Source organism: Pseudomonas sp. SZ40, from assembly GCF_052958135.1.
The window spans coordinates 1-57,671 of sequence record NZ_JBQWIF010000005.1 but is presented as its reverse complement, the minus strand read 5'-3'; the positions used below and the strand labels follow the sequence as shown (position 1 = coordinate 57,671).

The window sequence follows — 57,671 nt, the reverse complement described above, 5'->3', positions numbered from 1 at the left end:
TGGACCGTACCCGCCGCAGCGAACGTTACATCGCCGTGCGCCAGCTGAACGGCGATGCGGATACTCCGCGTCCTGCCGTCAGTCGTACCTGAGAGGATCTCCATGACCGTGCTGCGTTCCATGCTGTTTCTGCTGAGTGCAAGTCTGCTCACCGGCTGTGTCTCCACCGGTGACGTCGACCCGATGAAGACCACCGAAGGCCGCAAGAAGGCTTACGATTCTTTCGTCCAGCTTGGCATCGGCTATCTGCAGCAGGGTGAAACCGGGCCGGCCAAGGTGCCGTTGAAGAACGCCCTGGATATCGATTCGTCCGCTCCCGATGCTCACGCCGTACTGGCCCTGGTGTTCCAGCGTGAGATGGAACCGAAGCTGGCGGATGAACATTTCCGCAAATCACTGTCGAACAACCCCAAGGACGCACGGCTGCTGAACAATTACGCCGGCTTCCTGTTCGAACAGAAACGCTACGACGAAGCGCTGCAGCGCTACAGTCTCGCCGCCGAGGACAGCCTCTACCCAGAGCGCGCCCGGGTGTTCGAGAACCTTGGCATGACCGCCATGATGCTCAAGCAGCGTGACGAGGCCAAAGCCTATTTCGAGCGTTCGCTACGCCTCAACAGCCGCCAGCCGCGTGCGCTGCTGGAAATGGCGAACCTCTCGTTCGAAGACAAGCAGTACGTCCCGGCGCGCAGCTATTACGAAGGCTACAGCGCCATTGCCGAGCAGAACGCCCGCAGCCTGTTGTTGGGTACGCGCCTGGCCACGATCTTCGAGGATCGTGACCGCGCCGCCAGCCTCGGCCTGCAGTTGAAACGTCTTTATCCCGGTACGCCGGAATATCAGCAATATCTGTCGGAGCAAAGATGAAAGCGGCCCAACCTGAAGTTGCAGCAGCTCATCGCGTCAATCCTGGTGAAGCCCTGCGTGCGGAACGCGAGAAAAGAGGCTGGTCGGTCGCCGAAGTAGCGACCCAGCTCAACCTCACGCCAATGCGCCTGACCCAGCTGGAGGCCGGCGAGTTCGACAAGTTGCCGGGCAACACCTTCGCCCGTGGCTACATCCGCGCCTACGCGAAACTGCTGGGCATGGAGCAAGCCCCTCTGGTCGCCGATTTCGACCAATACACGGGCAGTAACGCCACGGGCAGCAGTGTGCATGCCCTGGGGCGTATCGAAGAGCCGACGCGCTACTCGCAGAGCATCCTGCGCCTGGTCAGCTTCCTGCTGCTGCTCGGTGTGGGCGGTGCCTGCTTCTACTGGTGGCAGGATCAGGGCTGGCAGCTCGATGACCTGAAGAACGTTGGCCTGGGCCATGTCGAAGTCGACGGTGCCGATGGCAATACGCAGATCCACCCGCTCGACGAGCCGGAAGATCAAGCCGTTGCCGAAGCGCAGAATCAAGGTGCCACCGAGCTGCCGCTGCCGAGCGTTCCTGCCGAGCAGCCAGGCGATACCGCCGACTCCACGCCGGAAGCCACTGCCAGCGAGTTGCTGGAACAGAATCCTCCGGCCGGCCAGAGCGCCCCAGCCGATGCCGCGCAGGCACCTGCCCAGGCCGGTACGCCTGCTGCCCCGGCCGCGCCAGCGGCACCGACAGCCCCCGCTGCCAGCGCACCTGCGCCGGCCGCCGCACAGCCCCAGGCGCCAGTCGCCGCGGGTGAAGGCCTGGTGAGTCTGAAGTTCACCGCCGACTGCTGGATTCAGGTGACCGACGCCAACGGCAAGGTCGTCGCCAGCGGCCTGAAGCGTGCCGGCGACAGCCTCGATGCCCGTGGCCAGGCGCCGCTCGAACTGCGTCTGGGCTTCGCTCGTGGTGCCCAGGTGACCTACAACGGCGCTGCCGTCGACGTAACGCCGCACATCTCCGGTGAAACCGCACGCTTGAAGTTGGGTGGACAGTAATATGCACGGTGAATCGCCGATCAAACGCCGGTTGTCCCGCAAGATCTGGGTCGGTTCGGTACCGGTAGGGGGCGACGCGCCCATCGCCGTACAGAGCATGACCAACACCGACACCAACGATGTCGCCGCGACCGTCGAGCAGATCCGTCGCCTCGAAGCGGCCGGTGCCGACATCGTGCGCGTATCGGTGCCGGACATGGACGCTGCCGAAGCCTTTGGCCGCATCAAGCAGCAGGTCAACCTGCCGCTGGTGGCGGACATTCACTTCGATTACCTGATCGCCCTGCGTGTGGCCGAGCTGGGCGTCGACTGTCTGCGCATCAACCCCGGCAACATCGGTCGTGAAGACCGGGTCAAGGCGGTGGTCGAGGCAGCCCGCGACAAGGGCATCCCGATCCGCATCGGCGTGAACGCCGGTTCGCTGGAAAAGGACCTGCAGAAGAAATACGGCGAGCCGACCCCTGAAGCACTGGTCGAATCCGCACTGCGTCACGTGGAGCACCTCGACCGCCTGAACTTCCCTGACTTCAAGGTCAGCGTGAAGGCCTCCGACGTGTTCATGGCCGTCGAAGCCTATCGTCTGCTCGCCAAGCAGATCGAACAGCCGCTGCACCTGGGCATCACCGAAGCCGGTGGCCTGCGCTCCGGTACCGTGAAGTCCTCCGTTGGCCTGGGCATGCTGCTGGCCGATGGCATCGGCGACACCATCCGCATTTCCCTGGCCGCCGACCCGGTGGAAGAGATCAAGGTCGGCTTCGATATTCTCAAGTCGTTGCGCCTGCGCTCGCGGGGCATCAACTTCATCGCCTGCCCAAGCTGCTCGCGCCAGAACTTCGATGTGGTCAAGACCATGAACGAGCTGGAAACCCGCGTCGAGGACCTGCTGGTGCCTCTGGACGTCGCGGTGATCGGCTGCGTGGTCAATGGCCCGGGCGAAGCCAAGGAGGCCCACATCGGCCTTACCGGCGGCAGCCCGAACAACTTGGTCTACATCGACGGCAAGCCCGTCTCGAAACTGACCAACACCAACCTGGTGGATGAGCTGGAACGGCTGATCCGCACAAAGGCGGCCGAGAAGGTCGCAGCCGACGCGGCCGTGATCGTGCGCGGCTGACCCGTGCCTAAGGAAAACAATTGAGCAAGTCCCTGCAAGCCATCCGTGGCATGAACGATATCCTGCCGCAGCAGACCCCAGCCTGGCGTTACCTGGAAACCACCCTGGCAGAGCTGCTGGACAGCTACGGCTATCAGGAAATGCGTCTGCCGATCCTCGAGTTCACCGAACTGTTCGCCCGCGGCATCGGCGAGGGCACCGACGTGGTCGACAAGGAGATGTACACCTTTCTCGACCGCAACAACGAATCCCTGACCCTGCGCCCCGAAGGCACCGCTGGTTGCGTGCGCGCCGTGCTCGAGCATGGCATGACCGGTGGCGGCCAGGTGCAGAAGCTCTGGTACGCGGGCCCCATGTTCCGCTACGAGAAGCCGCAGAAGGGCCGTTATCGCCAGTTCCACCAGATCGGCGTTGAAGTCTTCAACCTGCCTGGGCCGGACATCGATGCCGAGTTGATCACCCTGACTTGGCGCCTGTGGAAACAACTGGGCCTCGGCGATGCAGTGACCCTGCAGCTCAACAGCCTGGGTTCCAGCGAAGCCCGCGCGGTGTATCGCGATGCGCTGGTGGCCTATCTGCAGGAGCGTTTCGACCAGCTCGACGAAGACAGCCAGCGCCGTCTGACCACCAACCCGCTGCGGATTCTCGACAGCAAGGTGGCCACTACCCAGGCGCTGCTTGCCGACGCGCCGACCCTGCACGACTACCTGGACGAAGAGTCCCGTCTGCACTTCGCCGGCCTCAAGGCCCGTCTCGATGCCGTCGGCATCGCCTACGAGATCAACCCCAAGCTGGTGCGTGGTCTGGACTACTACGGCCGTACCGTGTTCGAGTGGGTCACCGACAAGCTTGGCTCCCAGGGCACCGTGTGCGCCGGTGGCCGTTACGATGGTCTGATCACCCAGTTCGGCGGCAAGCCGACCCCGGGTGTCGGCTTCGCCATGGGCGTCGAGCGTCTGGTGCTGCTGCTCGAGACCCTGCAGCGTGTGCCCGCCGAGCTGAGCCGTCCGGCAGATGCCTTCATCTGCGCCTTTGGCGAGCCTGCCGAGCTGGCAGCCCTGGCCCTGGCGGAGAATCTGCGCAACGAAGTTCCGGGGCTGCGTCTGCTGGTGAATGCCGGCGGTGGCAGCTTCAAGAGCCAGTTCAAGAAAGCCGACAAGAGCGGAGCCCTGTATGCTCTGATTCTGGGTGAGGACGAACTGGCCAAGCGCGTGGTAGGTTGCAAACCTTTGCGCGATGACAGCGAACAACAAAGCATTGCCTGGTCGGATCTTGCCGGCCATCTGGCGTCCTGCACCAAGCAGGTTTGAGCGATTTAGCGATTAAGGAGTATCTGGGGTGGCGTTGAATAGCGATGATGATGAACTGGCCGGCCTGAAGGACTGGTGGCAGCGTAACGGCAAGCCTCTGCTGGCTGGCGGCGCTCTGGCGCTGATCGCGGTATTCGGCTGGCAGGGCTGGCAGAAGTACCAGAGCAATCAGGCTCAGGGCGCTTCGGTGATCTACCAGCAACTGCTCGAGTCGGCCATGACCCCGAGCGGTCAGCCCGATGCAGCCAAAGTGGCAGCGCTGTCAGGCCAGCTCAAGAGCGATTTCGGCGGCACCCAGTACGCCCAGTACGGCAGCCTGTTCGTGGCCAAGGTCGCGGTCGAGTCCGGCAAGCTGGACGACGCTGCAGCCGAGCTGCGCAGCGTAGTCGACAAGCCGGCCAATGAGACCCTCGGTGAGCTCGCTCGCCAGCGTCTGGCCCGTGTACTGGCTGCCCAGGACAAGGCCGAAGAAGGCCTGAAGCTGCTCGAAGGCGACGCCGACAAGGCTTACCTGGCCAGCCGCGAAGAGCTCAAGGGCGACCTGCTGGTGAAGCTGGGCCGTACCGACGATGCCCACGCCGCCTATGTGAAAGCCAAGGGCGCGCTGTCTGAAGAAGCGGCCGTTGGTGGTCTGCAGATGAAGATCGACGACCTGGCCAAAGGGGATGCATGACGTGATGCGTTGGAAGAATGCCGCACTGCTGGCCCTGGCCGTTCTGGTCGTCGGTTGCAGCAGCAACAGCAAGAAAGAACTGCCACCTGCCGAACTGCCTGACTTCAAGGAAGAAGTGACGCTGCAGAAAGAGTGGAGCCGTTCGATCGGTAACGGTCAGGGCGACATCTACAACATGCTCGAGCCCGTGGTCGACGGTGAGCAGATCTTCGCCGCTGACGTCGAAGGCCTGATCGTGTCCATGGAGCGCACCACCGGCAAGGTGTCCTGGAAGAAGGAGCTGGAAGTACCGGTCTCCGGCGCCGTGGCGGCTGGCTACGGCATGGTCGTGGTCGGCACCCTCAAGGGTGAAGTGATCGCTCTGGACTCGTCCACCGGCGAAGAGAAGTGGCGCGCCAAGGTGCCGAGCGAAGTGCTCTCCGCTCCGGCCATCAGCAGCGACACCGTGCTGGTGCAGACCCAGGACGACACGCTGGTAGCTCTGGACGCCTACAGCGGCCAGCAGCGCTGGATCTTCGAAAACACCCCGGCGGTACTGACCCTGCGCGGCACCGGCAGCCCGGTACTGACCAACCAGTTGGCCATCGCCGGTCTGTCCAGCGGCAAGGTCATCGCCCTGGACGCCCAGCGTGGCATCCCGGTGTGGGAACAGCGCGTCGCCATCCCGCAGGGCCGCTCCGAGCTGGACCGCATCGTCGACATCGACGGTGGTCTGCTGCTCTCCGGTGGCCAGTTGTACGTGGTGACCTACCAGGGCCGCGTCGCTTCCCTCGATCTGGAAAGCGGCCGTGTGCTGTGGCAGCGCGAAGCCTCCAGCTCCATGGGCGTGGCGCAAGGTTTCGGTAACGTTTACGTGACCCTGGCCAGCGGCACCGTGGAAAGCATCGACGAGCGCTCGGCTTCGGCCCTGTGGAGCAACGATGCCCTGGCTCGTCGCCAGCTGTCGGCGCCGCAGGTGTTCTCCAGCTACGTCGCATTCGGCGATCTGGAAGGCTACCTGCACCTGATCAGCCAGGTCGACGGCCGTTTCGTCGGTCGTATCCGCATCGACAGTGATGGCCTGCGTGCCCGTCCGCTGGTCGTCGGTGACTGGCTGTACGCCTTCGGCAACGGCGGCAAACTGGTGGCCTTGACCATCAAGTGAGCCCCTGTTCCGCTCGCCCGGCCACGGCCGGGCGAGCGGGGCGGATAGTGCGAGATTTGTGGCCGCTGCCTGTGCAGCGGCTTTTGTATTTTCTGAAATAACGAAGTGGAGAGCCGAATGGTTCCCGTAATTGCCCTGGTGGGTCGGCCGAACGTCGGCAAATCCACCTTGTTCAACCGCCTGACCCGCACCCGCGACGCGATCGTCGGTGACCTTTCGGGTCTGACCCGCGACCGCCAGTACGGCGAGGCCAAATGGCAGGGGCGTACCTATATCGTGATCGACACCGGTGGTATCTCCGGTGACGAAGAAGGCATCGATGCGAAGATGGCCGAGCAGTCCCTGCAGGCCATCGAAGAAGCCGACGCCGTGCTGTTCCTGGTCGACGCCCGTGCCGGGCTGTCCGCCTCCGACCAGATGATTGGCGAGCACCTGCGCAAGCGCAACAAGCGCAGCTTCCTGGTGGTCAACAAGGTCGACAACCTCGACCCGGATCTGGCCCGCGCCGAATTCGCCCCGCTGGGCATGGGCGAGGCTCTGGCCATCGCCGGTGCCCATGGCCGTGGCATCACCCAGATGCTCGAAGCGGCACTGGGCAGCTTTCCCAAGGATGCTGGCGAGCCTGAAGAAGGCGAAGAAGAGGAAGTGGTTGCCGAAGGCGAGGAAGCCAAGCGCATTCCCGGGCCGAGCGAGAAGGACGGCATCAAGCTGGCCATCATCGGTCGCCCCAACGTCGGCAAGTCGACCCTGGTCAACCGCATGCTCGGTGAAGACCGGGTCATCGTCTACGATCAGGCCGGCACCACCCGTGACAGCATCTACATCCCCTTCGAGCGGGACGACGAGAAGTACACCCTGATCGACACCGCCGGCGTGCGCCGCCGCGGCAAGATCTTCGAGGCGGTGGAAAAGTTCTCGGTGGTCAAGACGCTGCAGGCGATCCAGGATTCCAACGTCGTGGTGTTCGTCATGGATGCCCGCGAAGGCGTGGTCGATCACGACCTCAACCTGCTCGGTTTCGTGCTCGAGAGTGGTCGTGCCCTGGTCATCGCCCTCAACAAGTGGGACGGCATGGAGCCCAGCGAACGCGACTACGTGAAAACCGAGCTGCAACGCCGGTTGTTCTTCGTCGACTTCGCCGATATCCACTTCATCTCGGCGCTGCATGGCACCGGTGTTGGCCATCTGTACAAGTCGGTACAGGCCTCGTTCCAGTCGGCGATCACCCGCTGGCCGACCAACCGCCTGACGCAGATCCTCGAAGACGCCGTGCGTGAGCATGCGCCGCCCATGGTCAACAACCGTCGCATCAAGCTGCGCTACGCCCACCTGGGTGGTGCCAACCCGCCGCTGATCGTGATTCACGGCAACCAGGTCGATGCGGTACCCAAGTCCTATATCCGCTATCTGGAAAATACCTATCGGCGGGTGCTCAAGCTGGTCGGCACGCCGATCCGCATCGAGTTCAAGGGCGGCGAGAACCCGTACGAGGGCAACAAGAACACCCTCACCGATCGCCAGGTGAACAAGAAGCGTCGTTTGATGAGCCACCACAAGAAGGCCGACAAGAAGCGCAAGGACAAGCGCTGATCGGTGTTCTGGCTGAAAGCGGGTAGCGACCCGCAGTAACTCAGCCGGTCGCTCCACAGGAAAAGGGATAGCTACAAGCGTAGCTATCCCTTTTTCGTTTCAGGCGCAGGCGATCAGGTTGGCCTGTGAAGTCACTCGACACGCCGACTGCCACGCAGGCGCCACAGCAGCGCCTGGCGGGCATGCGCGACGCGTGGCTGACGCAGCGCGCTGGGCGTCCACAACAGGTGGTACTCGCGGCTCGCATGGCCGACCGGCGCAGGTATCTCCCGCAGCTCTCCGCGCTCGATAGCGGCCTTGCACAGGTAGGCCGGCAATGTGCTCCATCCAAACCCGTCGATCAACAGCGTGCGTAGAGTACGCAGATCCTGGCCGACCATTGCAGGGATGGCCGACTCCATTTCTATCTTGTTGATGGCCAGCCACGAATCGATCAGGGGTAATTCCAGGCTGTAGGCCAGTACGGGCTCGGCTTGCAGCGCACGGTGAAAATCCTTCGCTGTCGTCAAACGCTGCACCACGGCGGGGGCTGCCACGGCGATAACGTCATCGGTGTACAGCAATTCATTGCGCAGGCGGCTGTCGTTCGGTGCCGACGCCGCCACGCCCAGGTCGCAGTTGCCCTCCAGCAGCATGCGGCAGATCAGCTCGTGATCGCCGTGCTGCATGCGGATACGGATGCCTTCTTCCAGCAGCGGTTTGAGCTGTCGGGAAACCACCTCGGCGAGGAAGTCGGCATGGCCAATGATCTGCAGCGCGCCAGCCAGTTCTATCGAGCGGGCGCGTGCCGAGGCCAGTGCGGCCTCCGCGGAGTCCAGCTTGTCGCCGATGTCGGCCGCCAGTTCCCGTGCTGCAGACGTCGGCTCCACGCCGCGCGCCTGGCGCTCGAACAGGCTCCTGCCAATGGCCGTTTCGAGGCCCGAGATATGCTGTGAAACCGCTGGCTGGGTGAGGTTCAGCGTGCGCGCCGCGCCACTGATCGAGCGCTGGCGGTAAACCTCGATGAAGGTCCTCAGGCGAAGCAGAGACATGGCTCATCCATAAAAATATTTATGTGTCGGGTAAAATACCTTGTCTACTCCTGCCTGGGCCAGCTCCCTAACATGGCGTCATTGTTTACCGACGACATCGAGGAGAAGGGCGATGAACGACCAGCTCAATACACAAGACCTGCAGGCCATTCTGCGCAGCATGAAGCGCGCGCACCTGAACGCAGGGCCTGCCGATGCGCAGCTCCGTCAGGATCGACTGCAACGCAGCGCCAAGCTGATTCGCGACAACCATCAGGCGATCAGCGATGCGATGAGTGCGGATTTCGGCAACCGCAGCATCTACCAGTCGATGGTTGCCGATCTGGTCACCACCATCAAAATGCTCGAACACTCGGCCGCACACGTAGAGCAGTGGATGCAGCCCGAACAGGTAGAGAGCCCCGGCCCCGGCATGCAGGCCTGGATCGAGCAGCAGCCGCTGGGCGTGGTGGGCATCATCAGCCCCTGGAATTTCCCGATCAACCTGGCCTTCGGCCCGCTGGCCGGTGTGTTCGCGGCGGGTAATACCGCGATGCTCAAGCCGTCCGAGTTGACCCCCCGCACCTCCGAACTGCTCGCCGAACTGGTGGCCCGTTATTTCGACCCGAACGAACTGACCGTGGTGTTGGGCGATGCTGGCGTCGGCCAGGCATTCAGCGCGCTGCCCTTCGATCACCTGATCTTTACCGGCAGCACCGCGGTGGGCAAACACGTGATGCGTGCGGCGGCGGAAAACCTCGTGCCGGTCACGCTGGAGCTGGGTGGCAAGTCACCCGTGGTGGTCGCCGAGGATTTCGACATTCGCACTGCCGTGCAGCGCACGCTGACCATCAAGTCGTTCAATGCCGGGCAAATCTGCCTGTCGCCCGACTACATGATGATCGCGCAGAGCGCACTGGAGCCCCTGGTGCAGGCCAGCAAGGCCTTCGTGGCCGAGAGCTTCCCCAGCCTGATCGGCAACCCCGAATACACCTCGATCATCAACCCGCGTCATTTCGAACGCCTGGCTGGCCTGCTCGAAGATGCCGAGCGCAAGGGCGCCAGGGTGATCAGCCTGGCTCCAGAGGGTGAGCCTTCGCTGGATGTCAGGTCGCGCAAGATCGCGCCGCACCTGGTCCTCGATGTCACCGATGAAATGGCCATCATGCAGGAAGAAATTTTCGGCCCGCTGCTGCCCGTCAAAACTTATGCGCATGTCGATGAGTCCATTGTCTACATCAACGCCAATCCGCGTCCGCTGGCGGCTTACTATTTTGGCGATGATCCGTTGCAGCAGCAGCGCTTCAGCGCGCAAACCACATCAGGAGGCCTGGTGATCAACGATGTCATGACCCACGTCTCGGTGGACAGCTTGCCATTCGGTGGCGTAGGCGCCTCGGGCATGGGCGCTTACCACGGCGTACACGGCTTCCGCCGCTTCACCCACGCCAAGCCCGTGGTGGTGCAGAGCCAGGACGGCGCCTCCAACCTGCGACTGCGTGCGCCGTATGCGGCCAAGGCACAGGCACTCGGCGCTTTTTTGAACGACTAACTCAACTTCCCACCGCTATCAGAAGGTATTCGAAATGAAAGTATTGATGGTGCTGACTTCCCACGATCAGCTCGGCAACACCGGCGAGAAAACCGGCTTCTGGCTCGAAGAGTTCGCGGCCCCGTACTACGTGTTCAAGGATGCCGGCGCTGAGGTGGTGCTCGCTTCACCGGCCGGTGGCCAGCCACCGCTGGACCCGAAAAGCGACCTGCCGGATTTCCAGACCGAGCACACTCACCGCTTCAAGGCCGACCCGGCCGCACAGAAAGCCCTGGCCAATACCGTCAAGCTGGACACCATCCGGGATGCCGACTTCGACACCGTGTTCTACCCAGGCGGCCACGGCCCGCTGTGGGACCTGGCCGAGTCGAAGCTGTCCATCAGCCTGATCGAGGCCTTCGAGCGCGCCGGCAAGCCCATCGGTTTCGTCTGCCACGCCCCAGGTGTGCTGCGTCACGTCAAAGCCGCCGATGGCTCGCCGCTGATCAAGGGCCGCCGCGTCACCGGCTTCACCAACGGTGAAGAGGCTGCAGTGGAGCTGACCGACGTGGTGCCGTTCCTGATCGAAGACGAATTCCAGAAGCTCGGCGGCCTCTACGAAAAAGGCCCGGACTGGGCGCCCTTCGTGATCGAAGACGGCAAGCTGATCACTGGCCAGAACCCTGCCAGTTCGGAAGACGTCGCCAAGGCGCTGCTCGCGCAACTCAAGTAACCGCTGAACGAGGCTGAATCGCCCGTGCAGATGCTGCGCGGGCGATTCAGCCTTTTCCTGTCAGCTCGACGATCGACAAGGACATCCAATGATCACGCTTCACCACCTCAACGCCTCTCGCTCGCTGCGTATCCTCTGGCTACTGGAAGAAATAGGTGAGCCTTACAAGCTGGTTCGCTATCAGCGAAACCCCACCACCCATCTCGCCCCGGACGCGCTCAAGCAGATCCACCCGCTGGGCAAATCCCCGGTCATCGAACTCGATGGGCAACTGCTGAGCGAATCAGGCGCGATCGTCGAATACCTGATCCGCCGCTTCGCGCCCCGCCTGGAGCCGGATTTCAGCTCCCCGGCTTATCTGCACTACCTGCAGTGGCTGCACTTCTCCGAAAGCTCGGCGATGGTGCCGGTACTGCTGAAGATCTTCACCCGCTTCGAGCAGGACGCCGGCACCACCTTGGCGTTCCTCGGCGGCTACACCCAGACCGAGTTCGACAAGGTGCTGGGCTACCTGGATGAGTTTCTCGCCGACAGGCATTTCGTGCTCGGCGAGACGCTGTCCGGTGCCGACTTCATGCTGGCCTTCGTGGCGATCACCGTGGTCGAACAGCTGGCCCTGGGCGAGCGATATCCCCACCTTGCCGCCTACCTGCAGCGCCTGACCGCACTGCCAAGCTGGCAGCGAGCAGTTGCACTGGAAAGCCAGCAGGGCTGAAGCGTCATTCGCCAACGCCGCTGGCGGCTACTTCCGGGTGAGCATGTGGCTGCCAGCCGCCGCCCAGCGCACGGAATGCCGCTATCGCGGCGCGGGCCGACTCCGTCTGCGCCTGCGCCCTCGCGTCGGAAGCCTGAAGCAGCGTCTCGTCGGCATTGAGCACATCGATCAAGCTGGCCGTGCCGTTCTGATAAGCGATGAACGAAGATTGCCGGGCCCGCGTCAGCGATGTCTCTCCTGCCACGAGGGTCGATGCCTGGCTCTCGCGGTTGATCAGGGCGGAGAATGCGTTCTCGACGTCCTCTGTCGCGCGCAGCACGGAGAGGCGATAGCTGGCGAGTGCCTCGGCCTCCTGGCCCTTGGCCTGATCGATCTGGGCATTGATGCGGCCGAAGTCGAAAAGCCTCCAGCGCAACCCCAGCACGCCCGCCGACTGGCTGGCTCCGCTGCTGAACAGGTTGCCGCCCGAGGTGGTAGCGCTGCCGATCAGCGCACCGAGTGAAAACTTGGGGTAGTACTCGCTGATCGCCACGCCGATGCGCGCATTGGCCGCCTCGAGGCGACGCTCGGCGGCGATGAGGTCCGGGCGGCGGCGCAGCAGATCGGCCGGCGAGCCGGTTTCCGAAATCTGCGGTGCCCGAGGAATTGCGCGGGCTGCAGAGAGCTCGTCGCGGTGCGTGCCCGGCGGTGCGCCGAGCACCACATCCAGCGCGTTCATGGCTGCATCCAGCCCGGCACGGAGCACCGGTACGCTGGCCCGAACCTGCGACAGCTCCCCCTCGGTCTGATCGACCTGATACTCGGCGGCCAGGCCTCTGCTGTGCAGCAGGCGAACTTTGTCCAGCAAGTCCTCCTGGGTTTTGACCTGCCGCTCGGCAATCTCCAGGCGGACCTGTAACCCGCGAATGACGGTATAGACATCCGCAGTCTGTGCGGCGATGGCCAATCGGGTGGCGACCACGCCAGCCTCGGATGCCTGGTACTCGGCGACTGCGGCCTCGCGACCACGGCGCAAGCCTCCGAACACATCCAACTCCCAGCTCGCTTCGAGGTTGGCCTCATAGCTATTACCATAGCGGTCATAGCCAGGCGTGGAGTCGAGCACCTGGCCCAGTGGCGTTTCCACCGACTGGTAGGCGCGCGCGGCTTGTCCGTTGACGCTACCGGAGGGCAGCAGCGCCGCATTCGCTGCGCCGAGGCCGGCACGTGCCTGGGAAACACGAGCCTGTGCCTGTGCCATATCCAGGTTCTGCTCCAGTGCCTTGGCGACCAGACTGCTCAGCAGCGGGTCACCGAAGCCTTCCCACCACTGTGCAAAGCTGGCGGGCGTGGCTGCCGGCCGTTGCTCGATGGCGGCCTGGCCGAGATAACGGTCGGCCAGCGGAGCATCCGCTCGTTGGTAGTCCGGACCGACCGCGCAACCTGCGACCAGGCTGGTGCTCACCACGAGCGCAAGAATACGGAAGGGAGGCATGGCGTTTCTCTCAAGCGAGATATAGGGTGTGACCATATTATAGATTGGTCACTTGCTGTCAATCAGCTCACCATGGAGTTAAGCTGCAGGCATGAACGAAAATATGAATACGCCATCCACCCGTGGGCCTTTGGATCACGACGTCCGCGATCAGGTCATCAGTGCGGCGACCAAGCATTTCGGCCACTACGGTTACGAGAAGACCACCGTGTCCGACCTGGCCAAGGCCATTGGTTTTTCCAAGGCCTACATCTACAAATTCTTCGATTCCAAGCAGGCCATCGGCGAGGTGATCTGCTCGAATCGACTGGCCATGATCATGGAGGTCGTCGATGCCGCGATTGCCGATGCGCCGACGGCATCCGAGCGATTCAGGCGTCTGTTCCGCTCCATTTCAGAGGCGGGCAGCGATCTGTTCTTCCATGATCGCAAGCTTTACGACATCGCCGCCGTGGCCTCGCGTGACCAATGGCCCTCGGTCAAAGGCCATGAAGCGCGCATTCGCGGGATCATTCAGCAGATCCTTCTCGACGGTCGCGAGGCCGGCGAATTCGAGCGCAAGACGCCGCTCGACGAGGCCGTCAACGCGATCTATCTGATCATGCGGCCCTACATCAATCCGGCACAGTTGCAGTACAACCTCGACGGGACTCCCGAGGCTGTCGTGCATCTGCCTGCTTTGATATTGCGTAGCCTGGCGCCGTAGATAATTGTTGTGACCATTGACAATATTGGTCACAGGTCAAAGAATGTGGTTCCCGTATTGCTCTTGAGTAATGGAACCCATGCGCCTCAAGCCCGCCACTTTCGTCGTTTGCTTATTGCCTGTCGTCCTGGTGGCGTGCGGCGATTCTTCCGTCAGCAAAGATCCACGCAACAAGCCGCCGCTGATCAGGGCGGCAGCGGTCGAGAACGCGGTCGACGTTTCTCGTTCATTCACCGGTGTGGTGGTCGCTCGCACCCAGAGTGATCTGGGTTTCCGCGTGTCGGGCAAAGTACTCGAGCGCTTGGTCGACACCGGGCAGACGGTCAAACGCGGCCAGCCGTTGATGCGCCTCGACCCTGTCGACCTGCAATTGCAGGCGCGCGCCCAGCAGGAGGCGGTCGCATCCGCCAGTGCAAGAGCCAGGCAGACGGCTGATGACGAGGCCCGTTATCGCGGCCTGGTTGCAGCCGGTGCGGTGTCGGCATCGGCCTACGATCAGATCAAGGCCGCCGCCGATTCCGCGAAGGCGCAGCTCAGCGCGGCGCAAGCTCAGGCGGACGTGGCGCGTAACGCCACGGGCTACGCGGCGCTGCTAGCCGATGCCGATGGCGTGGTGATGGATACCCTGGCCGAGCCCGGCCAGGTGGTCAGTGCCGGGCAACCGGTGGTGCGCCTGGCACGCGCCGGCCAGCGCGAAGCCATCGTGCACCTCCCCGAAACCCTGCGCCCGGTGCCGGGTTCCACGGCCCAGGCCATCCTGTATGGCGACAGCGGCGCTGCCGTTACCGCCAAACTGCGTTTGCTCTCCGAGGCCGCTGATGCCACCACCCGCACCTTCGAAGCCAGGTACGTGCTCGACGGCGCGCTGGCGAACGCGCCGCTCGGTTCGACCATCACCCTGAACATCGCCAGGGAAAGAAACGCCGCTCACGTGCTGCAAGTGCCCATCGCCGCGCTCCATGACCCTGGCAATGGCACCGGCGTGTGGGTCATCGCTGGAGAGCCGGCGAAAGTCTCCTGGCGCCCCGTTGAGGTGCTGGGCATTGGTGATGACGCGGCGCGTATAGCCGGCAAGCTGGACGCGGGCGAGCAGGTCGTAGCGCTGGGCGCGCACCTGCTGCGTGATGGTGAAGAGGTGAGGGTGGCCCAGGCGGCTGGCGCGTCGGTCGCCGGGAGTCAGCCATGAGCGAGGGGCGTTTCAACCTGTCCGCCCTTGCCGTCCGCGAGCGCTCCATCACGCTGTTTCTCATCCTGCTGATCGCAGTGGCCGGCACGCTGGCGTTCTTCCAGCTGGGCAGGGCGGAAGACCCACCCTTTACCGTCAAGCAGATGACCATCATCACCGCCTGGCCGGGCGCCACCGCCCAGGAAATGCAGGATCAGGTCGCCGAGCCGCTGGAAAAGCGCATGCAGGAGCTGCGCTGGTACGACCGCAGTGAAACCTTCACCCGCGCGGGGCTGGTGATCACCATGGTGTCGTTGCTCGACAGCACGCCGCCCTCGGCGGTCCAGGAGGAGTTCTACCAGGCTCGCAAGAAGCTTGGCGATGAAGCCAAGACGCTACCGGCTGGCGTTGTCGGGCCGATGATCAACGATGAATTCTCGGATGTGACCTTCGCGGTGTATGCCCTGAAGGCCAAGGGCGAACCGCAGCGCCAACTGGTGCGTGACGCCGAGTCGCTGCGTCAGCGGCTGTTGCACGTGCCGGGGGTCAAGAAGGTCAACATCATCGGCGAGCAGGCCGAGCGGATTTTCGTCTCCTTCTCCCATGACCGGCTGGCCACCCTGGGCGTAACGCCGCAGGACATCTTTGCCGCCCTCAATACCCAGAACGTACTGACGCCCGCCGGTTCGGTCGAAACCAGCGGGCCGCAGGTGGTGGTGCGCCTGGATGGCGCCTTCGACAAACTGGCGAAGATCCGCGAAACCCCGATTGCCGTGCAGGGCCGTACGCTGAAGCTTTCCGATGTGGCGACGGTGGAGCGCGGCTATGAAGACCCAGCCACCTTTCTGGTTCGCCATGGTGGCGAGCCTGCATTGCTGCTCGGTGTGGTGATGCGCGAAGGCTGGAACGGTCTCGATCTCGGCACGGCGCTCGACGCCGAAACGGCGAGCATCAACGACGCCATGCCGCTGGGCATGACGCTCAGTAAAGTCACCGATCAGGCGGTCAACATCACCTCGTCCGTCGACGAGTTCATGGTCAAGTTCTTTGTCGCGCTGCTGGTGGTCATGCTGGTCTGTTTCATCAGCATGGGCTGGCGTGTGGGCGTCGTGGTCGCCGCTGCCGTGCCGCTGACGCTGGCTATCGTCTTCGTGGTGATGGCCGCCACGGGCAAGAACTTCGACCGCATCACCCTCGGCTCGCTGATTCTCGCCCTGGGCCTGCTGGTGGACGATGCCATCATCGCCATCGAAATGATGGTGGTGAAAATGGAGGAGGGCTACGACCGCTTCAAGGCGTCGGCCTATGCCTGGAGCCACACCGCCGCGCCGATGCTTTCCGGCACCCTGGTAACCGCCATCGGCTTCATGCCCAACGGTTTCGCGCAGTCCACGGCGGGTGAATACACCAGCAACATGTTCTGGATCGTCGGCATCGCGCTGATCGCCTCCTGGGTGGTGGCGGTGGCGTTCACGCCTTATCTGGGCGTGAAGCTGTTGCCGAATATCAAACAGGTCGAAGGTGGCCATGCGGCCATCTACAACACCCGCCACTACAACCGTTTCCGCACGCTGCTGGCGCGCGTCATCGCCCATAAATGGCTGGTGGCAGGTGCGGTCATCGCTTTGTTCGTGGTGGCCGTGCTCGGTATGGGGCTGGTGAAGAAACAGTTCTTTCCAACCTCCGACCGCCCCGAGGTGCTGGTCGAACTGCAGATGCCATACGGCACCTCCATCGAGCAGACCAACGCCACCGCCATCAAGGTCGAGTCATGGCTGCGCGAGCAGGAAGAAGCCAAGATCGTCACCTCCTACATCGGCCAGGGCCCGCCGCGATTCTTCCTGGCCATGGCCCCTGAACTGCCCGATCCGTCGTTCGCCAAGATCGTGGTGCTGACGGATAGCCAGGAGGCCCGCGAAGCCCTCAAGGCGCGCATCCGGGAAGCGGCCTCCGAAGGGCTGGCGCCCGAAGCCAAGGTGCGCGTCACGCAACTGGTATTCGGCCCTTACTCACCATACCCGGTGGCATATCGGGTGATGGGCCCCGACCCCATGCAGTTGCGGCAGATCGCTGCTCGCGTGCAGGACGTGTTGCAGGCCAGCCCGATGATGCGCACGGTGAACGCCGACTGGGGCCCACTGGTACCGACCCTGCATTTTTCGCTGGACCAGGATCGCCTGCAGGCCGTGGGCCTGACCTCCAGCGCAGTCGCGCAACAGCTGCAGTTCTTGCTCACCGGCGTACCGATCACCTCGGTGCGCGAAAACATCCGCTCGGTGCAGGTGGTCGGTCGCGCAGCCGGGGCTATTCGTCTCGATCCCGCGAAGATCGAGGGCTTCACCTTGGTCGGTGCGGCGGGCCAGCGCATTCCGCTCTCGCAGATCGGCGAAGTCGATGTACGCATGGAAGACCCCATCCTGCGCCGTCGTGACCGCACGCCGACCATCACGGTGCGCGGCGACATTGCCGAAGAGCTGCAACCGCCCGACGTCTCCGCGGCGGTCTGGAAAGACCTGCAGCCGATCATCGAGACGTTGCCCGCCGGCTACCGTATCGAAATGGCCGGCTCCATCGAGGAATCGGGCAAGGCCAGCCAGGCGATTCTGCCGCTGCTGCCGATCATGATCGCCCTGACGCTGTTGATCATCATCCTGCAAGTGCGCTCGATCTCGGCCATGGTCATGGTGTTCCTCACCTCGCCGCTGGGGTTGATCGGCGTGGTGCCGGTGCTGCTGCTGTTCCAGCAGCCGTTCGGCATCAATGCCCTGGTTGGCCTGATCGCCCTATCGGGCATCCTGATGCGCAACACGCTGATCCTGATCGGGCAGATCCATCACAACGAAAGCGAGGGGCTCGACCCGTTCAATGCCGTCGTCGAGGCCACGGTACAACGAGCCCGGCCAGTATTGCTGACCGCGCTGGCGGCCATCCTCGCCTTCATTCCGCTCACCCATTCAGTGTTCTGGGGCACGCTGGCGTACACGCTGATCGGCGGGACTTTCGTCGGCACCATCATGACCCTGGTGTTCCTGCCGGCGATGTATTCCATCTGGTTCAAGATTCGCCCCAGCACCGTCACCGCCGAGCGACCTGACGCCGAACGAGGCGGGCGCACAGCGAACACGAGGAGCCTGCAATGATCGATTCGCAAAGACATAAACGCATCGTGGTAACCGGCACCGGTATCGTCGGGCCGCTGGGTTGTGGCGTCGACGAGGTGTGGCGTCGGCTGCTGGCCGGGCGCTCGGGCATTGCCACGCTGCCGACAGCGATCACCGAAGGCACCGGTGTAACCGTGGGCGGGCAAGTGCCGACGCTGGAGGACGATGCCGTTGCCGGGTATCGACCCGAGCTGATCATCCCCGACAAAGAACGCAAGAAGATGGACCGCTTCATCGAGTTCGCCCTCGTCGCCGCGCAGGAAGCGCTGCAACAGGCCGGCTGGCACCCGACCAGCGAAGCAGAGCAGCAGCGAACGGCGACGATCATCGCCTCGGGTGTGGGTGGCTTCGGTGCCATGGCCGAAGCCGTGCGGATTACCGATTCGCGTGGGCCACGCCGGCTCTCGCCGTTCACCGCGCCGTCGTTTCTCGCCAACATGGCGGCGGGGCACGTCTCGATCCGTCACGGTTTCAAAGGCCCGCTCGGCGCGCCAGTTACTGCCTGCGCTGCTGGCGTGCAGGCGATTGGCGATGCGGCCCGGCTGATCCGCAGCGGCGAAGCGGATGTCGCCATCTGTGGCGGCACGGAAGCGGCCATCGACCGTGTGACCCTTGGCTGCTTCGCGGCGGCCCGTGCGCTTTCCACCGGCTTTGCCGAGCGGCCGCAGGAGGCGTCGCGGCCCTTCGACCGAAACCGCGACGGCTTCGTCATGGCCGAAGGCGCCGGGCTGTTGGTGATCGAGTCGCTGGAGCACGCCCTGGCACGCGGCGCCACGCCGCTGGCCGAACTGGTGGGCTACGGCACCAGCGCCGACGCCTACCACCTCACGGCCGGCCCGGAAGATGGCAGCGGCGCCCGCCGCGCCATGCAGCAAGCGCTTGCCCAGGCAGGCCTGAGCGCCGCCGATGTGCAGCACATCAATGCCCACGCCACCTCGACCCAGGTCGGCGACAAGGGCGAACTGGCGGCCATCCGCTCGCTGTTCGGCCATGACTCATCCGTAGCCATCAGCTCGACCAAGTCCGCCACGGGCCATCTGCTGGGCGCGGCTGGCGGTATCGAAGCGATCTTCACGGTGCTGGCGCTGCGTGATCAGGTCGCGCCGCCTACCTTGAACCTGGGCGAGCCCGATGAGCGCGCCGCAGGGCTCGACCTGATCGCGCTGACGGCCCGCAAGATGCCCATCACCCACGCGCTCTCGAATGGCTTCGGGTTTGGCGGCGTCAATGCCAGCGTGCTGTTCCGTCGCTGGGAGGCCACGCCATGAGCGTCGACAGTCAACCGGTAACAATCGATGCCGTAACCACCCGCGAAGGCAGTCCGGCATTGACGGGCAAAATCGTTGCCTTGCTGGCGAGCCTTTCTGCGATCAGCATCCTCTCCACCAACATCATCCTGCCCGCGTTCCCGGACATCGGCCAACAGCTTGGCGTTTCCTCCCGCGAACTAGGGCTGACCCTCTCCAGTTTCTTCATCACCTTCGCATTCGCGCAACTGGTGGTCGGGCCACTGGCCGATCGCTACGGGCGCAAGCGGCTCGTTCTGGGTGGGCTCGCGCTGTTCGTGATCGGCACACTGGTCGCAGGCTTTGCCAACAGCCTCGAGGTGCTGATTGCCGGGCGCGTCATACAAGCGCTCGGGGTATGCGCTGCCGCCGTGCTGGCGCGGGCCATTGCCCGTGATCTGTTCGAAGGCGAAACCCTGGGGCGCGCGTTGTCGCTGACGATGATCGCCACCGCGGCAGCACCCGGATTTTCACCATTGCTCGGCAGCGTGTTGACCACCGCGCTGGGGTGGCGGGCGATCTTCCTGATGGTCGGAGTCGCCGCCGTGGTCATCGCCTTTTTCTACGCCCGCGGCCTTGGCGAAACGCTGCCCCGTGAACGCCGAGTCGCGCTCTCGGCACCGAGCGTGGTGGCCGCTTACGGCAGATTGCTCTGCGACGGCAAATTCATCCTCCCGGCCGCCTCGGTGAGCCTGTTGATGAGCGGCCTGTTCGCCTCCTTCGCAGCCGCACCGGCGATCCTGATGAGCGGGATGGGCCTCTCGTCACTGCAGGCCGGGCTGTACTTCGCCGCTACCGTGTTCGTGGTGTTCGCCGCCGGCATGGCCGCGCCACGCCTGGCTCACCGCTTTGGTAGCCGCACGATCACCACCCTGGGCCTGGCCACCGCATTGGTGGCCGGCAGCCTGCTGCTAATCGGCCCGAACAACCCCGGCTTGGGCTGGTACTCGATCTCGATGGTGATCTTTCTCTGGGGCATGGGCCTCGCCAACCCGCTGGGCACCGCCATCACCATGGGCCCCTTCGGCAAGGAGGCGGGCCTGGCCTCCGCACTGCTCGGCTTCCTGACCATGGGCGCGGCCGCGATCACCACCTGGCTGGTGTCTGTGCTGGAGTTCGCGCCGGTCACTACGCTGGGCGCTACCCAGGTTGCGGTTTGCCTGGTTGCGGTGGTGATGTTCGCGCTGAGTAGTCGAACGGTCAGAGCGTCGAGTTAGGAATTGCTGGACAGGGAACGGGATATGTTCTTTGTGAGTTCGTGAGACTTCGATGGGTTATCGCCACCTTTGAACATTGCCCACAAAAAGCCCTGTAAAAAACAGGGCTTTCATGTTTCTGGCCTGGAGCGGTATAGGGAATCGAACCCTTTCCGGCCTCTCGCTGTGATCCGCAATGCCCGGCTTAACTGGCCTTGCAGCCCAGCCGGTTCAGCATTTTTCCGCTATGCCTTGCAGTGATCTCGACACTTTTTCGACACGCCGTCTGGACAGTTTTCAAGCCTGCCAGTAGCGTCTGGCCATTACGTTGCCTTGGCTGATCGGCTGCGTTGTCGTTTTCCGCCAACCCGGAGTCGCGTTCCTCCGTCTTGTCTTCAAGCGAATCAAGGCTTTACTGCATGACAAGGAACGTTATCCGACATCGCCAAGGTGTGTTATGCGACAGCAATGTCGCCTAATTAATAGTTGGGCGTCTAACACATGAACTCCCGCATCTGGCAGTACGGAAGCCAAACCCAATCCGCTCCTCTTTTGTCGGCAGTGTTTGGGAACAGTGCCTGCCCATGCTGTAAAGACAGTCCGTCGCTCTCGGTCACTGATCGGAAGGATGAATCTGACGGCCGAAGGTATTCCCAGTACATCAAGGTAATGCGTTGCGAGTCTTGCGGCTGGTGGTTTGCGTCAAATGACACCTGGGACAGTTCATGCGGATCGTTACCTAACAGTGCAATTCGAGTTCTTACCGCAACGGGCGCCGCTCTACGCACGTTTTCTTCCGGGCCAGATGAGCAGCAGTTGGCCGCCCTCGAAAGTGAGATTGAAGCGCATCTACTTGGTCGCGGTTCTTCAACCGCATGGGCGGCTCTAGAAGACGTGACCAAGGGCGTGTTCCGCGAATTCGGTTACGATGCCCGAGTGACCGCAAGATCAAAGGATGGGGGCGTTGACGTCATCGTTGATCATAACGATCACGGTGATGTTTACGCCCAGGTCAAACACACCAAGAACAAGGTTGGCGTGCGTGTCCTTCGGGAACTCATTGGAACAATGGCAATCAATGGCGCCACCAATTCTCTGCTTGTGACTACGTCCCATTTCACTCGCGGAGTGACCAAAGAACAAGCCCTCGCGGCGCAGAGAGGCTTTGTGGTTGAACTCGTTGATGGTGGCCGTTTGCTTGCATCGCTAAATCTGGCCTATCGACGTAGCCCGCCTACGATTACCGAAGTGATGGCTGTTGCTAAGCCAACCGTTGAGCTAATCCGTGGTGAGGTCGACATTTGACCGCCAGACGCCCAACCCATCATTCGAGCGGACCTGCGCGAAAAGCCGCGCAGGCCGCTCAATTCAAACGTTAGGAGAGCTCGCATACATGGATGATGATCAGATAAGAGACGCGCTCGGCCTTATTGGCGGAATCGTTGATGAATCAATTAAAGGCATGCCCGATCACATTGCCGCCCCAGTCAGAGCAGTAACAGACTTTAGAAAAACTCTGAATCAAGAGTCTGATCGCGGTTGCGCACTAATGGCTGCAGCCTATTTGGATGAAAGGCTTGGTGATCTATTAAAAAGCCATTTCGTCCGCAACGATAAAGTCATAAATAAGATGTTCGACTTTAACGGGCCATTTGGGACTTTTTCTTCAAGAATAGACTCTGCTTATGCACTCGGTCTTTTGCCGGAAAACGTGCGCAAAGACATTCATTTGGTAAGGAAAATTAGAAACGACTTCGCTCATGTTTCGAAACCAATCACATTTAATGACGAGCCAATTGCATCCCGTTGCAATGAGTTGTATCTCCACGGCAAGGATAATGACTCACGAGCACGCGGTAAATTCACACGATCAATGATGACTGCAGTGGGAATAATCGAAGTTTCAATCTTGCAGATTAAGAAATGCACACCAATGGAAGACCATGACATATCGTTAAATCAAAAAGGGATTGACTCTCTGAGGAATTTCTTAAAAGAAAATGGGCTTCAAGAGCTAGTCGAACTTGTGCGGTAGTCTCCTAACTACTGGTTCAAACCGTTCGCTTCGCTCACTGGGACGGGCTAAAGCCCGCCCCTTAACCAAACGTTAATATTCGAGCTGCTTCACTCGCACTTGGCTCCATGTGCTCGGGCATACCAGCGGAAAAGGGGACAGATTTATTTATGAGCCGCCAGCTGGCTCGGTGTTGGAACTAAAATAACTCTTTCACCTTTTCTATGGTCCTGGAGTTCGCGCCGGTGCGACGCTGTGCCGCTAGCCCCTCTAGATAGCGATGGGGGACTGTGCTAGCAGGGCTCAGTGGCTGGCACCGGCGGGGCGGGTCTGCTCGTGATCCTGGCGGCTGTGATCTTCAGCCTCTTTACCTTTGTGCTTTGCAGATCCGCTGTTTTGCATTTGATTCTCCAGTGCAATTGTTAGTCAATATCAACTGGATTAGAATCGCGGCCCCCCCATCAGGACCGCCTTTCCATGCGCTGGAATCACGCCTCAATCTGCCTGCTGTCCCTGTGTTCCGTTGGCGTTCATGCCGCAACGTTGGCTGTGTCGGAAGGCGCGGCAGTCGAGCTTCCGGATTCCTTCATCACTGGCACCAGCGAGAGTGCCACGGGCCCTGTGCTTGGTTATGGCGCCACGCGTTCGGCCAGCGCTACGCGCACCGATACTGCGTTGCACGAGACGCCGCAGTCGGTGAGCGTGGTGTCCCGCGATGTGATCGAAGACATCTCCGCGACTCGCTTGCAGCAGGCGCTGGATCAGGCGGGCGGCGTCGGCCGCGCCAACAACTTTGGCGGCCAGGGGCTGACCACCTTCACGGTGCGCGGCTTTACCACCGGTGAGTTCTACCGCAACGGCTTCCCGATCAATCGCGGCTATCCCAACTCGCCGGATGCCAACACCCTGGAGCGAGTCGAAGTGCTGCGTGGCCCAGCCGCGACGCTCTATGGTCGCGGTGATCCCGGTGGCACCTTCAACGTCATCACCAAGCAGCCATTGGCCGAGCAGCGTACGACGGTTGGCAGCCAGTTCACCGATCAGGGTTTGCGTCGTGGCACGCTGGACACCAGCGGCCCGCTCGACGAGGAGGGCCGCCTGGCCTATCGCCTGAATGTCATGGCCGAAGGGGGCGACAGCTTTCGTGATGATGTGGAAAGCGAGCGCTATGGCATCGCCCCGGTGTTGAGCTGGCAGGTGTCGGACGACACGCGCATCGTTCTGGAGGGTGATTTCATGCGCAACAATCACCCACTGGATCGCGGCCTGACCCATTACCCGACCCAGCGCGGGCAACCCAGCCACTCGACCTATTACTGGGAGAAGGGCACCGACAACAAACTGCACAACGATAACGCCATGGTGCAACTGCGCTTCGAGCATCAGCTCAATGATGACTGGGCGTTGAGTGGCGGTTATCAGTACCTCGCCGGCTCGCTCAAGGGCAATGCGGTGGAAGCCAACGGTGTTGCCGCTGATGGTGTGACGCTCAACCGCAACTTCAACTACCGCAAACTCGAATGGACCGACCATGACGTGCAACTGCACCTGACCGGTCACTTCGATACCTTCGGTTTCGGCCACACCCTGATCACTGGCGTGGAATACGAGAACTACGATTACCAGTCGATCATCAATCGCTCCACCGCTGCGTATCCGATCAATATCTTCAATCCGGTTCTCGGCCAGCCGCGCCCGGCGCTGGGCAATATCACCACTCATGATCGCGAAAAGCTGAAGACCTGGGCGGCTTTCGTGCAGGATCAGGTGGCCCTGACCGAGCGCCTGAAAGTGCTGGGCGGCGTGCGCATCGAGCGTTTCGAACATGATTATGATGATCTCAGGCCGGTGAACGCCGACTGGGACATGGCCGACAACGCCGTGACCCCGCGTGTCGGCGTTATCTACGACCTGACCGACAGCGTTGCCGTCTACGCCAACGCCTCCAAATCGTTCAAGCCCAACTCCGGCGCGGCGCGTCTGGGTGGCGGGTTTGATCCGGAGGAGGGCAAGGCCTACGAGCTGGGCATGAAGTGGGCAGCGCTGGGTGGCTTGCTGAGCATCGATACGGCGGTGTTCCACGTCACCAAGGAAAACGTCCAGACCGTCGACCCGGTCGACCCGGCCTTTCGGATTGCCGCGGGTGAAGTGCGCAGCCGTGGCTTCGAGGTGAACGTGGCGGGTGATCTGACGCCCGAATGGCGAGTCATCGGCGGCTATGCCTACACGGACTCCGAAGTGACGCGTGACAACTCGCTACCGCGCGGCACCCGCCAAGCCAACATCCCGCGCAACAGCTTCAACCTGCTGAGCGTGTATGAGTTCCGCGGTGGCGCGCTGCGTGGCTTGGGCCTGGGCGCCAACTTCAAGTACGTGGATGATCGTGCCGGCCAGACGGCGGCGCAGACCTACACCATGGAGAGCTATGCAGTTACCGACCTGCTGAGCTTCTATCAGGTCAACGAGCACCTGCGGCTGAATCTGGATGTGCGTAACGTCTTCAATAAAGGCTACGAAGAAGGCGCCTTCAACGCCTATGCCTATCCGGGTGAGCCACGCACCGTTCAGACAGGGTTCGCTTACACCTTCTGATGGCTGTTCCGGTCAGGCATCTACCCATGCCTGACGGGAGAGCGGCTGCACCACGGGGCGGTTCTGCCGATCCCGCAGGATGTCGACGGTGACGCCGTAGGTTGCCTTGATCAGCTCAGCGGTGATGATTTCGCCTGGATGGCCGCTGGCGGCCAGCTTGCCATCGACCAGCACCAGCAGATTGTCGGCGTACTGACAGGCCAGATTGAGGTCGTGAAGAACGACCACCGTTACCAGGTTCCTGGCGCGTGTTTCATGCTGCACGCGGTCGAGCAGGGCGACCTGATGGCGCAGATCCAGGGCGCTGACGGGTTCATCCAGCAGCATGACTTTCGGTTCGCGCATCAATACCTGAGCGAAGAAAACCATCTGCCGCTGGCCGCCGCTGAGTGCACCGATTGCTTGCCCGGCCAGGTGCGCGATACCTACCTGGCCGAGCTTCTCCATGGCGCGCTGCAACAGCGCGTCATCGAGGCGCAGGCCGATCTGACCCAGATTGCCCAGCACCACGACCTCGAGCACCGACAGCGACACCTCGGTGCTGCAGTCCTGAGGCATATAGGCGAAGTCTTCGCGCCAGGCTTGCAGTACTCGTCGCGAATGCCGGCCGCCAGCTAGGCTCTGCTGCCCCTGGGTAATACGCCCGCCTGCCAGCGGCAGGTCGCCCATCAGCGCACGTAACAAGGTGGTCTTGCCGGTGCCGTTGGGGCCCAGCACGACATGAATGGCGCCCGCCTGAAGATTGGTGCTCAGCCCGTTGATGATGGTTCGCCCAGCGCGGGCGATGCTGAGTTCGTCGAGCTGGATCATGTTCTGCCTCGCTGTGGTGCGAATATCAACCAGAGCAGGAATGGCACGCCGACGATGGCCGTCACGATACCAATCGGGAACAGTGCGCCGGGCAGGATGGACTTGGACAGCACCGATGCCGCCGACAGCATGAAGGCGCCGCAGAGTGCGGAGAGCGGCAGCAGGAAGCGCTGATCTTCACCGACCAGCAGCCGCGCGATGTGTGGGGCTACCAGCCCGACGAAACCGATTACGCCAACGAAGCTGGTTGCCGTTGCGGTCATCACGGCGACGAGTATCAGAATCTTCAGGCGCAGCCAGCGGATGTTCACCCCCAGGCTTACCGCTCGCGCTTCACCCAAGCTCAGGGCGGCCAGCTTCCAGGCGTCACCCATAAGGATCAGGCAGCACGCCAGGGTCACCACCGCGGTGATGGTCAGGGTCGTCCAGGTGGCTTTGCCGAGGTTGCCGAACAGCCAGAAGAGGATCTGCTGGGAAAGCTCCGGCGAGGACAGGAACTGCACGAGCGAGAGTAGCGACTGGAAGAGGAACAGCATGGCGATTCCTCCCAGAATGATCGTATGGCTACCGGCCTGACGCAGCGTGGCCAACGCGAACAGGAACAGAACCGCCAGCATGGAACAGGCGAAAGCGCCCAGTGGCACGCCGATCAAGGCGCCCAGCCCGAAGCTGCCGAAGGCCAGGCTAAGCGCTGCACCAAACCCCGCTGCAGCTGCCATGCCCAGGGTGTAGGGGCTGGCCATGGGGTTGTTCAGCAAGGTCTGCATCTGTGCGCCACCGGCGCCCAGAGCGGCGCCTACCGCCAGGGCCATAAGTGCCACGGGCAGGCGCAGATCACGGACGATGGTGTCGGTCATTGGCTGGCGATCGCCAATGTTCAGCAGCGATTGCAGCACTTCCCAGGGCGACAGCAGTGAAGGCCCCGTGGCGATATCCAGTACCAGGCAGCCGCCGCACAGAAGGACGAACAACAGGCAGTTGCGCCAACGCTTGCGCTCACGCAGGCGGTGCTCGGCAATGGCGTCTTTTTCGAGTGTCGATGGGGTCATGGGAGGCTGGGCTTAATCATTGACGCCGATGGCGTACGTGCCTTCGGCGGCCACCGGCAAGTACGTGCGGTGGTAGTTCAGGTAATTGGCCACGGGGTCGAGATCGGCGAACAGCTCCGGGTAGAGCTGCTTGGCGATGAATTGCAGCATGGCGAAATCGCCCAGGCTGCGAGACGCTCCCTGGTAAACCCCGTAAAGCCGCCCATCGCGGATGGCAGGCAATTGCGCCCAGCCTGGGCGAGAGGCAAACGCCTGCAATTGCTGGCGCGCTGTCTCGGCTTTTACACCGGGGCCCATGGACAGCGCGGTTGGGTTGCTGTTGTCCTCGCGCCCGGAGATGACAATGACCTCAGGGCGGGCAACCAGCACCTGCTCAGGATTGATCGGCCCCCACCACTCCACGAAGGGAGCCGCAATGTTGTCGCCACCCGCGGCTGTCGCCAGGGCGCCCCACATGTTCTTGCCGTAGGTGAACGAGTATTCGGCCGGCCCCTTGTTACCGAATTCGAGGTAGATGCGCGGCTTGGGTTTGTGCGCGTCGGCAATACGCTTTTCCACGTCCTTGACGGCGGCTGTATAGAGGTCGGCCAGCTCCCGTGCCCTGGCTTCTTGCCCGGTCACGGCACCCAGCAGCAGGGTGGAGGCGACGTGCCGCTCCAGGGTCTGCGCGTTGTAGTCGATGACCAGTACCGGTACACCGGCCTTTTCCAAGCGTGCCACTTCATCTGGCAAACCCTCGAATTGCCAGGCCGTCAGCACCACCAGATCCGGGTTGAGGCTCAACACTTTCTCGACCGAGAAGCTCTGCGTTTCCACCTCGCCCACATCGGCAAGGCGATCGAGGGCCGGGCGATGAGCCACATGCAGTTGCCAGTTCAAAGGCACCTTCTTTTCCCAGGCGCCCCGGGAAATGCCCACCACCGAGTCGAACGCCGAATCACCACCTACGGCTATGTAGTCTTCGAAGTTGAAACCCAGAATCACCCGCTTGGCCGGCAAGGGCGCGGTAACGCTGCGGCCCAGCAGATCGACCACCTGTCGAGACTCCGCATGGGAAAAGCTAGAGAAAAGAAAAGCGAGAAGCATTACTGCCAGTGGGTAAGCGCGTTGCCTGGTCATCTTTCTCATCATCCGGTTTATCTACGTGGCGGATTTTAGCGGTCGGTCTGGGTACAAGCGGTCATCCGGCTGCCTGAAATGGTACAGGGTTGCAGGCAGTGGCAGTTGCTCTTCGCGTCATGTGCCACCAGTAGGAACGGCTCTCGCCCAGATACGAAAAAGCCCTGCGAGAGCAGGGCTTTGGTGTTTCCGATCTGGAGCGGGCCAAGGGAATCGAACCCTTTTCCAGCTCTCGCAATGCTCCGCAAAGTCCCTGCATTGCTCGCTTGGGCGCGGATTTTACATGCTTTACTCAGCTTTGCGCCGCAGTGGTTTCGACACTTTTTCGACATGGGCCCTCGCGCGTCTTGCACCTCTCCTGCGCCTTTGTGTATATATGCCCAGTGGTGATGAAACTGTTAGATTTTCAAGCCAAGCGAACGCGCATCGGCAAATACTCCGTCATATAAAATAACAAAAATACGGTTTTTCTTTATTTTGAAAATTTTGCTTTTCGTAGCTATATCACCCTCCTTTCTATGGCTTAGGGCGGAACGCTATTTAGAGACTGTTAATACTTAAAAGGAATGTGTAGTGGATAAACTATTTGAATACATCTCAAAGGAATGGACGGTAGTATCTCAAGCCCCATTTGCGTTTATGATTATTGCTGCCATCGTGTTCGGCCTTGCGTACATAGCAGCAAAATGGAGATTTACTGCTGTAATAGATCAGATAAACGCATCAAATGAAGCTCTAAAGGAACGCTTGCATTTAAGATCTGAACTAGCTGAATCCTATAAAGATAGAGCCCTCAAGTACGATGATAAAGTACAGCAAGTTGTAGACTTTGATGAGATAGCTTTAAGGGACAAAACTCTAGAAGTCGTTAAAGATCTTAGAGATTTTATCGACAGAACCAAACGAGAGGATGATCGTAACCTTATGGAGAATCGTTTATCTTCCTCTCGTTCAGAGGAGCAGCGGCAAGCAGACTGGGAAGCCATGACAAATAATATGATGCGCTTAGGCAGTGAGAGAAATGCTGAATATGATCGTAGGTTCAGAGTGCATGCGATCATGCTTCGCGATGAGCTTCGCTCAAGACTGCCAGGCTATAAGCCACAAGAAGATTATTTCGATAGTATGTATGAGCATCCTACAAACTATTTCGGATTTGATGGTGTTGCTGATGACTTGGAACGCATGGCGAGAATGCTAACAAGTCAAGCAAGTGGGGCGCCAAAAGCGCGGCGCTAATTCTTGAAAAATTTAGGCTCCATATATAAGTTCTTGGCTAGGTGCGAGAGTGTAAGTTGGCTCCTCAGTTGATTCATAAAGTGCTTTCTTTCAAGGGGCACAATGGAAGTGAGAACATCCCTGGCTGTTGGTGACGTTTTGCTACGTATATCTTTTGTTAGGTAAGTATAATTGCTAGTACGTAGCACTACATAATTGCCTAAAACTCCAGCGCTAATTAGGCATTGCAGTGAACCTTAAAAGATCTCTCACACCGTTCGCTTGGGCTGTGTAATCGATACCATCCAAATACCTTTAGTTACACTCGGCCCCATTTGCTCGGGCGCACCAGCGCCTAGCTACTTCCTGTGTAATCGCTATCCCTCGTCGTGTTGGCTCAAGTTTCGGTTGGCTTCGTCGTAATCCGGGCTGGTTTGGCCTGCCTCGGGCGCGATCTGGCCGCTTGCCAGCCAAAGGGCATACTGCGGATAGATCTTCACCAGTACGTCTATTTCCTCGGTGCTAACACGCACAGAGCCCTTGCTCACGCTTCTCCAGCGCTCGTAGTCCCCGCCGTGCTCGCTTGTCTTTTTGGGGCCTAGCTTCTTCAGCAGTGCCCTAGCTCTATCAGCAGCTGTCATTCGATAGGAAATCAAAATTGGGAAATTATTTGCCAAGAGTGGTCTCTTGGGAAATAATTCCTCTGTGGTAAATAGTTTCCCAAAATAGACTTGGGGTTTACAGCGGAACATAGTGGAACAAAGCAGATGGATAAGGAAGGTCTCGACTCCCAAAAGCTCCATGGCGCGCCGCCTTTGATGCCATGGCCGAAGTTCGCCGAGTGGATCGGCATGGCGGATGAACCCTTGGTGGTGCGCAGTTGGCTCGAACGCGGCTACCTGCCTTCGCAGAAGGTCGGCAAACGCACCATGGTCAACGTGGCCCTGTTGCACCAGCAGCTTCCTGAGCAGGAATGGACGCTATGAAGAAGAAAGACGAAAGCCTCGACCTTTGCAGCATCAAGACCTTCGCTGAAATGAGCGGTGTGTCCGTTGATGAAGCCTTCGAGTGGGTCAGCAAGGGCACTGTGCCCAGCATGCGGCTGGCTGACTTTGGCATGGCCAACCTTGCTCGTACCCGCGCCGACATGAACGAAGGCAAAACCGTCTTCAATCCAGGGGGCTACAGCCATGCCTAATCAGCTCGATGTGGTTAACCCTTCGAACGCAGCTTCATACGTTGGCCAGACAGTTCTAATGGAGCTGGTTTGGGAGAAAGACCCCGAACCCATGTGGCGCTGCTTTCACGTCCTGGGCTTTGTTCTGCCAATGGAAGGGGTCTACGAACACGGCTATCTCTTGACGATGGATCTCGATGGTAAGTCGCGTTACCCCGATGAAACCTTCTTTTCGAGCATCCGCACCATTCGGGCGATAGGGCACTGCGACCGGCAGAGTTCCGGCAACGTACTGGGCCGTATGACCGGACCTATTCAAGAGGGGGCAAGGGCCGCGCTCAGGCCAGCCACATACTGCGCCACACCTTCGCGGCTCACTTCATCATGGCTGGTGGGCACATCGTCACGTTGAAAGAGATCTTGGGGCATGCGTCGTTGGCCATGACCATGCGCTATTCGCATTTGGCGCCTGAACACTTGAATGACGCGATCAGGCTGGGGCCAATGGCTGATATCCAATCGTTCTAGGCGTATTCAGTTGCAGCCTCGGTATATCAGCTATACCTAAAGCTCCTACATCTAGAGAGGGCGTGACTATGGCTAAGGGAAGCGGTGGCGGTGGTAATAAATCTGGCGGCAGTTCTGGCCAAAGTAGCGGCGGGCGTGGGCAATCCAGCCATTCGGGCCCAGGTGGTAACTGGCCTAGTACTACCGGCAACCCATCAGGTGGCGACCGGGGCAATGCATCCAGCTCCAAAGGCAAATAGGCAATTTCGACACTTTGTCGACACCTTCAAACCGGAGGCACAAAAAAGCCCTGTAAAAACAGGGCTTTAGTGTTTCTGATCTGGAGCGGGCTAAGGGAATCGAACCCTCGTCATGAGCTTGGGAAGCTCAGGTAATGCCATTATACGAAGCCCGCTTTTGCGTGCGTCTTTATACCGGAAGTCGTCTGCGAAATGAAGCCCGCGTCGGCCAGAAATGTGTCTGGAGCGGTGTGCGGGCTCTGTTTTCTGCTGCTCATACGGCCATGGCGTGCGGCAGGCCGGGGTAGCTGGTGTAGCGCCGGCTGCTGGCGGTGCTGCCTTGCAGGAAGCCGAGCAGGGCGTTCTGGGTCTGCAGCCAGGCGCCTTTGTGTTCCATGTCGATGAAGTGGCCGGCGTTGTCGACGGTGGCGAACTGGCAGTCGTCGATGTGCTGGGCGAGCAGGCGGGCGTCGCTGGCGCTGGTGTATTCGTCATGTTCGCCGTTGATGAACAGCAGGGGGATGTCGATGCTTGCCAGGCGGTCCATGTGGCAGTGGGCCTGCATGCGCAGCACCTGCTGAATGTGCGCGTTCATCTGCCGGTATTCGTGGTGGCTCAGGCTGCTGATGTGTTTGTGGTTGTAGCGCTTGAACAGTGCGGGCAGGTATTTGCCGATGGTGTCGTTGACCAGGTGGCCGACCCTGTCGCTGTCCTGCAGGCACGCCAGGGCGCGGCCCAGGTAGTCGAGCATGGGCGCGTTGAGCACCGGGGAGAACGAGGCGAATACCGCTTTTTCCAGGCTGGCCGGGCGTTCGCAGAGGGCCTGCATGCTGGCGATGCCGCCCCAGGAGAAGGCCATCAGGTACTGCGCCTGATAGTGGTCGATGAGGTCCAGCAGGATCGCGGCTTCGTCTTCCTGGCTGAGGCAGTGGTCGTTGCGGTTGTGGGGCTTGGAGCGGCCCGCATAGGGCTGGTCGTAGAGCACCACGTTGAACTGGGTACCGAGGTATTTGACCGTTTGCGCGAAGGAGGCGGTCGTCGACAGCGAGCCGTTGACCAGGATGATGGTCTTGCGGGCCGCGGGGTTGGTATGAAATTCCGTGTGTACCTTGTACGTCCCGTGGACATCGACGACAGCGGTTGCTGGCTTCATGTGTATTCCTCCTGGCGCAAAAGATGAACACGGCTGACGGGCGGGGCCGTAAACCGGGCAAGTCGGATGGTTAGCAAAGCGCCCCGGCGTGACAAGCGCATGTCAGCCAGGAGAATCTTATGATTTATAAGAAAAATCAGATGGTTAGGGCTGGGTAGAAGGAACCTGCGCGCGCACGGCGGCAGAATTCATTCATTTCACCAGGCAGGAGCCCTTTCGCGGCAGGCGCGAGCAACCGGAATACGACAGCAGAGAGCGCACGGGCATTGGCACGCACCGCTGCGATGTCTCGTTCGAGTTAAGCAGCGCTGCGGGTCACTGACAAGGCATGTGCCGTTACTTGCTCAGATGCTGTCGATTTCCGCCTGGGTGAGCGGCCGATAGGCGCCCGGCGGCAGGGCAGGGTCGAGCCGAATCGTGCCAAGGCTCTCGCGGTGCAGGCCGATGACCTTGTTCTGGAAGTGCCCGAACATGCGCTTGATCTGGTGGTAGCGACCCTCGTGCAGGGTCAGCCTGGCGCGCTGTGGTGCTTCGATTTCCAGCAATGCAGGGCGGGTGGTCAGGTCCTCGTAGGCGAAGTACAGGCCGTTGGCGAACACTTCGATGGCTGCCGGGTCGATGACCTGCTCGGTTTCCACCCGGTAGACCTTGGCGTGGCTGCCGTCGGGGGCGGTGGCGCGGCGTGACCAGAGGCCGTCGTTGGTGATCAGCAGCAGGCCGCTGGTGTTGAGGTCGAGGCGCCCGGCGAGGTGCAACTCGTGCTTGTCGGGCTCGTCCAGCAGGTCGAGCACGGTGCGGTGTTCCGGGTGGCTGGTGGCGCTGACCACGCCGACCGGTTTGTGCAGCATGAAGTAGCGCGCTGCTTTGCCCGCTTGCAGAACCTCGTCATCGAGCTCCACGCGGTGGAAGTCACGCACTTCGGCGCGGCTGTCGCGGCAGACCTGACCGTCGATACGCACGCGCCCTGCGGCGAGCAGCAGGCGCGCCTCCTGACGGTTGAAACGCGGCAGGTTGCTGAGCAGGCGGTCGATGCGCATGGGCCGCTCAGCCGTTTTCCACAGGCAGGGCCTGGGCGCAGCGCGGGCACAGGCAGGCGCGGTCCAGCGCTTCGGGCGGCAGCTCTTGGAGAGCCTGCGGTTCGACCTCCACATCGAAGCACCAGCAGTGGCTCACCACGCCGTCGCTGTCGGCCTGGGCGCAGCGGTTGGGCTGGCCACAGGCGGGGCAGAGGCTGGTGTTCACTGGGTTTCTTCGCACATGCGGTTGCGCCCGGCCTGCTTGGCGCGATACAGCGCGCGGTCGGCGCGGGCGATCAGCGCCTGCAGGTCGTCGCCTTCCTGCAGGGTCGCCAGGCCGATGCTGGTGGAGGTGTGCAGGTGCTGGCCGGCGAATTCGAAGTGGCTGCTGGCGGTCTGCTGGCGGATCTTTTCGCCGAGCTGGCGGGCGGCGTCGAGGGCGGTGTCCTTGAGCAGCAGGATGAATTCCTCGCCGCCCCAACGGCAGATGATGTCGGACTGGCGCAGGTTCTGCTGCAGGTGGCGAGCGAAGCCGCGCAGTACGGCATCGCCAGCCAGGTGGCCGTGGCTGTCGTTGAGCTGCTTGAAGCCGTCGAGATCGAAGAGCAGGGCGCACAGCGTGCTCTGGCTACGCCGCGCTTCCTGAATGGCCTGGTTGGCCAGCAGTTCGAAACCGCGGCGGTTGGGCAGCTCGGTCAGCGAGTCGGTGGTCGCCAGCGCGGTGATGCGGGCCTGGTAGCGGCGCAGCACCAGGGTGACCAGCAGCAGGACGGTCAGGGTGACGACGCCGCAGATCAGCAGGTTGAGGTAGAGCGACTGACGAATGCCCGCCAGCGCGCCGCTCTCGTGCTTGTCGACGAGCAGGTACCAGTCCAGCTCGGGGATGAAGCGCACGTTGAGGAAGTGGCCACGGCCGTGATCCTGATAGAAGAAGTCGCCGCTCTGCGGATGCGGCAGCTTGCTGTGCAGATCCTCGAGGCCTTCCACCTCGCTCAACAGGTCACCGATGCGTGCGCCCATGGGGCCGCCGCTGGCGCCGGTGAGCACGATGCGGCCGGTGGTGTCGACGAAGTACACGCTGCGGTCATAGCGCTTTTGGTACTCGTCGATCAGTTGCACCACGGCGTCCACGGTCAGCCCGACGCCGGTGGCGCCGATGAAGCGGTGCTGGTAGTCGAAGACCTTGTAGTTGATGAAGACCGTCATGCGGTCCTGGTTGGCCATGTCGATGTCGACATTGATCTCGTAGGGCTCCTTCATGTCGCGCAGGCGGTAGTACCACACGTCACGGCTGGCCTGTTCGTCGATCTGCTTCAGCACGCCCTTGGCCTGGTAGTAGGTCTTGCTCTGCTCGGAGACGAAGAAGCTGGTGACGGTGCCGTAGTGGCTCTGCACTTCCTGCAGGTAGCGGGTCATGGGCTCGAGATCCTGCTCGCCGCCGAGCACCCAGTCACGCAGGAAGGTATCGCGGGACATCATCGAGGAGATGAGGATGGGGCGCACCAGGTCCTTCTGGATTTCCGAATAGACGTTGTCCGAGGTAAGCGGCAGCTCGGTGTTGACGATGTTGTCGCGGATCGAGTCGAGGGCCGCGTAATAGCTGGCCAGCGAGGTGGCGATGAAACCGCAGCCGAGCAGAACGAGCAGCAGAAACACCAGCGAGCGTGGGCTGGCGGTTTTGGGTGACGGTGATGGCATCGTGCTGGCTTCTTGGTAGATGCCGCAATGCTAGGGTCTGTTGACGTTTCAGCGCAAGCCGAGCAGAGCGAAGACCGGGGTTTCGCCCTGCTGTGCTTACGGTCTTTACTCAGACTGTATGGGCACCTGCTCGATGACCGCCACACGCTGACCGGCCCGCACCGGGGAGCCGGGTTGCACGTGAATGTCTCTGACCACGCCGGCGAAGGGCGCGAGCAGGGGGATTTCCATTTTCATGGATTCGAGGATCACCAGTACATCGCCCGCCTGGACCTCGGCACCTTCCGCGACCTGGACTTGCCAGAGGTTGCCGGCGATGTGGCTGTCGACGCTGTGCTGGCCGGCGCCCAGGGGCGCGTTTTCGCTGGGCTCGGCCACGCCTTCGTCACTTTCGAAGTGCGCCTGGCCAGAGTCGATCCAGCGCTGGCGCTCGGCGGCGAAGGCGCTGCGTTGCTGGTCGCGGAAGGCGGCGATGCCGTCGGCTTGGTCCGTGAGGAAGCGTTGATAGTCGGCCAGGGCCAGTTCGCTGTGTTCGATGCGCAGGTCGAAGCGGCCCAGCGGGAAGTCACGGCGAATGCGCAGCAGCTCGTCCGCGCTGACCGGGTAGAAGCGGATCTGGTCGAAGAAGCGCAGCAGCCACGGCTTGCCGTCGAAGGCGGCGACTTCACGGTAGCGGTTCCACATCTGCAGGGTGCGGCCGACGAACTGGTAGCCGCCGGGGCCCTCCATGCCGTACACGCACATGTAGGCGCCGCCGATACCCACCGAGTTCTCGGCCGTCCAGGTGCGTGCCGGGTTGTACTTGGTGGTGACCAGGCGGTGGCGCGGGTCGAGCGGCGTGGCCACCGGTGCGCCGAGGTAGACGTCGCCCAGGCCCATCACCAGGTAGCTGGCATCGAACACCGTGCGGTGCACCTCGTCGAGGTTGGGCAGGTCGTTGATGCGGCGAATGAACTCAAGGTTGCTCGGGCACCAGGGCGCGTCCTTGCGCACGGTGGTCATGTACTTGTCGATGGCCAGCTGGCAGGCCGGGTCATCCCAGGACAGCGGCAGATGGACGATGCGCGACGGCACCTTGAGGTCGCCGGTGGCGCACACGGCGTCCCACTCGCCAGCGACGATATCGAGCAACTGCTGCAACGCCAGGGTCTCCGGCTGGTAGTGCACCTGGAGGGAACGGATGCCAGGCGTCAGGTCGATCACCCCGGCGATGTCCTTGGCTTGCAGCGCCTGCATCAACGCATGGCCACGGAAGCGCAATACCAGATCCAGCTCGGGCTGGCCGATTTCCAGCAGCAGGTGGGTGTCGCCAGAGAGGCGTGCGACCAGGCGGGTGTCGCCGTCGCCGAGGTCGAGGACGATGGGTGAAACAAGCGCCTGTGTAGGAGCTGGCTTGCCAGCGATCCGCCGGCGCGACTGATCGCCCGCAAGCGGGCTCCTACAGGTGGCGTCGAGGTTCCGTGCCAGCTCCCGCGCCGTGGCGATATCCACCGGTACGAAGCGCACCTTGTCGCCGGCCTTGAGTTGGCCGAGCTGCCAGAGGTCGGCTTCGATGATCGTCACCGGGCAGACGAAACCGCCAAGGCTGGGGCCGTCCGGGCCGAGGATCACGGGCATGTCGCCGGTGAAATCCACCGCGCCGATGGCGTAGGGGTTGTCGTGGATGTTGGACGGATGCAGGCCCGCTTCGCCGCCACTCTCGCGTACCCATTCCGGCTTGGGGCCGATCAGCCGCACGCCGGTGCGGCTGGAGTTGAAGTGCACTTCCCAGTCGGTGCCGAGGAAGGTGTCGATATAGGCCGGGGTGAAGTATTCCGGTGCGCCGTGAGGGCCGTAGATCACCCGCATTTCGCGCACGGCGGGCAGGGCCGTACAGAGTTCGTCTGGTAGTTGCGCGCCGGCTTGCGTGGTGTCGAGCGGCGGCAGGTGCAGCACGTCTCCGGCGCGCAGTGCGCGGCCAGCGTGGCCGCCGAACTGACCGAGGGTGAAGGTGCTCTTGCTGCCCAGGTAGTCCGGCACCTGAACGCCGCCACGCACGCTCAGGTAGCTGCGCGCACCGGCACCGGCGATGGTGCCCAGGGCGAGGGTGCTGCCGGTGCGGATCAGCAGGGTGGTGTTCAAGGGCTGGGCCACGCCGTCGACGCTGAGCGGAATCTGCGCGCCGGTGACCGCCACCAGCGCGTCGGTGTTGAAGCGCAGGGTCGGGCCGCTCATGGTGATCTCAAGGCCAGCGGCGCCTTCCGGGTTGCCGAGCAGGCGATTGCCCAGGCGCAGGGCGCGGCTGTCCATCGGCCCGGAGGGCGGTACGCCGACTGCCCAGTAGCCGAGGCGACCGGGGAAGTCCTGCACGGTGGTCTGGGTACCGGCAGCCAGTACCTCGAAGGTGCTGGCCTGATAGACCAGATTCTCCAAGCAGCGGGTCCAGGGTGAGCCGCTGGCGAAGGGCGTGTCGGCGAGGATCTGGCGCAGGTAGTCGCGGTTGGACTCCACGCCGTACAGCAGCGATTCGCCCAGGGCGGCATCCAGTGCGCTGCTGGCCTGATCGCGGGTGGGTGCCCAGGCGATCAGCTTGGCGATCATCGGGTCGAAGTAGGGGGGAATCTCGCAGCCCGCTTCGACCCAGGTGTCGATGCGCAGCGACTGGCCGTCGGCAGGCGGGAATTGCACGGCGGTGAGCAGGCCAGGGCTGGGCTGGAAGTCGCGACCGGGATCTTCGGCATACAGCCGCGCCTGGATGGCATGGCCGCGGGGGCTCAGGCCCTCGGCCAGCTCGTGCAGCGGCGCCAGGTCGCCGGCTGCCAGTTCGATCATCCAGCGCACCAGGTCGACGCCCCATACCTGTTCGGTGACGCCGTGCTCGACCTGCAGGCGGGTATTCACTTCGAGGAAGTAGAAGCGCTCCGCGATGCTGTCGTAGACGAACTCCACGGTGCCGGCACTGCGGTAGCTGACCGCCCTGGCCAGTTCGATGGCTGCTGCGCAGAGCGCGTCCGCCATGCCGGCTGGTAGGTTGGGTGCCGGGGTTTCTTCCAGCACTTTCTGGTTGCGCCGCTGCACCGAGCAGTCGCGCACGCCGAGGGCGAGCACGTCGCCCTGGCCATCGCCGAACACCTGCACTTCCAGGTGGCGGGCACGCTGGATGTACTTCTCGATAAATACGCCGCTGTCGCTGAAGTTGTTCTGCCCGAGGCGCTTGACCGCGTCGAAGGCCTCGCTCAGTTCCTCTGCCGAACGGCACACACGCATGCCGATGCCGCCGCCGCCAGCGGTGCTCTTGAGCATCACTGGGTAGCCGACCTGCTCGCCAGCGACCAGCGCGGCGTCGAGGTTTTCCAGCAGGTCGGTGCCTTCGAGCATGGGGATGCCGTGCTGTTTGGCCAGCGCGCGGGCGGTGTGCTTGAGGCCGAACACACGCAGTTGCTCGGGCGTGGGGCCGACGAAGGCGATGCCGGCCGCTTCGCAGGCCTCGGCGAAAGCGGCGTTTTCGGAGAGGAAGCCGTAGCCGGGATGGATCGCCTTGGCGCCACTGGCTTTGGCGGCCGCGAGGATCTTGTCGACCACCAGGTAGGTGTGTGCAGCAGGGCCGTCGCCGAGGGAAAAGGCTTCGTCGGCCTGCTGGATGTGCAGGCTGGCCACGTCCGCCTCGGAGTAGACGGCGACACCTTTGACGTCGAGCGCGTGCAGGGTACGCAGGATGCGGCAGGCGATGGCACCGCGGTTGGCAATCAGAAGTTTTTCGAACATATCGGCTCCCGAGCCCGTTCGAAGCTGCTGCGCTCCATCACGCGGCGTTGGCAGCCAGTTCGAAATGCTCATTTGCTACAGCAAACTCCGCTTTCTCACTGGCAGCCGCCTTGCCTGATGTTCGCTCGCGACGCTTCGCTCCGGCCTCGTTGAACGTGGCGGGCCGTCCCGCCGGTATTGGGTCTGCACCACGGTCGTCCGGGGTGGGGAATTCTTTTTGGCCTCACTCGGTTCCCACAAAGGATTTCGTTTGTTAGGAGGCCGGTGTTTTGTCTCGGGGCGTAGGTTGCAGCACCTGCCCACTCCTGCTCTGGCACAGGGCGAACAACCAGCGTTTGATCATTCCCATACCAGCACCTCCGCAGGCGTGGGGTTCCAGCCGTTGCAGGGGTTGTTGAGCTGCGGGCAGTTGGAGATCAGCACGATCACGTCGGTCTCGGCGCGCAGCTCGACGTACTTGCCGGGTGCGGAGATGCCGTCTTCGAAGGTCAGGCCGCCGTCCGGGGTGACCGGCACGTTCATGAAGAAGTTGATGTTGGCGCCGATGTCGCGTTTCTCCAGGCGCCCGTCGTGCAGGCTGGCGCGCAGGAAGTTGTCGCGGCAGCTGTGCATGAAGCGCTTGTCCAGGGCGTAGCGCACGGTGTTGCTCTCCTGGGCGCAGGCGCCACCGAGGGTATCGTGGCGGCCGCAGGTGTCGGCGACGATGGTCAGCAGCGGGTTACCGAGGTTGGAATAGAGCACCGTGCCGGCAGTCAGGTAGACGTTGTTCTGCTTGCGCAGGGTGCGCTGCGGGTCGAAGCGCTCACGGGGGTTGCGGGCGCTGTAGAACAGCGTGTCGATGGCCTGGTTGCCCTCCAGGTCGTGCAGGCGCAGGGTCTGCCCGGCCTTGACCTCGAACAGGTAGGGCTCACCCGCTGCGATGGTGTGGCGAAATACGGCGGTCTCGGGATGCAGGTTGCTTTCGGTCAGGCTCATGTCGGCACCCTCAGAGGTATTGGCGTTCGGTGTTGTGGAAGGCGCGGCCGTTTTCCGGGCGCGAGGTACGGCAGAGCACGCTGATGCCGTCGCTCTCGACCTTGCTCCAGCTCAGCTGCACCGGCTTGGGCGCGTACTGCGGGTTGGGGTCCATCGGGTGCTGCAGGGCGGTGAGCACCACCAGGGTGTCCATCGGTGCATACAGCTCGATGTAGTCACCGGCCTGGCTGTTGTCGCCGTGAAAGCGAAAGGCGCCGTCGGCATCGACGCTGACCCTGCTGAACAGGTTGAGGGTCATCAGCAGGTCTTGCAGGTTGAGGTTCCACTTGCCCATTTCCACCAGCAGGTTGTCCACGCCGTTGCGGAAGAACCCGTTGCGTAGTTCCTGATAGCGCCCCTGGCCGTATTTCTCGCTCACCTCACTGGCGGAGAGCACGCCACCGAAACTGTCGTGCCAGCCGCAGGTGTCGGCGGTGATCGCCGCGAGCACGCGGCCCATGTCCGAGTACAGGCAATGGCCGGCCGTGAGCTTGGCGGTGTGCTGGCCCTTGAGAGTGTCCGGCAGGTTGAGACGCTCGCTTTTCTCTACGGCGTTGAACAGCAGCAGGCTGACGTTGGCGCCGCCTTCGAGGTCGGTGATGCGCAGCAACTGGCCGCGCTTGAGGACGAACGAGGTGTGCCCGCCGCCAGGGAGGGTTTCTTCGTAGAGGGTAGGGCGCAGGGTCAGGGCAGTGGTCATGGCAGTCTCCTTACAGGGCCGGGGCAAGATGCGCCGGCAGTGCCGCGATGGCGTTTTTGCGATCGCTGTTCAGGGGGATGTCGTAGGTGATACGCGCGCCGAAGGCATTCGGTGCGTGCGGGTCAATGCGGGTCTTGTCGAACACCATCAGGCGGGTGCCGAGGCTGAAGCCTTCGGCGAGATCGTGGGTGACCATGAACACCGTCAGCCCGGTTTCACGCCACAGCTCCAGCAGCAGGGCGTGCATGTCCTTGCGGATGCCGGGGTCGAGGGCGCCGAAGGGTTCGTCGAGCAGCAACACCCGGGGTTTCATGATCAATGCCTGGGCGATGGCCAGGCGCTGCTGCATGCCGCCGGAAAGCTGGCTGGGGTATTTGTCCAGGGCATGGCCGAGGCCGACCTTGCCGAGGATCGCCGCGGCCTGCTCGCGAGCGTCACGCTTGGCCGCGCCGAACAGGCGACCGAGCAATGGCGCGCGGGGCAGTTCCAGGCCGATGGCGACGTTGTCCAGCACGCTCAGGTGCGGGAACACCGAATAGCGCTGGAACACCACGCCGCGGCTGGCATCCGGCTCGCCCACGAGTGGCTCGCCACCCAGCAGGATCTCGCCCTTGCTCGGCCGCTCCTGGCCCAGCAGCAGGCGCAGGAAGGTCGACTTGCCGCAGCCGGACGCGCCGACCAGGGTGCAGAACTCGCCCTCGGCGATGGACAGGTTCAAGCGTTCCAGAACGATCTGGTCGCCATAGGTCTGCCAGACATTTTTCACTTCAATGAAGCTCATGCCTTGGCCCCCTCGTACCAGGGAAAGCACAGCCGCGTCAGCTGACGCAGGCCGAGGTCCATCAGCCAGGCGAGCAGGGTGATCCACACCACGTAAGGCAGGATCACGTCCATCGCCATGTAGCGGCGCACGAGGAAGATGCGGTAACCCAGGCCGTCGGTACTGGCGATGGCTTCGGCGGCGATCAGGAACAGCCAGGCGGAGCCCAGTACCAGGCGCAGGGCGATCAGCAGGCGCGGCAGCAGTTGTGGCAGCACGACCCGCAGGATCAGCGTCCAGGTGCTGGCGCCGAGGGTCTGCGCCTTGATCAGCAGCTCCTGGGGGATTTCCCGGGCGCGCTGCTCCAGGTCGCGGGCGAGGATCGGGGTGATACCGATGACGATCAGCATGACCTTGGACAGTTCGCCCAGGCCGAAGACGATGAACAGGATCGGCAGTATCGCCAGTGGCGGCACCATCGACAGCACGGTGAGCAGCGGTGACAGCGGTGCACGCAGCAGCGGCAGGATGCCGGCGGCGATGCCCAGGCAAAGACCGACCAGCGCAGCGATGCCGATGCCCATGCCGAGACGCGTCAGGCTCGATGCGGTGTCTTGCCAGAAGGCGTAGCCACCGGTGCGCTTGTCTTCGGTGAAGGCCAGGCGGTCGACGGCGGCGACCATCTGGCTGGCACTGGGCAGCAGCTTGTCGTTGGGGTTCTCCGCCAGGCGCTGCGCCGAGCCCATGAAATAGGCGAACAGCAGCAGTGCGAAGGGCAGCAACACCAGCAGCAATCGGCCGGCCCTGTCGGGGTGTCGGTTGATCAGGCGCATGGGCATCTCGGGTTACGGTGGCCGGAGACGAGACGCCGAGCGTCTCGTCACGTGTTCCCAGGCAGTGCGAGGGAACGCTTGTCCTTCAGAGCTGGCCGTCGGCGGCCATCTGCATGTAGGTCGGGTCGAAGCGCAGCTTGAGGTTGCCCTGATCGCCGGTGGTCACGTCGTTGGCGAAGGCCATGCCGACGGCGTCCGCGCTCTGCGCGCCTTCGCCGAGCAGGCCGTGATCGAACGAGAAGGCGGCGACCTTGCTCATGGTTTCCGGCAGCCGTGGGCTCTTGGTGAAGGCCACGGCTTCCTTGGCGCTGTAGAACATCTTGGTGGTCGCCAACTGCGCCTCGTAGCCCTTGAGGTCGGTGCCAGAGGCCTTGGCCATGTGCTCGCGGGCAGCCTGGCCGGCAGCGCCGCCATCACCCATGGTCGCCATGATTTCGTACCAGGCACCGGTCAGTGCCTTGCCGAGGGCTGGGTTGTCCTTGAGGGTGTCGCTGTTGACCACCATCAGGTCGATGATTTCGCCGGGAATCTGGCTGGAGTCGAATACCTTGGTCACGCCGGGCGTGGCTTCGATTTCCGCGAGCAGCGGGTTCCAGGTGGTGACGGCGGTAACGTCCGGGGTCGCGAAGGCGGCGACGATGTCGGCGTCCGAGGTGTTCACCACCTTCAGGTCGCGTTCGCTGAGGCCGGCCTTTTCCAGGCCGCGGGCGAGCAGGTAGTGCGATACCGAGAGCTCGACCAGGTTGACGTTCTGGCCCTTGAGATCGCCCAGGGTCTTCTTTTCACCCTTGAGCACGATGCCGTCGTTGCCGTTGGAGAAGTCGCCGACGATCAGCGCCGTGCTGTCGACACCGCCAGCGGCAGGAATGGTCAGGGCGTCCATGTTGGTCATGGCGCAGCCGTCGAACTGGCCGGCGCTGTACTGGTTGATCGATTCGACGTAGTCGTTGATCTGCACGACATCGATGTCGATGCCGTACTTCTTCGCCCACTTGTCGACGATGCCTTGGGTGGCACCGTACTCCCAGGGCATCCAGCCGGCGTAGATGGTCCAGCACACGCTGAAGCTGTCCTTCTGGGCAGCCTGGCCGTTGAGGGAGATGGCAGCCGCGAGACCGGCGGCGAGAACGGAGAAAAGACGGGGCTTGCGCATGGAGACCTCCAGTTCGAGAAAGGGCGGAGCAGGAGTGCGCGGCATCTCCCATCGCTGGGGGCGCGTTCTCCCGGGCTTTTGTCCCGCCGTGTAACCCCTCGAGGAGGTCGCCAACTCTCGGACCAGTCATTCGCCTGCTGATTGGCGAATCGGAACCCTAGTCGGCTATTGCAAATTGTGATGCCGCTGTCCCAGGCCGCTGCCTGGGATTTTCCTGCACGCAATGCCTTAAGCGAGGATCGTGCCAGGCACTGGCGAGTCGTCTAGCCTGGGCGTGGGCGGATTCGCTGGGAAACTCTCTGCGCTTTCATGGTGCGCGATGGGGGCTGGTTGCGCGGTTTCGGCGCGCGCTTTCAGTGCGCCCGTCGAGCGCTGCTGAAATCATTTGTTGCGACTCACCGACGAGTGGAGCGGATTCGGCTGGCGCCGGGTTGTCTGATGGATTGGGAACATTCCCGGCATCGGCAGCCGCCGATGTGCGTTTCGCGGTCGAAGGAGGCCGCCCCATGATCCGTAAATCCATGCTCGTCGCGTTGTTGGGTTTCTCGCTGACCGGTTGTGCCGTTTATGGCGACAGCGGCTATGGCGGTGGTTATCGAGATTATGATCGTCAGTATTACCCCGGTGCTCACGTACAGCGCTCCCAGGTTTATGGGGCGCCGCGTGTGTATGTCTACGAGGACCGCCGCTACGACCGTCGCTACTCACCGCCACGGCACTATGCGCCGCCTCCACCGCCTCGTTATTTCAACCAGCCCGGTGGCTATGATCCGCGTTACCAGAACCGTCACGACCGCAATCGTGGCGATTACCGCCCGTCACCACGCCCGGGTTGGGAAGGGCAGCGCCATCACTATCAGCAGCAACAGCGGCACCGCTCCGCGCCCTTGCAGTGGCAACAGCGTGAAGCGCCTCAACGCATTCAGCGCATCCAGGGTGGCGGCTGGAATCGCGAGCGCTGATCTTCACAAACTAAATCTCACCTGATGCGCTCCCGGAGCGCATCAGCACGTTCGTCGCCTGTAGTGGCATCTGGCAATTGTTTTTTACCCGCGTGCGCCGCACCATGACGCTGTTGCTTGTCTGGAAGCATTGTCGTGGCCATCGGCGGTTCTGGCTCTCTCTCAATCCGTTACCGCTGGCCCGTGCTGGTGGCGTTTTTGCTCGCCTTGTTCTTGGCGGCTGGCGGATTGCACGCGCAATGGGATTTCCAGCGGATCGCCGCCCGCGCCGAGCAACTCTACGGCCCGCTGGGCGCCGGCAAACCACGCATCGACGCCTGGCAGCGCCTGCTCGACGAGCAGCGTACTGCCAGCGAGGCCGACAAGCTCAAGGCCATCAACCGGTTCTTCAATCTGCAGCTGCGCTTTCGCGATGACCAGGAAATCTGGGGCGTCACGGATTACTGGGCGACGCCGGTCGAGGCCCTGATGCGTGGCGCCGGCGATTGCGAGGATTACGCCATCGCCAAGTATTTCAGCCTGCGTGAGCTGGGTGTGCCGAGCGAGAAGCTGCGCATCACTTACGTCAAGGCGGTGCGCCTGAACCAGGCGCACATGGTACTGACCTATTACCCGACCCCCACCTCCGTGCCTCTGGTGCTGGATAACCTGATCGATGCCATCGATCCGGCGACCGAGCGCCGTGACCTGGTACCCGTGTATGCCTTCAATGCCGAAGGACTCTGGGTGCCGGGGCCAGCAGGCGGCAAGCAGGTGGGAGACAGCAAGCGCCTTTCGCGCTGGCAGGATTTGTTGAAGAAGATGCGCGCCGAAGGGTTTCCCTGAGGCGTAGCGAAGGAGTCGTTCATGTCACTGTTCAAGCAGCTGTGTGTAGCCATCTGCGTGCTGATGCTGGTGAGTTTCACCGCAAGCGTCGTGGTCAACGTGGAGAGCTCGCGCGAGCAGCAGGTCAACCAGCTGCGCGCCCATGCCCAGGACGCCGCGACTGCGCTGGGCCTGTCGCTCGGCTCGCATCTGAACGATCCGGCGATGCTGGAGCTGATGGTCAGCTCGATTTTCGACAGTGGCTACTTCGAGAGCATCCGCGTGATCGGCACGGACGAGAAGGTGCTGACCGAGCGCTCCGGCGCCAACCTCGACGCGGGCGCGCCACAGTGGTTCGCCAATCTGGTGGATCTGGCGCCGGCCCAGGGCGACGCTATCGTCAGTGACGGCTGGAACCAGGCGGCCCGCGTCGAGGTGGTCAGCCATCCGTATTTCGCCATCGCCAAGCTGTGGCAGACCGCCTACGCCACCTTCCTGTGGCTGGCGCTGATCAGCCTGCTGTGCATCGGCCTGGGCGTGCTGCTGCTCAAGCGGCAGTTGCGCCCGCTGGAGTACATGGTCGAGCAGTCCAATGCCATCGCTCGCCGGGAGTTCCTCAGTGCATCGAACCTGCCGCGCACCCCGGAGTTTCGCCGGGTGGTCAACGCCATGAACCAGATGGTGGAGAAGCTCAAGGCACTGTTCGACGAAGAGGCTTCGCGCAGCGAGAAGCTGCACGCCGAGGCCTATCAGGACAGCCTGACCGGGCTGGCCAACCGCCGTTATTTCGACCTCGACCTGCAGGCCCGGCTGACGGGCGAAGAGCGAGCCAGCAGCGGTGTGCTGTTCCTGTTGCGGGTCAATGACCTGGTGGGTCTCAACCAGCGCATCGGTGGCCAGCGTACGGACCAGTTGCTCAAGGCCGTGGCCGAGCAGTTGCAGCATGTCAGCCAGGGGCGCTACCTGCTGGCGCGCAACCGCGGTGGCGAGTTCGCGCTGCTGGCCGCGGGCATCGATCGCCAGGAGGCCGAGCAACTGGCCGAACAACTGAGCAATGGCCTGCTTTCGTTGCAGCAGACCGGTGCCAGCGACTGTTTCCCGGTTGCCCATATCGGTATCACCACCTTCGCAGCGGGCGCTTCGAGCAGCGAGCTGTACAACGCGCTGGATGCGGCACTGGCCGAAGCGATCAGCCAGAACCGCGAGCACTGGGCGTTCGTCGAGCATCGTCAGCAGGCCGCAGTCAGCGACGAGCACAACGATTGGCACAGCTTGCTCGACAATGCCCTCGAGCAGGGGCGCTTCCTGCCGTACGTGCAGCCGGTGGTCAGTGCCGCCGATCCCACCCAGGTGCTGCACAACAAGGTGCTGGCCCGTCTGCAGGACGAGCAGGGCGAAACCATCGCCGCTGGGCGTTTCCTGCCCTGGCTGGAGCGATTCGGCTGGACCGCACGTCTGGATCTGGTGATGCTCGATGCCCTGCTGGCGCAGTTGCCTGACCATGATGGCAAGGTGGCGCTCAGCCTGTCGGGCATCACCGTGCGCGATCCTCAGGCGCTGCAGCAGCTCTACGAACGCTTGCGGCTCAACCCGGCGGTGAGTGGCCGGCTGATTCTGGAGCTGGACGAGGGACAGTTGCCGGGCCCGGTAGAGCTCGAAGCGATCACCCGCAAACTGCGCAGCCTGGGCGTCGAGCTTGGTTTGCAGCATTTCGGTGGGCGTTTCAGCATGATCGGCAACCTGGCGAAGCTGGGCCTGGCCTACCTCAAGGTGGATGGCAGTTTCATTCGCGGTATCGATCAGGAAAGTGACAAGCGCTTGTTCATCGAAGCCATGCAGCGAGCGGCCAATAGCATCGATCTGCCATTGATCGCCGAGCGGGTGGAAACCCGCGGCGAGTGGGAAGTGTTGCAGGCTATGGGGGTCAGCGGCGTGCAGGGTCGTCTGTTCAGCGAGCCTGCGGCCTGGGCCTGATCAGATCAGGCCCCGTTCCTCTTCGTTGATCAGGCGGTTCGCACCACCCAAGGCGTCGCGTGCTCGGCTACGGCCCATCAGCTTGCTCTGGGCCGCTTCCGGCAGGTCGGTGATGCGCACCACGCCTTTCCTGATCAGCAGATCGATCAAGTCTTCCAGCACGCGGATCATGTCCAGGTCGCTCTGCTTGAGCTGCAGCAGGCTGCTTTCCACGTTCTGGTTGGAAAACCAGGAGCGCGCTTCCTCGCTATCGGCGGGCAATTCGCCGGTCATTCCTTCGAAAGGTTCGGGCTGCACACGTTGCAGCTCGCCCTCGGCATTACGTTTTATATAGAACACGCGCCTTCCCCCGATAAACCTGTGCCTACAGCTTAGCGCCCCGCCACGAAAGTGTGGCGGAGCATTGGGCCTATCATGGATCGACTTTGATCGTGTGGTTGGCGATCAACGTGTTGATGTCGTAGCTCGGCAGGCTGGCGTGGCCCAGATCGATCTGCACATCGGCTTTGGCGGCAACCTGTTGCGTGGTGGTGTCGCCGTTGCTGAACTCGCCTTTGGTGCTGATCAGCAGGGTGGAGCTGCCGTTGTCCGTTACCAGTTTCAGGTAGCCGTCCAGGTTGTTGCTGTGATCCTGCAGCAGGGAGCTGAGGTCGATGGTGTCGCCCTCGGCCACGCTGAAGTCCTTGATCACGTCCTTGCCGAAGTCGCCTTTCTGCCAGACGAAGGTATCGGCACCGGCGCCGCCGAACAGGATGTCGTCACCCGATCCACCGATCAGGAAGTCATTGCCGCCCTGACCATAGAGGATGTCGTTACCGGCACCGCCGTACAGGTGATCCGAGCCACCACGGGTGTCACCTGCCACGTTGAAGGTCTCGTGGTTGGCGCGGATGTAGTCGTACATATCGGCATTGGTCGGCGCGATGCCGTTCTTCAGCTCCAGGAAAACTTCCAGGGCATGGGTGCCTGCGCCGTTATGCAGCTCGGTCGGCTTGGCCGGGTTGCCATTGACTCCCCACGGCAGCGCGTCGGTATTGATGACGTCACCGAAGATGATGTCGTTGCCTTCGCCACCATAGATGGTGTCGCTGCCGACCGAGATCGGAACGTTGGCGTTGGAACCGCCGTGCAGGGCCACGGTGAGCCCGTCAGCGGTATTGACGATATCCGCCTTGCCGACCGGCACCGTGGTGTAGTTGACCTGGGCGATGTTGTCGATCCACATGGTGGCGTTGCTGTTGCCACTGCTCTTGTCTTCGACACTGAATGCTAGGCGGTAGGTGCCGGCACCGACAGCCGAGGTCTCCACGGTCGTCCAGTTACTGTTGGTGAAGCCACCGCCCGTCTGCACATCGACCCAGGTGCCGTTGACCTGCTGTTGCAGCTTCCAGCTCATGGTGTCGGCGTTGCCGGTACTGGTGGTGGTGTAGTTGAACTTCAGGCTGCTGTAGCCACCCTCGTCGATGGTGACGCTCGGCGTGTAGGCTCTGGTGGCGCTGCCGCTGAACGTATCGACGATCCTCAGGGTGCCACCGTTGCTGGTCTGGGTGCTGACCGAGCTGCCGCCACCCGTCCCTTCGGTCGTCCAGGTGTTCAGGTTGTTCCAGCCGGTGGAGCCGCCATTGAAGTTCGCCAGCACCGTCTCCGACGACGCGAGGCGGGTGGTGCCCATGCTCGCGGCGGTGTTGTCGAACAGGCCGAGGTTCTTCTCGCTGACACCGTTGCCGATACCGATGGCGTGAACGGCGGTCTTGCTGGCCAGCACGTTGTAGGTGTCGAGGGAGCCGAGCAGCACTTCATCGTTGGTGGTCGAGCCATTGCCACTGACGGTCGTGGTATTGCCGTTGTAGTAGAAGGTCGGGTCACCGTCGGAGAGGAAGAACGTCAGGTTCTCGTAGCCCGCAGCGGCAGTCTTGCCCGCGGTGCTCTGGGCGTCGAACCAGGCGGATGCCTCCTTGAACGAGCTTTCATAGTTGGTGCCGCCGCTGGCGGTGAGTTTCTGGATTTCCGCCAGCAGATCGTTGAGCTTGGCACCGGACTGGAGTTCGGAAACCTTGTAGTTCAGGGTCACTTCCCCGGCGAAACCGACCAGGGCGATGTTGACCACCCCATCGTGGCCGGCAAGGGTCGTCACGAACTTGGACAGCGCGTCCTTGGTCAGCTTCATGCGGTCGCCCTGCATGCTGCCTGAGGTGTCGACCAGCAAGGCGATGTTGTAGTTAGTCGCCGGTTGGATGGTGGTCAGCGTACCGCCGGTGTCGCCAAGCAGCACGTCGTTGCCGTTGCCGCCGCGAATGGTGTTGTCACCATTGTCGTTGGCGCCGTCGCCAGCCAGGTGGATCACGTCGGCCGGTTTGGTCACCTTCAGGGTGGCGGTGGCGGTGTCCGAGCCGCCCTTGCCGTCACTGATGGTGTACTGGAAGGTAGCGTCACCGTAGAAGCCTTCCTTCGGTGTGAAGATGACGTTGCCGTTGCTCAGGCTGACGGTGCCATTGGTGGCGCTCTGCACGCTGGTAATGGACAGTGCGTCGCCGTTCGGATCGGTGTCGTTGCCGAGCAGGGTGCTGCCGGCGATGGTCAGGCTGTCGCCGGACTCCACCACCAGGCTCGAGGTCGTCGGCACGTGGTAGAGCATGTCCGAGTCGACGACCTTGTAGGTGCCGCCCTGGCCGATTTCGACCTTGAGACGAGCGTCGCTGCCCTGGTCCCAGTAGATGATCTCGATTTGCTGGGCGCCAGCCTGAGCCGCCGTGATGGTGAACGAGTTGCCGGTTAACGTACCGGTCGACTGGTTGTTGTTGAACTCGGCGACCACCTGGCCATTGATGCGGATGCTGTATCCGTCGTCCGCCGTCACCCTGAACTGATAGGTGCCGGCCGCCAGGTTCATGAAGCCGCTCATCTTGATGATGGCGTCGGAGGTGTTGCCCGGGTCAGTCGACAGCGAGTTGGCCTTGGTGCCATTGCCCGTGGTGGTGTTCACACCCAGGAAATTCTGCAGGTTGGTGCCATTGCCCAGACCGGACGCATTGCTCAGGTTGCCGTAATCCAGCGTGGTGGCGTTGAAGGTCGCCGCCGGCGTGTGGCCATCGATGAACTGACGAACCTGGCTGAGGTTGGTCAGGTTGGCGCCGTCGTTGTTCGCTCCGGTGCTCGAATCGTTGTAGCCGTAGTACTCGGCTTTCAGGCCCGTGACCTTGGTGTAGCTGTCGTCCTTGGCATCGGGTGTGCCGTCGATGATGCCGCCGGTTGCAGTTTGCCCGCCGATCTCCAGGCGCACCGTTTCCAGCGGTTCGGCGACCACGTTGTCGGCGAGCGTCTGCACGGTCACCGAGAAGCTGGTAACCCCGGCCGGCACGGTGATCTTCCCGGTGCTGGCGTCATAGGTCACGCCATTGCTGAAGCTCTGCGCGGTCAGCTTGTAATCGACATTCGCGGTCGCGGTACCCGTGGCATTGAAGGACAGCGAAGTCGGCGTCGAGCTGGCATTGCTCAGGGTGACGTTGAAGACCAGGTTGTTGCCTTCGACCACGTTGTCATCAGCGGTGCCGGCCTGGCCGACCTCGATGGTCCTGACCGTTGGTACCGCATCGTTGTCGATGATGGTCGCCGTGCCGCTCTTGCCGCCGACGGTCAGGGTGAAGGTCTCGGTCTGCTCGTAGACGGTGTCGTTGATGGTCGGCACCGTGACGGTGAAGCTGGTCACGCCTGCAGGCACGGTGACGGTTCCGTTCGCCGCGTTGTAGGTGACCCCGTTGCTGAAGCTCTGGTTGCTCAGCGCCGCGTTGTAGTCACTGCCCGCCACAGCCGTGCCAGGGTTCAGCACCAGGCTGAGGGTGGTGGCGGTACTGCTGGCATTGCTCAAGTTGACGGTGAATACGGCGTTGTCACCTTCATCGACCTGGCCACCCGCGCTGTCGACAGCCGAGCTCACGGTGCTGACGGTCGGTACGGCATCGTTGTCGAAGATGGTCGCGGTACCCGTCTTGCCACCTACTGTCAGCGTGAAGTTTTCGGTCGGCTCGTAGACGGTGTCGTTGATGGTGGGAACCGTGACGGTAAAGCTGGATACCCCAGCCGGCACGGTGACCTGACCGGTGATGGCGTTGTACACCACACCGTTGCTGAAGCTCTGATTGTTCAGCGCCGCGTTGTAGTCGCTACCAGCGGTCGCGCTGCCCGGATTCAGCGCGATGCTGAAGGTGGTCGGCGTGCTGCTGGCATTGGTCAGGTTGACGGTAAAGACCGCGTTGTCACCTTCATCCACCTGGCCGCCCGCACTGTCGACAGCCGAGCTCACGGTGCTGACGGTAGGCGTGGCGTCGTTATCGATGATGGTCGCGATACCGGTTTTGCCACCTACGGTCAGGCTGAAGGTTTCGGTCGGCTCGGCGACTGTGTCGTTGATGGTCGGCACGGTGACGGTGAAGCTGGTCACCCCAGCCGGTACGGTGACGACGCCGGTGGCCGCGTCGTAAGTGACCCCATTGCTGAAGCTCTGGTTGTTCAGCGTGGCGTTGTAATCGAGACCGGCCACGGCCGTGCCAGGGTTGAGCGCCAGGCTGAAGCTGGTGGCGGTACTGCTGGCGTTGGTCAGGTTGACGGTGAACACGGCGTTGTCGCCTTCGTCGACCTGGCCACCGGTGCTGTCCACCGCCGCGCTGACGGTACTGATCGTCGGTACGGCATCGTTGTCGACGATGGTCGCGGTGCCGGTCTGACCGCCTACGGTCAGGGAGAACGTCTCGGTTGGCTCATAGACGGTGTCGTTGAGGGTCGGCACGGTGACGGTGAAGCTGGTCACCCCAGCCGGCACGGTGACCTGACCAGTCGTGGCGTTGTAGGTCACGCCATTGCTGAAGCTCTGATTGCTCAGCGCCGCGTTGTAGTCGCTACCCGCCACAGCCGTGCCAGGGTTCAACGCCAGGCTAAAGGTGGTCGGCGTGCTGCTGGCGTTACTCAGGTTGACGGTGAAGACGGCGTTATCGCCCTCATCGACCTGGCCGCCTGCGCTATCGACAGCGGAGCTCACGGTGCTGACGGTCGGCGCGGCATCGTTGTCGATGATGGTCGCGGTAGCGGTCTGGCCGCCCACGGTCAGGCTGAAGGTTTCAGTCGGCTCGCTGACGGTGTCATTGATGGTCGGTACGGTGACCGTGAAGCTGGTGACGCCAGCCGGCACGGTGACCTGGCCGGTGCCGGCGTTGTAGGTCACCCCATTGCTGAAACTCTGGTTGGTCAGTGTGCCGTTGTAGTCGCTACCCGCCGTCGCGCTACCGGCATTCAGTGCCAGGCTGAAGGTCGTGGCAGTGCTGCTGGCGTTGGTGAGGTTGACGGTGAATACGGCGTTGTCGCCTTCGTCGACCTGGCCACCGGTGCTGTCCACCGCCGCGCTGACGGTGCTGACGGTCGGCACGGCATCGTTGTCGATGATGGTCGCGGTACCGATCTTGCCACCCACATTGAGCGTGAAGGTTTCAGTAGGCTCGCTGACGGTGTCATTGATGGTCGGTATGGTGACCGTGAAGCTGGTCACTCCTGCCGGCACAGTGATCTGACCCGTGGTGGCGTTGTACGTGACCCCATTGCTGAAGCTCTGGTTGGTCAGCGTACCGTTGTAATCGCTACCCGCCGTCGCAGTACCGGCATTCAGTGCGAGGCTGAACGTGGTCGGCGTGCTGCTGGCGTTGGTGAGGTTGATCGTGAATACAGCGTTATCGCCTTCATCGACCTCGCCGCCTGCGCTATCGACAGCCGAACTGACAGTACTGACCGTCGGCACGGCATCGTTGTCGATGATGGTCGCGGTACCGGTTTTGCCACCCACATTGAGCGTAAAGGTTTCGGTTGGCTCGCTGACGGTGTCATTGATGGTCGCTACCGTGACGGTGAAGCTGGTCACGCCAGCCGGTACGGTGACCTCGCCAGTGGTGGCGTTGTAGGTCACTCCGTTGCTGAAGCTCTGATTGCTCAGGGTGCCGTTGTAATCACTCCCTGCAGTCGCAGTGCCAGGGTTCAGTGCGAGACTGAAGGTGGTCGGCGTGCTACTGGCGTTGGTGAGGTTGACGGTGAATACCGCGTTGTCGCCTTCGTCGACCTGACCACCGGTGCTGTCCACGGCAGCGCTGACGGTGCTGACGGTAGGCGCCGCATCGTTGTCGATGATGGTGGCAGTACCGGTCTGGCCGCCCACGGTCAGGCTGAAGGTTTCAGTCGGCTCGCTGACTGTATCGTTGATGGTCGGTACGGTGACCGTAAAGCTGGTGACGCCAGCCGGCACCGTCACGACGCCGGTGCTTGCGTTATAGGTCACGCCATTGCTGAAGCTCTGATTGGTCAGTGTGCCGTTGTAATCACTGCCTGCCGTCGCGGTACCGGCATTCAGCGCCAGGCTGAAGGTGGTCGGCGTGCTGCTGGCGTTGGTGAGGTTGACGGTGAATACGGCGTTGTCGCCTTCGTCGACCTGGCCACCGGTGCTGTCCACCGCCGCGCTGACGGTGCTGACGGTCGGCACGGCATCGTTGTCGATGATGGTCGCGGTACCGATCTTGCCACCCACATTGAGCGTGAAGGTTTCAGTAGGCTCGCTGACGGTGTCATTGATGGTCGGAACCGTGACCGTGAAGCTGGTGACGCCAGCTGGCACGGTGACCTGGCCAGTAGCGGCGTTGTAGGTCACCCCATTGCTGAAGCTCTGGTTGGTTAGCGTACCGTTGTAGTCGCTACCCGCCGTCGCGGTACCGGCATTCAGCGCCAGGCTGAAGGTCGTGGCAGTGCTGCTGGCGTTGGTGAGGTTGACGGTGAACACGGCGTTATCGCCTTCGTCGACCTGACCACCGGTGCTGTCCACCGCTGCGCTGACGGTACTGACGGTCGGCGCCGCATCGTTGTCGATGATGGTCGCAGTGCCGGTTTTCCCGCCAACAGTCAGGCTGAAGTTTTCGGTCGGCTCGCTGACGGTGTCGTTGATGGTTGGCACGGTGACCGTGAAGCTGGTGACACCCGCAGATACGGTGACCTGGCCTGTAGCGGCGTTGTAGGTGACGCCATTGCTGAAGCTCTGGTTGGTCAGCGTACCGTTGTAGTCGCTACCCGCCGTCGCGGTACCGGCATTCAGTGCAAGACTGAAGGTGGTCGGCGTGCTGCTGGCGTTGGTGAGGTTGACGGTGAATACGGCGTTGTCGCCTTCATCCACTTGGCCACCGGTGCTGTCCACCGCCGCGCTCACAGTGCTGACGGTCGGCGCCGCATCGTTGTCGATGATGGTCGCGGTACCGGTCTGGCCACCTACTGTCAGCGTGAAGTTTTCGCTCGGCTCACTGACGGTATCGTTGATGGTTGGCACGGTGACCGTGAAGCTGGTGACACCCGCAGGCACGGTGACCTGGCCAGTAGCGGCGTTGTAGGTGACCCCGTTGCTGAAGCTCTGGTTGGTCAGGGCTGCGTTGTAATCGCTACCGGCAGTCGCCGTACCCGGGTTGAGGGACAGGTTGAAGGTCGATGCCGTGCTGCTGGCGTTGGTGAGGTTGACGGTGAAGACGGCATTGTCGCCTTCGTCCACCTGGCCACCGGTGCTGTCCACGGCAGCGCTGACTGCGCCGATGCCAGGAGCGACTTCGGTACCGATGATGGTGATGGTGGCGGTGGCGGTTGCAGTACCGCCATAACCATCACCTACGGTGTAGGTGAAGCTCTGGGTCTTGACCTCACCCGATTTGAGGTTGTTGTCATTGGCGGCAAAGTTGAAGCTGCCATCGGCATTGACGGTCAGTACACCCGTTGCCAGCGCGACCTTGCCGTCGGCAGGGACGTCAGCGCCATTGATCTTGATGACCCCGAGCGTCTGGTTGGCCTGGGCATCGCTGTCGTTGTTGAGCAGACCTTTGCCCTGGTCGATGACCAGCGTCTGGCTTTCATTGACCACATAGGCGCTGTTGGCAGAGGCCGGGCCGGACCCGGAGAAACCGGTCAGGAAGTAGTCGGACCCATCACCTGCGCCGTTGGCCGTAGGCAGTGCTTCGAAGCGGATGCTGTCGAACACTTGCGTGCCGGTATTGAGCGAGAAGGTGCCGGAGCCGCCACCGCTGAGCTTGAAGGTGCCACTGGCCACTTCAACGCCCTCGTACATCGCCACCCAACGACCCACTTCGCCACCTTCTTCTGCAGCGATCAGGCGACTTACGCTGAAGTTGGCCTGGTTGAGGTTGCCGCTGAAGTTCAGGGTGATGGATTCGGATTTGCCGGTGGTCGGGTCGTATTCCAGCTGGTCTGGGACCTGATTGACCACGGCGCGTGGCGAGCCTGCGACGCCCAGAGCGTTCTGGTTGCCGTCGACGGTCAGTTGCAGCAGGTTGGCGTTGTCGCCATTGCCATCTCGTGCCTGGATTACCGTCTTCTGATTGTTACTGTCGTTCTGCGCCCAGTTGTTGGTGGCTGAACCCCCACCCAGGTCACCGATCGTCACGGTATAAGGGCTGCCGACAGGGTCGTCGACGGCCACTGGATTACTGTTCACCAGAGCCTGGTCGCTGCCCTTGCCGGACGTGTTGCCGAACTGATCCTGCAGCGTTGCCTCGACGGTGATGGTCTTGCCTTCACCTGGGTTGGCGAAGGTGGTGTCGACATGACCCGTGGTGATTTGCGCTGCAGTCAGTGTGAAGGTCTTGATGGTCGTGCCATCGGTGACACTGATGATATCGCCGGCCACGGAGCCGGCTGGCAAGCCGACTCGTACATCGATCGCACCGCTGAGCTCGTTCTGACCGATCACCCCGTCGTTGTTGATGTCTTCACGAATTTCTACGGTTGGAGCCGCACCTGTGGCACCTGCCAGCGTATCGACGCGGGCGCTGTCGGTTCCCTTGTTCGACGTGTTGCCGAACTGGTCACGCAGGGTGGCTTCGACGGTGAGGGTGTTGCCTTCACCCGGGTTGGCGAAGGTGGTCGTGACGAAGCCTGCAGTGATCTGCGCAGCCGTGAGCGTGATGGTCTGCGGCGTAGTGCCGTTGGTGATCACCAGCGTGTCGCCAGCCACTGCACCGGCTGGCAGGCCTACGCGTACGTCGATCTCTCCGTTGAGTTCGGCCTTGCTGATCACGCCGTCGTTGTTGGCATCTTCGGTGATGGTGACGACCGGAGCAGCACCGGTGGTGCCGGCCAGGGTGTCGACCTTGGCGGTGTCGGTACCTTTTTCAGAGGTGTTGCCGAACTGGTCACGCAGGGTGGCTTCGACGGTCAGCGTGTTGCCTTCGCCCGGGTTGGCGAAGGTGGTTGTCACGAAACCTGCGGTGATTTGCGCAGCCGTCAGGGTAATGGTCTGCGGCGTAGTGCCGTTGGTGATCACCAGCGTATCGCCAGCCACTGCACCGGCTGGCAGGCCTACGCGTACGTCAATCTCTCCGTTGAGTTCAGCCTTGCTGATCACGCCGTCGTTGTTGGCGTCTTCGGTGATGGTGACGACCGGAGCAGCACCCGTGGCGCCCGCCAGCGTGTCGACCTTGGCGGTGTCGGTACCTTTCTCGGAGGTGTTGCCGAACTGGTCACGCAGGGTGGCCTCGACGGTCAGCGTGTTGCCTTCGCCAGGGTTGGCGAAGGTGGTTGTGACGAAACCTGCGGTGATTTGCGCTGCAGTCAGGGTAATGGTCTGCGGCGTCGTGCCGTTGGTGATCACCAGCGTATCGCCAGCCACTGCACCAGCTGGCAGGCCTACGCGTACGTCGATCTCTCCGTTGAGCTCGGCCTTGCTGATCACGCCGTCGTTGTTGGCGTCTTCGGTGATGGTGACGACTGGAGCAGCACCGGTGGCACCTGCCAGCGTATCGACGCGGGCGCTGTCGGTTCCCTTGTTCGACGTGTTGCCGAACTGGTCACGCAGGGTAGCTTCGACGGTGATGCTGTTGCCTTCGCCCGGGTTGGCGAAGGTAGTCGTGACGAAGCCCGCAGTGATTTGCGCTGTCGTGAGCGTGATGGTCTGCGGCGTCGTGCCGTTGGTGATCACCAGCGTGTCGCCAGCCACTGCACCGGCTGGCAGACCTACGCGTACGTCGATCTCTCCGTTGAGTTCAGCCTTGCTGATCACGCCGTCGTTGTTGGCATCTTCGGTGATGGTGACGACTGGGGCCGCGCCCGTGGTGCCGGCCAGGGTGTCGACCTTGGCGGTGTCGGTACCTTTCTCGGAGGTGTTGCCGAACTGGTCGCGCAGGGTGGCTTCGACGGTCAGCGTGTTGCCTTCGCCCGGGTTAGCGAAGGTAGTCGTGACGAAGCCTGCGGTGATTTGCGCAGCCGTGAGCGTGATGGTCTGCGGCGTAGTGCCGTTGGTGATCACCAGCGTATCTCCAGCCACTGCACCGGCTGGCAGGCCTACGCGTACGTCGATCTCTCCGTTGAGTTCAGCCTTGCTGATCACGCCGTCGTTGTTGGCGTCTTC

General features: G+C 62.3%; 44 protein-coding genes, 1 tRNA gene, 1 pseudogene and 1 riboswitch (1 of these 47 running past the window's edge). Of the genes and pseudogenes, 27 read left to right on the top strand and 19 right to left on the bottom strand.

Annotation, left to right across the window (positions count from 1 at the left end; genetic code table 11):
- The 8 genes from rlmN to der form a co-directional block, all read left to right on the top strand.
- Positions 1-92, top strand: the end of a protein-coding gene (gene rlmN, locus ACT9T4_RS06325; protein ID WP_042555299.1) for a dual-specificity RNA methyltransferase RlmN. It extends 1,057 nt beyond the left edge of the window; 92 of the gene's 1,149 nt are visible here — the last part of the coding sequence; its start codon lies off the left edge, out of view; it ends in the stop codon at positions 90-92.
- Between the two features lie 10 nt (positions 93-102).
- Positions 103-867: a type IV pilus biogenesis/stability protein PilW gene (gene pilW / locus ACT9T4_RS06320; RefSeq protein ID WP_042555300.1), complete on the top strand. Its 765-nt coding sequence runs from the start codon at positions 103-105 to the stop codon at positions 865-867.
- On the top strand, positions 864-1,901 hold the full coding sequence (locus tag ACT9T4_RS06315; RefSeq protein ID WP_042555301.1) for a RodZ domain-containing protein: 1,038 nt from the start codon (positions 864-866) through the stop codon (positions 1,899-1,901). The genes pilW and ACT9T4_RS06315 overlap by 4 nt, the downstream gene beginning before the upstream one ends.
- A 1-nt stretch (position 1,902) precedes the next feature.
- A complete protein-coding gene (gene ispG, locus ACT9T4_RS06310; protein WP_042555302.1) occupies positions 1,903-3,015 on the top strand; it encodes a flavodoxin-dependent (E)-4-hydroxy-3-methylbut-2-enyl-diphosphate synthase in 1,113 nt (370 codons plus the stop codon).
- Between the two features lie 20 nt (positions 3,016-3,035).
- Complete coding sequence (gene hisS, locus ACT9T4_RS06305; RefSeq protein ID WP_042555303.1) at positions 3,036-4,325, top strand: histidine--tRNA ligase; 1,290 nt, start codon at positions 3,036-3,038, stop codon at positions 4,323-4,325.
- Between the two features lie 34 nt (positions 4,326-4,359).
- Positions 4,360-4,998 (top strand): tetratricopeptide repeat protein, encoded by a 639-nt coding sequence (locus ACT9T4_RS06300; protein ID WP_042555360.1) that lies wholly within the window; start codon positions 4,360-4,362, stop codon positions 4,996-4,998.
- Positions 4,991-6,142 carry an outer membrane protein assembly factor BamB gene (gene bamB, locus ACT9T4_RS06295; protein ID WP_042555304.1) on the top strand — a complete coding sequence of 384 codons (1,152 nt, stop codon included), beginning with the start codon at positions 4,991-4,993 and terminating at the stop codon, positions 6,140-6,142. Before ACT9T4_RS06300 ends, bamB begins: the two co-directional genes overlap by 8 nt.
- Before the next feature lie 117 nt (positions 6,143-6,259).
- The gene (gene der, locus ACT9T4_RS06290; RefSeq protein ID WP_042555305.1) at positions 6,260-7,732 is read left to right on the top strand and encodes a ribosome biogenesis GTPase Der; all 1,473 of its coding nucleotides are present in this window, start codon (positions 6,260-6,262) and stop codon (positions 7,730-7,732) included.
- Positions 7,733-7,863: 131 nt separating this feature from the next.
- Here the strand turns inward: der and ACT9T4_RS06285 are convergent, their stop codons facing one another.
- Positions 7,864-8,763: a LysR family transcriptional regulator gene (locus ACT9T4_RS06285; protein WP_499116113.1), complete on the bottom strand. Its 900-nt coding sequence runs from the start codon at positions 8,761-8,763 to the stop codon at positions 7,864-7,866.
- A 40-nt stretch (positions 8,764-8,803) separates the two neighbouring features.
- Between ACT9T4_RS06285 and ACT9T4_RS06280 the strand changes: the two genes are divergently transcribed.
- The 3 genes from ACT9T4_RS06280 (at position 8,804) to ACT9T4_RS06270 (ending at position 11,721) form a co-directional block, all read left to right on the top strand.
- Positions 8,804-10,294 (top strand): coniferyl aldehyde dehydrogenase, encoded by a 1,491-nt coding sequence (locus ACT9T4_RS06280; protein ID WP_499116111.1) that lies wholly within the window; start codon positions 8,804-8,806, stop codon positions 10,292-10,294.
- Positions 10,295-10,328: 34 nt separating this feature from the next.
- Complete coding sequence (locus ACT9T4_RS06275) at positions 10,329-11,006, top strand: type 1 glutamine amidotransferase domain-containing protein (RefSeq protein WP_042555308.1); 678 nt, start codon at positions 10,329-10,331, stop codon at positions 11,004-11,006.
- An 88-nt stretch (positions 11,007-11,094) separates the two neighbouring features.
- A complete protein-coding gene (locus ACT9T4_RS06270; protein WP_499116110.1) occupies positions 11,095-11,721 on the top strand; it encodes a glutathione S-transferase family protein in 627 nt (208 codons plus the stop codon).
- A 4-nt stretch (positions 11,722-11,725) separates the two neighbouring features.
- Here ACT9T4_RS06270 and ACT9T4_RS06265 read toward each other — a convergent pair whose 3' ends face one another.
- Positions 11,726-13,195 carry an efflux transporter outer membrane subunit gene (locus ACT9T4_RS06265; RefSeq protein ID WP_042555310.1) on the bottom strand — a complete coding sequence of 490 codons (1,470 nt, stop codon included), beginning with the start codon at positions 13,193-13,195 and terminating at the stop codon, positions 11,726-11,728.
- Between the two features lie 91 nt (positions 13,196-13,286).
- Here ACT9T4_RS06265 and ACT9T4_RS06260 point away from each other — a divergent pair, with 91 nt between their 5' ends.
- The 8 genes from ACT9T4_RS06260 to ACT9T4_RS06225 all read left to right on the top strand — a co-directional run bounded on the left by ACT9T4_RS06260 (position 13,287) and on the right by ACT9T4_RS06225 (position 25,315).
- Complete coding sequence (locus tag ACT9T4_RS06260; protein ID WP_042555311.1) at positions 13,287-13,901, top strand: TetR/AcrR family transcriptional regulator; 615 nt, start codon at positions 13,287-13,289, stop codon at positions 13,899-13,901.
- 79 nt (positions 13,902-13,980) lie between these two features.
- Positions 13,981-15,087, top strand: coding sequence for an efflux RND transporter periplasmic adaptor subunit (locus ACT9T4_RS06255; RefSeq protein ID WP_042555361.1), 1,107 nt, complete (start codon positions 13,981-13,983; stop codon positions 15,085-15,087).
- On the top strand, positions 15,084-18,206 hold the full coding sequence (locus ACT9T4_RS06250) for an efflux RND transporter permease subunit (RefSeq protein WP_499116107.1): 3,123 nt from the start codon (positions 15,084-15,086) through the stop codon (positions 18,204-18,206). Before ACT9T4_RS06255 ends, ACT9T4_RS06250 begins: the two co-directional genes overlap by 4 nt.
- The gene (gene fabF, locus ACT9T4_RS06245; RefSeq protein WP_499116105.1) at positions 18,203-19,495 is read left to right on the top strand and encodes a beta-ketoacyl-ACP synthase II; all 1,293 of its coding nucleotides are present in this window, start codon (positions 18,203-18,205) and stop codon (positions 19,493-19,495) included. Before ACT9T4_RS06250 ends, fabF begins: the two co-directional genes overlap by 4 nt.
- On the top strand, positions 19,492-20,730 hold the full coding sequence (locus tag ACT9T4_RS06240; RefSeq protein WP_499116104.1) for a multidrug effflux MFS transporter: 1,239 nt from the start codon (positions 19,492-19,494) through the stop codon (positions 20,728-20,730). Before fabF ends, ACT9T4_RS06240 begins: the two co-directional genes overlap by 4 nt.
- A gap of 795 nt (positions 20,731-21,525) precedes the next feature.
- The gene (locus ACT9T4_RS06235; RefSeq protein WP_499116102.1) at positions 21,526-22,014 is read left to right on the top strand and encodes a restriction endonuclease; all 489 of its coding nucleotides are present in this window, start codon (positions 21,526-21,528) and stop codon (positions 22,012-22,014) included.
- A gap of 88 nt (positions 22,015-22,102) precedes the next feature.
- Entirely contained in the window at positions 22,103-22,744 is a 642-nt protein-coding gene (locus tag ACT9T4_RS06230; RefSeq protein WP_052493834.1) for an MltR family transcriptional regulator, read from the top strand.
- A gap of 456 nt (positions 22,745-23,200) precedes the next feature.
- Positions 23,201-25,315, top strand: coding sequence for a TonB-dependent siderophore receptor (locus ACT9T4_RS06225; RefSeq protein ID WP_499116100.1), 2,115 nt, complete (start codon positions 23,201-23,203; stop codon positions 25,313-25,315).
- A gap of 12 nt (positions 25,316-25,327) precedes the next feature.
- On the opposite strand, the gene ACT9T4_RS06220 is transcribed toward ACT9T4_RS06225, so the two are convergent.
- From ACT9T4_RS06220 to ACT9T4_RS06210, 3 genes are read right to left on the bottom strand one after another with little or no spacing between them, the layout of a single operon-like run.
- Positions 25,328-26,125 carry an ABC transporter ATP-binding protein gene (locus tag ACT9T4_RS06220; protein ID WP_499116098.1) on the bottom strand — a complete coding sequence of 266 codons (798 nt, stop codon included), beginning with the start codon at positions 26,123-26,125 and terminating at the stop codon, positions 25,328-25,330.
- On the bottom strand, positions 26,122-27,174 hold the full coding sequence (locus tag ACT9T4_RS06215; protein ID WP_499116096.1) for a FecCD family ABC transporter permease: 1,053 nt from the start codon (positions 27,172-27,174) through the stop codon (positions 26,122-26,124). Before ACT9T4_RS06215 ends, ACT9T4_RS06220 begins: the two co-directional genes overlap by 4 nt.
- A 12-nt stretch (positions 27,175-27,186) precedes the next feature.
- The gene (locus ACT9T4_RS06210; RefSeq protein WP_499116095.1) at positions 27,187-28,209 is read right to left on the bottom strand and encodes an ABC transporter substrate-binding protein; all 1,023 of its coding nucleotides are present in this window, start codon (positions 28,207-28,209) and stop codon (positions 27,187-27,189) included.
- A gap of 657 nt (positions 28,210-28,866) precedes the next feature.
- Between ACT9T4_RS06210 and ACT9T4_RS06205 the strand changes: the two genes are divergently transcribed.
- On the top strand, positions 28,867-29,532 hold the full coding sequence (locus ACT9T4_RS06205; protein ID WP_499116093.1) for a hypothetical protein: 666 nt from the start codon (positions 28,867-28,869) through the stop codon (positions 29,530-29,532).
- Between the two features lie 356 nt (positions 29,533-29,888).
- Here ACT9T4_RS06205 and ACT9T4_RS06200 read toward each other — a convergent pair whose 3' ends face one another.
- On the bottom strand, positions 29,889-30,152 hold the full coding sequence (locus tag ACT9T4_RS06200) for a DNA-binding protein (protein WP_499116208.1): 264 nt from the start codon (positions 30,150-30,152) through the stop codon (positions 29,889-29,891).
- 126 nt (positions 30,153-30,278) lie between these two features.
- On the opposite strand from ACT9T4_RS06200, the gene ACT9T4_RS06195 reads away from it, so the two are divergent.
- From ACT9T4_RS06195 to ACT9T4_RS06180, 4 genes and pseudogenes are all read left to right on the top strand, one after another.
- Positions 30,279-30,497, top strand: a complete 219-nt coding sequence (locus ACT9T4_RS06195; RefSeq protein WP_499116092.1) for a DNA-binding protein — start codon at positions 30,279-30,281, stop codon at positions 30,495-30,497.
- A complete protein-coding gene (locus ACT9T4_RS06190; protein ID WP_499116090.1) occupies positions 30,494-30,709 on the top strand; it encodes a hypothetical protein in 216 nt (71 codons plus the stop codon). Before ACT9T4_RS06195 ends, ACT9T4_RS06190 begins: the two co-directional genes overlap by 4 nt.
- Positions 30,702-31,100 carry a hypothetical protein gene (locus ACT9T4_RS06185; RefSeq protein ID WP_499116088.1) on the top strand — a complete coding sequence of 133 codons (399 nt, stop codon included), beginning with the start codon at positions 30,702-30,704 and terminating at the stop codon, positions 31,098-31,100. Before ACT9T4_RS06190 ends, ACT9T4_RS06185 begins: the two co-directional genes overlap by 8 nt.
- Positions 31,022-31,216: pseudogene (locus ACT9T4_RS06180) on the top strand (tyrosine-type recombinase/integrase); the annotation flags it as partial. The gene ACT9T4_RS06185 and the pseudogene ACT9T4_RS06180, both read left to right, overlap by 79 nt.
- A 320-nt stretch (positions 31,217-31,536) precedes the next feature.
- Here ACT9T4_RS06180 and ACT9T4_RS06175 read toward each other — a convergent pair.
- The 11 genes from ACT9T4_RS06175 to ACT9T4_RS06125 form a co-directional block, all read right to left on the bottom strand.
- Positions 31,537-31,610 (bottom strand) — tRNA-Gly (locus tag ACT9T4_RS06175).
- A 98-nt stretch (positions 31,611-31,708) separates the two neighbouring features.
- Positions 31,709-32,587, bottom strand: coding sequence for an alpha/beta fold hydrolase (locus ACT9T4_RS06170; protein ID WP_499116087.1), 879 nt, complete (start codon positions 32,585-32,587; stop codon positions 31,709-31,711).
- 344 nt (positions 32,588-32,931) lie between these two features.
- Positions 32,932-33,624, bottom strand: a complete 693-nt coding sequence (locus tag ACT9T4_RS06165) for a pseudouridine synthase (protein WP_499116085.1) — start codon at positions 33,622-33,624, stop codon at positions 32,932-32,934.
- Between the two features lie 7 nt (positions 33,625-33,631).
- A complete protein-coding gene (locus ACT9T4_RS06160) occupies positions 33,632-33,829 on the bottom strand; it encodes a cysteine-rich CWC family protein (RefSeq protein WP_285400852.1) in 198 nt (65 codons plus the stop codon).
- The gene (locus tag ACT9T4_RS06155; RefSeq protein WP_179537576.1) at positions 33,826-35,301 is read right to left on the bottom strand and encodes a sensor domain-containing diguanylate cyclase; all 1,476 of its coding nucleotides are present in this window, start codon (positions 35,299-35,301) and stop codon (positions 33,826-33,828) included. The genes ACT9T4_RS06160 and ACT9T4_RS06155 overlap by 4 nt, the downstream gene beginning before the upstream one ends.
- A 105-nt stretch (positions 35,302-35,406) precedes the next feature.
- Positions 35,407-39,045: an urea carboxylase gene (gene uca / locus ACT9T4_RS06150; RefSeq protein ID WP_499116083.1), complete on the bottom strand. Its 3,639-nt coding sequence runs from the start codon at positions 39,043-39,045 to the stop codon at positions 35,407-35,409.
- Between the two features lie 339 nt (positions 39,046-39,384).
- Complete coding sequence (locus ACT9T4_RS06145) at positions 39,385-40,020, bottom strand: urea amidolyase associated protein UAAP2 (protein ID WP_042555331.1); 636 nt, start codon at positions 40,018-40,020, stop codon at positions 39,385-39,387.
- Between the two features lie 10 nt (positions 40,021-40,030).
- The gene (locus tag ACT9T4_RS06140; RefSeq protein WP_179537578.1) at positions 40,031-40,759 is read right to left on the bottom strand and encodes an urea amidolyase associated protein UAAP1; all 729 of its coding nucleotides are present in this window, start codon (positions 40,757-40,759) and stop codon (positions 40,031-40,033) included.
- A gap of 10 nt (positions 40,760-40,769) precedes the next feature.
- The gene (locus tag ACT9T4_RS06135) at positions 40,770-41,540 is read right to left on the bottom strand and encodes an ABC transporter ATP-binding protein (protein ID WP_499116080.1); all 771 of its coding nucleotides are present in this window, start codon (positions 41,538-41,540) and stop codon (positions 40,770-40,772) included.
- Complete coding sequence (locus ACT9T4_RS06130) at positions 41,537-42,352, bottom strand: ABC transporter permease (RefSeq protein WP_499116078.1); 816 nt, start codon at positions 42,350-42,352, stop codon at positions 41,537-41,539. Before ACT9T4_RS06130 ends, ACT9T4_RS06135 begins: the two co-directional genes overlap by 4 nt.
- A gap of 85 nt (positions 42,353-42,437) precedes the next feature.
- Positions 42,438-43,505: a putative urea ABC transporter substrate-binding protein gene (locus ACT9T4_RS06125; protein ID WP_042555335.1), complete on the bottom strand. Its 1,068-nt coding sequence runs from the start codon at positions 43,503-43,505 to the stop codon at positions 42,438-42,440.
- 65 nt (positions 43,506-43,570) lie between these two features.
- Positions 43,571-43,677, bottom strand: a riboswitch (guanidine-I (ykkC/yxkD leader).
- A gap of 334 nt (positions 43,678-44,011) precedes the next feature.
- On the opposite strand from ACT9T4_RS06125, the gene ACT9T4_RS06120 reads away from it, so the two are divergent.
- The 3 genes from ACT9T4_RS06120 (at position 44,012) to lapD (ending at position 47,245) form a co-directional block, all read left to right on the top strand.
- Positions 44,012-44,467 carry a hypothetical protein gene (locus tag ACT9T4_RS06120; protein ID WP_052493835.1) on the top strand — a complete coding sequence of 152 codons (456 nt, stop codon included), beginning with the start codon at positions 44,012-44,014 and terminating at the stop codon, positions 44,465-44,467.
- A 165-nt stretch (positions 44,468-44,632) separates the two neighbouring features.
- On the top strand, positions 44,633-45,292 hold the full coding sequence (gene lapG, locus ACT9T4_RS06115) for a cysteine protease LapG (protein ID WP_331386690.1): 660 nt from the start codon (positions 44,633-44,635) through the stop codon (positions 45,290-45,292).
- A 21-nt stretch (positions 45,293-45,313) separates the two neighbouring features.
- Entirely contained in the window at positions 45,314-47,245 is a 1,932-nt protein-coding gene (lapD, locus tag ACT9T4_RS06110) for a cyclic di-GMP receptor LapD (protein ID WP_179537580.1), read from the top strand.
- On the opposite strand, the gene ACT9T4_RS06105 is transcribed toward lapD, so the two are convergent.
- Positions 47,246-47,584, bottom strand: coding sequence for a hypothetical protein (locus ACT9T4_RS06105; RefSeq protein WP_042555337.1), 339 nt, complete (start codon positions 47,582-47,584; stop codon positions 47,246-47,248).
- 73 nt (positions 47,585-47,657) lie between these two features.
- On the bottom strand, positions 47,658-57,650 hold the full coding sequence (locus ACT9T4_RS06100; RefSeq protein ID WP_499116075.1) for a beta strand repeat-containing protein: 9,993 nt from the start codon (positions 57,648-57,650) through the stop codon (positions 47,658-47,660).
- Positions 57,651-57,671 lie beyond the last annotated feature (21 nt).

Excerpts from the sequence above, each read along its gene's own strand:
- ACT9T4_RS06240 (WP_499116104.1), top strand. The coding sequence starts at position 19,492 with ATGAGCGTCGACAGTCAACCGGTAACAATCGATGCCGTAACCACCCGC.
- ACT9T4_RS06255 (WP_042555361.1), top strand. The coding sequence starts at position 13,981 with ATGCGCCTCAAGCCCGCCACTTTCGTCGTTTGCTTATTGCCTGTCGTC.
- ACT9T4_RS06200 (WP_499116208.1), bottom strand. The coding sequence starts at position 30,152 with ATGACAGCTGCTGATAGAGCTAGGGCACTGCTGAAGAAGCTAGGCCCC.
- ACT9T4_RS06260 (WP_042555311.1), top strand. The coding sequence starts at position 13,287 with ATGAACGAAAATATGAATACGCCATCCACCCGTGGGCCTTTGGATCAC.
- ACT9T4_RS06230 (WP_052493834.1), top strand. The coding sequence starts at position 22,103 with ATGGATGATGATCAGATAAGAGACGCGCTCGGCCTTATTGGCGGAATC.
- uca (WP_499116083.1), bottom strand. The coding sequence starts at position 39,045 with ATGTTCGAAAAACTTCTGATTGCCAACCGCGGTGCCATCGCCTGCCGC.
- ACT9T4_RS06185 (WP_499116088.1), top strand. The coding sequence starts at position 30,702 with ATGCCTAATCAGCTCGATGTGGTTAACCCTTCGAACGCAGCTTCATAC.
- ACT9T4_RS06165 (WP_499116085.1), bottom strand. The coding sequence starts at position 33,624 with ATGCGCATCGACCGCCTGCTCAGCAACCTGCCGCGTTTCAACCGTCAG.
- ACT9T4_RS06215 (WP_499116096.1), bottom strand. The coding sequence starts at position 27,174 with ATGACCCCATCGACACTCGAAAAAGACGCCATTGCCGAGCACCGCCTG.
- ACT9T4_RS06190 (WP_499116090.1), top strand. The coding sequence starts at position 30,494 with ATGAAGAAGAAAGACGAAAGCCTCGACCTTTGCAGCATCAAGACCTTC.
- ACT9T4_RS06270 (WP_499116110.1), top strand. The coding sequence starts at position 11,095 with ATGATCACGCTTCACCACCTCAACGCCTCTCGCTCGCTGCGTATCCTC.
- ACT9T4_RS06250 (WP_499116107.1), top strand. The coding sequence starts at position 15,084 with ATGAGCGAGGGGCGTTTCAACCTGTCCGCCCTTGCCGTCCGCGAGCGC.
- ACT9T4_RS06220 (WP_499116098.1), bottom strand. The coding sequence starts at position 26,125 with ATGATCCAGCTCGACGAACTCAGCATCGCCCGCGCTGGGCGAACCATC.
- lapD (WP_179537580.1), top strand. The coding sequence starts at position 45,314 with ATGTCACTGTTCAAGCAGCTGTGTGTAGCCATCTGCGTGCTGATGCTG.
- fabF (WP_499116105.1), top strand. The coding sequence starts at position 18,203 with ATGATCGATTCGCAAAGACATAAACGCATCGTGGTAACCGGCACCGGT.
- bamB (WP_042555304.1), top strand. The coding sequence starts at position 4,991 with ATGCATGACGTGATGCGTTGGAAGAATGCCGCACTGCTGGCCCTGGCC.
- ACT9T4_RS06225 (WP_499116100.1), top strand. The coding sequence starts at position 23,201 with ATGCGCTGGAATCACGCCTCAATCTGCCTGCTGTCCCTGTGTTCCGTT.
- ACT9T4_RS06120 (WP_052493835.1), top strand. The coding sequence starts at position 44,012 with ATGATCCGTAAATCCATGCTCGTCGCGTTGTTGGGTTTCTCGCTGACC.
- ACT9T4_RS06195 (WP_499116092.1), top strand. The coding sequence starts at position 30,279 with ATGGATAAGGAAGGTCTCGACTCCCAAAAGCTCCATGGCGCGCCGCCT.
- ACT9T4_RS06140 (WP_179537578.1), bottom strand. The coding sequence starts at position 40,759 with ATGACCACTGCCCTGACCCTGCGCCCTACCCTCTACGAAGAAACCCTC.
- ACT9T4_RS06315 (WP_042555301.1), top strand. The coding sequence starts at position 864 with ATGAAAGCGGCCCAACCTGAAGTTGCAGCAGCTCATCGCGTCAATCCT.
- ACT9T4_RS06145 (WP_042555331.1), bottom strand. The coding sequence starts at position 40,020 with ATGAGCCTGACCGAAAGCAACCTGCATCCCGAGACCGCCGTATTTCGC.
- ACT9T4_RS06130 (WP_499116078.1), bottom strand. The coding sequence starts at position 42,352 with ATGCGCCTGATCAACCGACACCCCGACAGGGCCGGCCGATTGCTGCTG.
- ACT9T4_RS06265 (WP_042555310.1), bottom strand. The coding sequence starts at position 13,195 with ATGCCTCCCTTCCGTATTCTTGCGCTCGTGGTGAGCACCAGCCTGGTC.
- ACT9T4_RS06135 (WP_499116080.1), bottom strand. The coding sequence starts at position 41,540 with ATGAGCTTCATTGAAGTGAAAAATGTCTGGCAGACCTATGGCGACCAG.
- der (WP_042555305.1), top strand. The coding sequence starts at position 6,260 with ATGGTTCCCGTAATTGCCCTGGTGGGTCGGCCGAACGTCGGCAAATCC.
- ACT9T4_RS06155 (WP_179537576.1), bottom strand. The coding sequence starts at position 35,301 with ATGCCATCACCGTCACCCAAAACCGCCAGCCCACGCTCGCTGGTGTTT.
- pilW (WP_042555300.1), top strand. The coding sequence starts at position 103 with ATGACCGTGCTGCGTTCCATGCTGTTTCTGCTGAGTGCAAGTCTGCTC.
- ispG (WP_042555302.1), top strand. The coding sequence starts at position 1,903 with ATGCACGGTGAATCGCCGATCAAACGCCGGTTGTCCCGCAAGATCTGG.
- ACT9T4_RS06285 (WP_499116113.1), bottom strand. The coding sequence starts at position 8,763 with ATGTCTCTGCTTCGCCTGAGGACCTTCATCGAGGTTTACCGCCAGCGC.
- ACT9T4_RS06275 (WP_042555308.1), top strand. The coding sequence starts at position 10,329 with ATGAAAGTATTGATGGTGCTGACTTCCCACGATCAGCTCGGCAACACC.
- ACT9T4_RS06125 (WP_042555335.1), bottom strand. The coding sequence starts at position 43,505 with ATGCGCAAGCCCCGTCTTTTCTCCGTTCTCGCCGCCGGTCTCGCGGCT.
- ACT9T4_RS06170 (WP_499116087.1), bottom strand. The coding sequence starts at position 32,587 with ATGAAGCCAGCAACCGCTGTCGTCGATGTCCACGGGACGTACAAGGTA.